We start from the raw sequence: 57,671 nt of genomic DNA on the forward strand, positions 1-57,671 counted from the left end.
GCGTGCCCGTGCGTCAGTGGCCACGCAAGACAAGGAAGAGACTGCATCGCTGATCCATGCCGTGCGCACGCACGTTTCCGAGGTGTACCGCGTCCACCGCCGAATGCTTCGCACCCGGCGTACAACGGCCCTGGAGGGCACCTACCGGGTGTCTGGTCGTCGCGCGCCGGAGCCAATTCTGCTGGCACCGACCCGGCGCGACGAAGTTACAGAGGCCCTCGATAGATGGCGGGAACAGGCTCTGGCGTCGGCCGAAGGCAACCGGGCGGCGATGACCGTAGCCGCGCGCGCATTCGCCGAGGCCGCAGCGGTGGCCCTTGATCCGAGCGCATTACGGGAGTGGGCGGCATACCGCGCCGATGCTCCAGTGGCCGCTGACGAGATCGCCGCGCTGAAGCGCATCGAGCAGGACTTGGCCTACGCGGACCGACGATCCACCGTCAGTCGCCCGTTCGCTGACGCACTCAGCGATCTCATGACGTCGAACGAGCGTGCCGTCGTCTTCTGCCCCACTGCGGACCTGGCAACTGAACTGGCTGAGGAACTCAAGGATCTTTTCGGCGCCCAGTCGGTCTTCTGCCATGTGGCGACCCAAGGTAGCGAGGAGAACGACCGCGCAGTTCGCTCATTCGAGGCGATCCGTAAGGCTGCGGTCCTGGTAGCAGATTCATCGGCCGAGGAAGGTCGCAACCTCCAGTTCGCCGACGTCCTGGTGCATCTGGGACTTCCTGAATCGGCAAACCGTCTTGAGCAGCGCATCGGCCGTTGTGACCGGTGGTCGCCCGAAGGATCGGGAGATTGGCGCTCATATGTCGTCTCTGGACACGCAGTGCACACCTATGCCGGCGCCTGGGCGAGCATCCTCTCGGACGGTTTCCGAATTTTCGACAACTCCGTCGCCAGCCTTCAGCAGGCCGTCGACGACGCAACCGACGAAGCATGGCGGATTCTCCTTCAGATGGGTCTAGACGGCGTCGCCTCCGCGGTGACGCGAGTTCGGGAGATGCTCGACGCGGAGATCGAACGCGTCCGCGAACAGGACGCGCTTGACAGCCTGGAGACAAGCGTCGACGAGCGCTCCGTTTACGCCCGGATCGCGGACGTCGAATCCGACGCATCAGCCTTCGCGAAGGTGAGCGACGACCTTCTTGCATCTAGTGGCGCCGCGGGCAACCTTCGATTCGAGCGGAAGGGCAACCCTTCCGCCGGCTTGGGCAGCTACGAGGCGCTCGGCCGCCTGCCGGGGAGGCAAGCACAGATACCACTGATCCCTGCATCGCGCCTCGTTCGGGACTTCCTTCCGCTGAAGGGCCACGTCGGCACGTACGTGCGGGAGGTTGCCCTCGCGCGTGAGGACGTGCATCTTTATCGGTACGGAGACCCGTTCATCGACGCTGTCAGCGATTTCCTGTGGCACGACGATCGTGGCCGAGCGTTCGGTATGTGGCGCTGGCTCCCCGAGTGGAGCCTTGATGACACACCCCTTTATCGGTTCGACTACGCGGTCGAGGCCGACCCTCTCGCGGTGCCGGCCGCAGACGATCCTCGTAGCGAACTAGGGACGGTGAGTGCTGGCATGGACCAAGGTGCGCTAACGCGGCGCGCCGACGGGATTTTCCCTCCAATCATCGTCAGCGTCTGGATGACATCTGATGCGCGGGAGTTGAGATCCAGGTCGCACCTCGACGCGGTTTCCGCCTCATACGCGAAACCGGGCCCCACCTATGCCGGCGGCGACTACTCGCTAAACCGTGTCAGGATCAAGGAGGCCTATGAACTCATTCCCCCAAGCAACTGGGGCGAGTCTTGGCGATCCGCGGAAAGAACTGCTCAACTGCTCGTCCGCAGTCGAGAGGACGTTCGAACTGCGGTCGAGCGTGCCTCTGCCATCGCCAACCGAGATTCGGCAACGAGGCTGTCGCAACTGCGTCTGCGAGCCATGCGCACGACTGGATCGGAACTCGTCCGCTTGAAGGAGGAACTCCATCGCGAGGAAGTCATCGCCCGTGCCATGTCCGCCGCCGTGGCCGCACCATCACTACGGCTAGACAGCACCGGCATTGTGGTTCTCTCCGGCCGAGCCCTGACGAGTTGACGTGACTGATCAGTGGTACCTGGCGACAGCCCACCTAGCTGGTGACACAGACAACCGCGACCTTCTTACCGGGCCCCACCGCCGACTGGTAGACGCGTGGTTCTCGGAGGTGCCGGGCGCCGAGATCGGGGGTGATGTTGCCGCGCTCCTGAGCCAGGTACTGCGTCACCGCCGAGGAACTACAGGTCATTCCAACAGTTTTCTGATCCTTGGTCTGAACGAGCGAGGTGTTCCGCTTGAGAACCTTCGCGCCGCAAACCTCGACGTCACTAAGTACGGCCTGCACCAGCATCAGGTCACGCTCGGCCCCGATTGGGCGCCCGACTGGCTCCGTGGCGACGTGCGCTGGATCGACTTGGCCTGCACGAGCCCCGACAGTTTCGAGGGACCCAAAGGCGTCGTGTCCACCGCTGCCCGACACGACCTGGCGGTGCCGGCCGACCCGCCTCTGGCCGCGATTGCAGGGGTCGATACATACCGTTCGCGCAGCCAGGCCAGCGCCGTCCGGGCGGCCACGCTTGCACCTGCGGGCGACACGCTCCACGTGGTCCTACCCACCGGGACAGGAAAGTCTCTGGTGGGCATCGCGCCCGGACTACTCGGCCGTAGCGGCGTGACAGTCGTCGTGGTCCCGACCATTGCGCTGGCCCTTGACCAGGAGCGCCAGCTTCATCGACGGTTTCCGAACCAGGGCCTCCCTCAAGAATTGGCCTACTACGGCGATCGTGCGGCGACTGAGAAGGAGGCGATGAAAGAGCGCCTGGGCGAGGGTACCCAGAGAGTGCTCTTCACCTCGCCCGAGGCTCTCGTCACCGGTTTGGCGCAGACTCTTCGACGCCTGACGGCCAGGGGCCAACTGAGCCACGTCGTAATCGACGAGGCACACCTCGTACGCACCTGGGGCCTAAGCTTCCGACCTGAATTCCAAGTCGTCGCCTCCCTGATCACCGAACTGCGAGAGGTCGCCCGAGCGCAGGGGGTATCACCTCCCCACGTAGCACTGCTAACGGCCACGCTCTCCCGACAGAGCCTGTTACTGAACGACGAACTGTTTGCCGGATCCGATACCTCGCTATTCGTAGGCTCGACATACCTACGTACTGAGATTCGCTATCTGTTTGCGGCGCCCGCGCCCCGCGAATCGCGCCTCGACCGAGTAGTCGAAGCGCTCCACCACCTTCCGCGGCCGGCGATTGTCTACACCACCAAGAAGGAGTCGGCTGACACCCTCGCAGTTCGACTGAAAGCGGCGGGGTTTGGGCGCACGGCGGTCTTCCATGGCGATGTGCGCGCCGACGACAGGCTAGAGATCCTGCGGGCTTGGTCGGGCGATGCCGGCCCGACGTCCGTCGACATCGTCGTGGGGACTAGTGCCTTCGGCCTTGGTGTGGACCAGAGCGACGTCCGTACTGTCATCCACGCCTGCGTTCCCGCCTCGGTCGACCGTTTCTATCAAGAAGTCGGGCGCGGTGGCCGTGACGGTCACGCAGCCGTTTCGGTCTGGATACCTAGCACTACCGATGCTCAAGAGGGTCGCGCCATCGAGAACGCGACCGTCCTTGGCGACAAGAAGAGTTGGGGTCGCTGGGACGCAATGCGATCGGCTCGCATCTCAGACGACCCGTCGCGCCGCGAACTTGTCCTGGACACCAGCACCGTTCCGTCCTGGCTCTACTACGCCTCTGACAGCAACCAACTGTGGAACCGCAACACTCTGGTCCTGCTGCAGCGCGCCGGCGTGCTCGACATCGTCGACACTCCCCCACCGACCTTGGAACGCCTGGAAGACGAGCCTGAGGCTGATTGGCAGAATCGCGTCGCTGCCGCTTGGTCCGCATACGTGAAGCATTTGACTGTGGGCATACGCTCCGGAATTTCCAATGTTGATGAGGCTACTGTCCTCCGGGCGATCGCCAAGGTTAGACGTGAGATTCGTGATTCAGAAACGGACTCGCGCGACCGGATCGAGCGCATGTTCAGGCTTGATGAATGCTGGGGATCAATCCTGAGCGAGGAATACGCCTACGAAGACGTTGGCTCGATGCACGCTTATCAGGTCGTTGCGCCCGCGTGCTCAGGTTGCCCGGCCGCCGCGCACGTTCACGAGCCGTCACTGCGATCTGCGCGACCGATCGTGCAGGAGGCATCCCTTCCCCTATTGCACCGCAAGGTGAGTCCCATGCTTGCCGCGATGGCCACCAGTAACCGGACGATGATCGTGACCTACCCCGAGGGAGATCTCCGGATCCACCTTGCCGAACTCGTCATGAAGGCAGTGACCCACGGCGTCCGGGGAATCTTGGCATCCAAAAGTCTGTCCAACTTGCCCGCAGTCGTGGACGCAGGCCGCTCTGCAGCGGAGGGACTGGTCGCCATTGATCCCATCGTCGCGGGCCCGCCCCGAACGTTCCCGATCCCCACGCTCATCCTCTTGGACCGAACCGATCCGCCGGAGTTGAGTTGGCTCGCCGGCCAGGCTGGTTCCCTTCGGATCGTCGTGCTGCCGGAAGAAACGCCGGACCCCCAGTATCCCGGCCAACCCGTGAAGAGCATTCGCTACCCGCATTGGACGCTTTCGTACTTTCTTAGGAGTTTGTGATGGCAGTACTCAACCCGCCACGCACACTGCCCAGCCTCGGACGTGCCATCGTGAACTACCTCCTCGATGCGCGTCGTTCGCCGACCGAGGACGACCTTGTCGCCGCATTCAAGCCGGACGGTCTTAATCCCGGCGCCGAGGCCGCGGGCGGAATGAAGAACACAATCTCCTCGCTGCGCGCGATCAACGTTCTCGAAACGAATCCCGACGGAACGCTTCGGTTGGGCGCTCAGGTCCCGTCCCCAAAGTCTCCACTCGACGCTCCGGATTTTCGCCGACTGCTTCATTCCCGAGTCTTCGACCTCGGCCGGGATGGCGATGTCTGGGCAACGCAACTCGGCGACGGCCACACGAGTGGTGCTCGTGACCTCAACCGCGCCCTCACCTGGGTGATGGCTCAGGACGCCCTGGGCCAACCGCTGTCATGGACAGAGAACCTGCAAAGGCTCCAGGCCGAGCAGTTCGGCACAACCGATCGTGAAACGTGGGCCATCGTCAACGACACGCGATGGGTAGCGGCTTCTCGATGGATTGTTGCGCTCGGCTTGGCGACCCCATCGGTCATGAAAGACCGGTCTGGCGTCGTTCCCTTACCGGTTGCCGCGGTCGGGGACGTACTGCGAACCGTGCGCGCGGAGCGTCTCCCGATCCATGAACTCCTGGCGCGAATCGGACAGGCGCTTCCCGTCCTTCACGGCGGGTCGATGCGTTCCGGACTCGTAGCCCTCCTCGGCGCCGACCCAGACCCAGGCATCAACGCCGACTGTGCGGACAGTTCAGTCGGGCAGGCACTGCGCATTCTCGAGGAGCGCGGTCGAATCCGATTCGAAACACTCCCAGACGCACAAGGCATCCGCCTGTCCCGATTCGACGCCGCGCGCCAAACGCATGCCATCGTGGAAACCGGAGGAAACAAGTGAGCTGGCGTGGCACCCTTCCAGCCGCCTGCTGGAACGCACATGAGGCTTCAGCCATCATCCCTGTTGAAGCAGAAAGCACGTCCGACGGCGTCTTCCTCGCCACACACAGCACCATCCCGATCACCCAGCGCGACCAGGTCGATAATGCCCGCGGCGGCGCCGTGGTGGACGAACGAGCATTGCTCCGTGCCGTACAGGAACAGCCTTCGGACCAGCCCATCATTCCTATCCTCGGCAAGTCCGGCACAGGCAAGTCCCACCTCGTCCGGTGGCTCCGCGCTCATCTGGAAACAAAGGAATCGACCCGCCTGATCTTCGTCCCCAAGCACCGCATGTCGCTCCGTGGGATCCTCGAACTGATCCTTGAGCACGCAAGCGGCGAGCGGGCCGACGAACTTCGGGCAAAGGTAGCGACCGCGGTCGACGCCGCCGCGGATGAAAAGACCGCGCAACTGAAGCTGCGCAACGCTCTAGCGGTGAACATCGAGACGCGCGGGAACCGCACCGACGGATCGCCCGAGGAGATCGAACTCCGCTCGTATCTCGCTTCCCCCGTTGGTCTTCCGGCTCTCTTTGGCGACGACGTCTTCCGTAGCCGGCTACTCGACCAGAACGGACCGATCGCTCGCTTGGTGCGTGAAAAGCTGTCCGGGAAGGGCGACGAGGACAAGGAGGACGCATTTGGCTTCGCTGCCAACGATCTGAACCTCTCCGTTGACGACGTGAACCGTGCCGGACAGGCCGCTCGCGAGGTCGCCGGCGCGCTGACGAGCGAACTCTCCTTCCGTGAACTCGCCGCACGAATGATCAACGAGCAACTTGGTCCGTCCGTGAGCGAGGTCTTCGGCGTAGGAGGCGACGATCTCAAGCAGATCCTCACAGACGTCCGAGTCGAGATGGACCAGCAGGGCCTCGAACTACTGGTGCTTATCGAGGACTTCTCGATCTTCCAGGGCATCCAGGGTGGACTGATTGATGCCATCACTCTCATCTCTACCGAGGCGCAAAGACTTTGTCCGATGCGAGTCGTCATGGCTGTCACCACCGGCTACTTCATCAATCAGATGCCGGAGACGGTCTACACGAGGACGTACCGGGTCTTCGACCTCGATCTACCCGACGGGATCGATGTGTCGTTCCAACCGTCCGGGTTCGCCAGTCGATACCTCAACGCCGTTCGCGTCGGAGCAACTGAACTCGAAGATGCACATGCACGCGGGGAAGAGGTGACCAACGCCTGCGAACAGTGCCCTGTCAACGCGGAGTGCCACTCGTCGTTCGGACAAGCCGACGGCTACGGCCTCTTCCCGTTCAGCCCCGCCGCCCTCGACCGCGCTATCAAGAGCCAATCGACGGACGGCAGTTTCGTGGCTCGCGACGTGCTAACCCGGGTCCTTCGACCGGTCCTCCATCGTGATCAGGCTGAGATCGACAACGGCCAATTCCCGAGCGACGGCTTTGCCAATGACTTCCGGACCGGTGCAAGCGACCGTTTGGCGAACATCGAGGACCAGTTCAAACTGCGGACGCCCGGAGACGAGGAACTCTCCGAACGTCGCATTCGGCTCGTCCGATTTTGGGGCTCGGGGGCGGGTGCGGAGAACCTTGCGCCGACGATCCATGAAGCCTTTGGCGTTACGCCAATCGCTGGACTCAACGAACCGAAGAAGGCGATCGTGGAGCCGAGTCCGCCTCCGCCCACCGAACGTTCGCGAACTCACACCCCGACACCGCAACCAGTCGATGCGGATCCAGCGCTGGTCAAGGCCGTCGATGGCTGGCTCGCAACCGGCAACATCCTCCAAGGCGAGATCAACGACCTTCGGAACATCGTCTTTCAAGCTGTCCGACAGCGACTCGCGTTCGAGGACGGCTACGGCGGCGACAGCCTGTGGAGCAACGACAAAGCCCTTGCACCAGGGTTCGAAGCGAAGATGGTCGAGTTCAACCAAGCGAAGATCGCTGGCGCCGTCCTGCCGATGGACCGATCGAACTCAGACGACATGCGAGCCCTGCGGGCACTCGCATGGGCAAACCACAAGAATAACTGGGCGGAAGTGCCTGACGGAGAGCGTCTGCAGAGGCTCACGGAGACCGCCATCGACCGATGGGCAATGCGCGTGGGCGGCGCACTTCTTCCGCCGCAGCACCCCAACGACGACACCGAACTGGCCCTGCTCGTGGAAGTGCTGCTCAGCATGGCGCGAGCGCTCGGAATCCCCGACGCATTCAAGTCCGACACCGCTAGTCGGATCCGGGCCCTATTCGCCCCTATCCCTGTACGGACAGATCTCGAACTGAGGCCTGGTCTCCGGTCCCTCCACGGCTTCCTGGTGGACGGCGCCGGCAGCGGCAATAACGTGGCTCGGGTCGGCCGCGGCCATCTCCAGCAGCGACTGCTGCGTCACGCCTCCTACAGCCAGGGCTCTGGCAAGCCCCTTGCCCTGGACCTCAGCAAACTAGCGAGGGTCGTCCGTAGCGGTGCGGTGGGCGCACCTTGGCCCGATTCGACCCCCGACCTGATCAAGACCTCGGTCACGACCATCGAGGCCCGACTGGTATCCATCGACTCCTTGCACGCAGAAGCTTCGAACCTGGTACCCGATCTTTCCGACCTCGGAGGTGAGCTCGCCGACGTCGCCTCGGAACTTGTCGTCCTCGTCAACGAGCGCGCTGCCGCCGGTGCGCTGCCAGGTGGAATCAACCCCGCCGACCTCCAAGCCGCAGCCAAGTCCGTCAAGCCCGGTGACCAACGCAAGGTCGAGGCCGCCTTTGCCGAGCTGAGTCGCTGGGATCAACTCACGCACGACGAGAAAATGCAGGTCCTAAACGCCGACTGGGATGAGCCCGCACGGCGAGTAGGTGCCTGGCTCCAAATGGCCAGGCAAACGATCCGACTGCTTGAGCACAGCCTCGGCAACGGCAGTCCCTCTGACGTGCAACGCGAATACGCTGAGGCACGCGACCAACTGGTCGCCGATCTCACCGCCACGGCCGACTCGATCTCGAGCCCACCAACCGAAGATCCAGCCGGAGCAGAGGAGCTCGCATGACCTTGCGAAGCACCATCCAGGATCTGCGCGCCTACGCCGACGTCGCCAACGACGAGCACAGGGTCAAGGTTCGGACAGGACAGTTCGCAGAACTCAGCGCACGCCTCGCCCCGCCTTTGGAGGGGCTGCCCGCGCTCAACATCGCGCTGAGTGAAGTTGCCCAACTCGATGTCGATCTGCCAGCCGGTCGGGAACAGGATGCCGCCCAGGTAGCTGACGGTCTCCGTGCCCTGGCGGATGAATTGCCATCCCTAGGCATCGAGCAGAACCTTGACCTCGCGAAGGAGCGCGTCCGCTCGGCCGAGAAATACACCAACCAGCTGCGCACTTTCGTCGTAGGCACCTGGCAGACGCACGTGAGCCAACCCCCACCGGCGATCAACACCGATCTCATCGACGCCCTGGCACAGGGCGGAATTGACGTCGAGGCGATTCGCGATGCGCTCGAGACCGCGCGCGGCCGCCTGCTCGCGATCACCAGCAGGCTGATCCCGGACCGTGGTGCGGTTCAGAAGCACCATGACGCAATCGAGTCGATACACCGCTGCGGCGAACAGATCGGAGAGGTCGTCGACTCCGATATCGCTGAGGGCATCGTGGGGTCTCAGGAACCGTCTGGGGTCCCGCTCACCTGGTTCACGCCAGAACGTCTCGAAAGGCTTCAGGCCCTCGGCATCCTCGATCGTTTCCACGTGAGGCTGCGATGAACCCAGCGCTGTCCACCCGAATCCTTGACCGACTCGAGTCACTCGAGGATCCACTGCTGTGCTGGGGAGTCGTCGACGGTGGCTTCAGCACAGACGAACTCCGCAGGGTGATCACCGACGAACTCACCGCAAGCCACGAATGGGACCTCGGCGCCGACGACATCATCGAGGCGATGACTATGCAGGCGATGCTGGTCCACGACTCCAGTTCGTCCCCCGCCCGTTGGCGCACCCGCAATGGTGAGACCATCCGCTTGGTGGCGCGACTCCGGCAGACCTTCCTCGGCCAGACGTGGCAATCCGGAACGAACCTGATCTCCGACTTCCGGTACGCACGCCGTCCCCGCTTCTATCCAAAAAGGGATCACCCTTGGACAGCTGCCATCGACGGGGTCGTCGGCCCCGTCGACGCCTACCGCGATGTCCTCGAGGTCATGACGCAACGCGACGGCAGGCATGACCTCCTAGGCGGGTTCCAGGTCCGCGCTACCAGGCACATCTTGTCCGCGCTGCAGAGTCAGACCACGACAGCCACCGTGGTCGGTGCTGGAACCGGAAGCGGAAAGACCAACGCGTTCTACCTCCCTGCCTTCAGCCACCTGGCTAGTGTCACCGACCCCTCCGCATGGACCCGCGCACTAGCCGTCTATCCCCGTACCGAACTGCTGAAGGATCAGTTGGACACGGCGTTCGCCCACGCCTGCCGACTCGACGGGCTGTGGAAGCGGTCCACTGGACGATCGCTGACGATCGGTGCCCTCTACGGCAGCACACCCACTAATGCGAAAAACGTAAGGCTTCCCTATCGGGGTTGGGGAAGGCGCTCCCACGGCATGGCTTCACCGCAGATGCGCTGTCCCGGCGATGGTTTCGCCCAATGTGGAGGCGAACTCGTCTGGCCCAACGAAGACATCGATGCCGGAGTCGAACGCCTGGTATGCGCGACCTGCCGGCGCTCGTTCGGACAGGACCAAGTCGTCCTTACCCGTCAATCCATGCAGAACTCGCCTCCCGACCTCCTCTTCGTGACGACCGAGATGCTCAATCGGGGACTCTCCGATATGAATCTCACACGGCCTTTGGGCATCGACGTACCAGTCGGCAAGAAGCCTCGGATGATGCTCCTCGATGAGATTCACACCTACGACGGAACCACCGGCGCCCAGGCCGCCATGGTGCTCCGCCGATGGCACCACAGCATCCAAGCCCCCATTGCCTTCGTCGGTCTCTCCGCGACGCTGTCGAACCCGATCCGCCACATGGCAGACCTGACCGGGGTCGACGACGAACTCGTCAGCAGCATCACGCCCGACGCCGACGAGTTGGAGTACGAGGGGGCGGAGTACTTGCTCGCGCTCCGCAGCGACCCCACCAGCGGCGCGTCCGTCCTGTCCACGACCATCCAGACAGCCATGCTGCTCCCGCGAACGCAGGATGAGTCGGCGAGTCGGATCTCATCCGGTGTCTACGGAACGAAGGCCTTCGTCTTCACAGACGATCTCGATGTCACGAACCGGCTGTTCTCATACCTCCTCGACGCCGAAGGGCAGCGGTACGCCTCCGGAAGGACGAACTCGTTCAAACCTCCTCTCGCGTCATTACGTTCGATCTCCAATGGGGGGGAGGTCACGCAACAGCGTCGCGCCGGCCAACTCTGGGATCTACCTACTGCGATCGGCCACAAGTTCGCAACGATCGGCGAAGGTCTTCGGGTGAGCCGAACCACTTCACAGGACGCAGGCGTTACGGCCGACAGTCAACTGATCGTTGCGACCGCGTCTCTCGAGGTCGGCTTCGACGACCCCGACGTCGGTGTGGTCATCCAGCACAAGGCACCTCGCGGAGTCGCCGCCTTCCTTCAGCGGAAGGGGCGAGCGGGTCGCAAGCGGACCATGCGGCCCTACACCGCAGTCGTACTGTCCGACTACGGCCGCGACCGCGCGACATACGAGTCGTGGGACACCCTGTTTGACCCCGTGCTCCCTGATCTCGTGCTGCCGATCCGCAACCGCGCCGTACTGCGCATGCAAGCAACCATCGCGATGATCGATTGGCTGACAGCGCAGCTCCGTGAACAGCGTGTCCCGAGAACGACAAACGGGTGGACAGCCCTCGGCCAGAAGCCGGCCGACAGCTTCGCCAAGCCGGGCCGCGAGACTCAACTCAAGGCCGTTAAGATCCTGAACGAAGCCCTCCGCGATCCGGACCGCCAGCGAAGCCTGCGCACGTGGGTGCAGACCGCACTCGGCCTGTCCGACTCAGAGGCCAACGAAGTCTTGTGGCATCCGCCGAGGCCACTCTTGCTCGAGGCGATCCCGACGTTGCGTCGCCGCCTCCTGCACAACTGGGGCGTGGCCGATGCCACCAGAGTCCACGAGTTTCGCGATCTCATGGGCGGCAATCCCCTGCCCGACTTCTTCCCGATGAACCTCTTCAGCGAACTCGCTTTGCCCGAGACTTTAGTGAGCATTCCGCCTCAGTCGGATCGGGATACCGAGCGCGAAGTCCATCCGATGGGTCTCGGCCAGATGCTCCGCGAGTACGCACCGGGTCGGGTGTCACGCCGATTCGCAACAAGGAATCTCGAGCACCGCCACTGGATTCCCGTTCCGATCGGCGTAGCTGAACCGATACTTGAACTCACAACGCTCCTGCCCCTGTTTGGGATCGAGGAGCCTTGCACCATCGACCTTGACGGCACTCCGACGACCACCACGGTCGTTCGTCCCGATGAGGTCCTGCTCGAACTGCCACCGAAGGCAGTGAAGGACTCGTCAAACGCAACGATGCAATGGCGGTCGCAGTTCGTCGAAACGGGGACCGGCCTGATTATCCGCGTGCCGAGCGCCGACCCTGTCGGGCGCCTGATCAAGGACGCGCGCTTCTTCCTGCATGCTCAGAACGCTCACGTCAATGTCCATCGTGCGGCCGTGAGTGCTGACGCCACCCTGAACCTCGAAGACGGCAGTGAGCAGCGGGTTCGATCTCGCTTCGCGCTTCATGGCCAACCGGCCGCGATGGGCTCGACTTTTGAGGTGGACGGATTGCGCATCCGAGTCGAACTTCCGGCGGACATCGCCATCCCGTCCGACCTCATGCCCGGACTGCGCAGTGCCTGGTTCAAGCACGTCCTGCTCAATGACGATGAGTTGCTGAGCTTCCTGAATAGCTTCCGGATTGACTGGCTGCACCAGTGCCTCGAGGCCATGCTGCTCACTACGGCAGTACGTGACCAGAGCACCCTCGCGGAGGCCTACGCATCGATCCACGACTCCTTCGACGACAAACTCGACGAAACCCTCGACGCCATGTTCCGGGCGTCGAGCGTGGTCGAGTCAGAGTCCGCGGTGCTGTCACGAATGGGCGCCCGACTCAAGGAGGCACTCAAGAACCCGGCCATCGCCTCCCGTCTCGACGCCCTGGCGCCGCAGTACTGGTCTCCTGAGCCCACAGCGTTCAATCGGTGGTTGCGCGAACGGACGCTTTCGACGCTTGGACATGCGACGCTGGCTGCGGCCAGACAGATCTGCCCGGAGCACGATCCTGAAAGCATCCTCGTTGACATCGAGCCCGGATATGATGCCGACGGCCGACCGCGGGCCGGGGAGATTTGGCTGTCGGAATCCTCCATCGGCGGCGGTGGATTCGTAGAAGCCCTCGCCGCGCGGGTCCGCCCCGATCCTCGACGACTCCTTCGACTCCTCCTGCGAGCTACACAGCCCAGTACGTACGAACTCGTTGACATCCATCTTCAGCGGGTAATCGATCTGACGACCACGGACCCCACGTGGTCTGGCCTCGTCAACGACTTTCGGACTGCGCCTGATCAGGCAACACGCGTCGAGGCGCTCGGGCGGATCCGGGATGGCCTGCGCCAATCAGGCATCTACGGCGCCGAGCAGTCGGTCGTGTCATCGCTTGCGAGTCGCGTTCTGCGGCCAGGATCGACCCCAGCGACGGACAGGGCGTTGTCGACTGTGACGACCGAGTGGAAGGCAGAGGAGCGGCGACTCGGTGTCGAAATCCCACCTCGCACCTGGGCGTATCTGATGCGCGCACGCGCCGACTTGGATGCTGGCCTGGTCCTCGCGGGTGGAGGCGGCGAGCGCCAGCGAATGGATGCGGTCCAGAGCATGCTGTGGCCGCGCGGCTGGCAACTCCGTGCTGAACAACTGAACGCTTGGAATCCGTTTGCCGCGAATCTGGCAGCGGCACCCGACGTGCTGCGGTCTCTCGCTGCCGCAGGCGATCCCCCGCTCCCCCTCATCGGCGACTTCCGTGTACGCGTCCGGCGGGCCCTGGCGAGTATGGGCTCGGCGCAGGTCCTAGCCACCCCCGATCAGGCCGGAGAGCTCGCAGATCTGCTCGTGGACGTCAGCGTCGAGCCGGTAGTGACCGAATACCTCAATGTCTATCCGCGGGTTGTGGAGGTCGACCACCGGGCGAACGGCGACGTCGTCGTCGCGCTCGAACTGGCCGAGGTGTCGGCATGAGACGGATTACGACTGGGGGCCGCGGGCAGACGCGGGTTCTCAATGACCTCATGCAGAACCTGCTGGTCACAGAACTCCTGGTCCCTTCCGGGCAACTGTGGGTTCTGTCTCCTTGGATCTCCGATATTGACGTAATCGACAACACGGCGGGCCAGTTCAAGACCGTGCTGCCAGGTCTCCCATCACGAAGGATTCACCTGACCGAGGTCCTGATCGAACTGGCTCGTCGTGGGAGCGACGTCCGCGTTCTGACCCGCGACGCTGAGAGCAACATCGTTGCGCGCCAGCGGCTCGAGAATGCCGGCGGCCTGGGCGCTAGGCCGGCGGTACGAATCCATCCCAATCTCCACGACAAGGGCATCCTGGGCGACCGATTCCACCTCCAGGGATCGATGAACTTCACCTACTTCGGACAGACGATAAACGCTGAGGGCGTGACGTTGACGCGCGACCCCCACGCCATCGCGGAGACGCGGATCTCGTACAACGCCCTCTACGAAGGGGCCGGTCATGCAGGGTGACGAGTTTTTTGGGCCCGGTAACGACATCAAACCCGCACGCCTACACCCCGAGCACGAGACATCGATCGAGAACTGGCGCGCTGCCATCAGGCGTGGGCAGATCGCGTTTCTTCCGAGAGCGACCAGCGGAAACCTTTACTGGTACGGGTTTGCGCCCACGCAACGGGAGCAGAAAGAGTTGCTCACGCTGCTGGACGCCTGGGTAGGCCCCACATTCAGCGACCTGCCGAGAAGCCGGGGGCGGCTGTACCCAAAGGATCCGTTTGACACGGCGCTGGCCACGAACGACGTGCCGCCACTTCGCTTTGAGGTTCTGCCTCGCGGCAGCGGAGCGGCTCGCGACGAGGTACGCCAAGCACTCCTGGTTCTCTCCAAGTTGGTGTGGAAGCGTCCCCGCTCTGAGTTCGACGCCCCACGAACCACGGTCGAGGTGCTCGACGACTTGGGTCACGCAATTGGTGCTCAGGATCGGCGAATCGCCCTTGCATGCCTTCGTGAACTCGAAGCCTTCGCCGATCTCGACCACTCGAACCTTGCGTTCCTCCGCTTGCGCGTACACGCCGGGCTTAGGGACGTGGCCGCAATCTTCGCCGACCAGGACCTGGAACACGTCCTCCAACTGCGTCGCCCACTCGGTATCACTCGACTGCTTCAGCACGCTGTCTACGAGCGCTACCTAGAAGCGGCCGACGCATCCGGCGAGGGAGCATCACTGCTCGAAGCTGCCGACCGGATCCCAACTGGGCTCCGAACACTCACAACAGGAGGCACCGCAGGAAGCCGGCCCGCGCTCGTCGTCGAGTTCGTGCTAGCCAGACTTGGAGGCGCCGCAACCGCCACGCTTGAGCGGTGGGCCGAGGAAGCTCAGTCCATCTCGCCGGCATTGACGGACACGCTCCGCCTGCTGATTGCGCCTAATGCTGAGCCAACTCAGACGCTTCCTGCTGACCCCTCGGCGAAGCCAGACGTCACGCCGACAGATGAACTCCACCGACTTATCGAAGAAGGTGAGTTCGCTGCGGCGATCATCGCCGGTCTGGCAGAGCCGCCATCGACGACCACGGCTGCCCTATTGCTCGGATGCATTCGCGAGCTCGAGGACACGCGTCTCGCCGGTGAAGTCGCGGCCTTCGTCGAGGCTTCGGGACTCGAGGCAGAGTCGCGAGAAGACGACGTCGTCGTCCGAGCCGATCTTGAATGGCTCGCGCACTTCCTGACCCCGCTGCGGAACCATGGGTGGCTCGGATGGTTCGACGCCCTCCGCTCGAACGATGTCGCGGGAATGGACGTCGATTTCAGCGTCAGCGCCGACTGGTCGCCGCTCGACCATGCGACTGTCGCCAACTGCCTGGCGTCGCTGGACGAAGAGTCGTTGGCTCGGCTGGGAGACCATGGCGGCGCGTTCATGGCAGCGCACTCGTCGCTATTTGCGGGCTCAGACGGAGCCGAACTCTGTGAGCGTGTTCTCGCAGGCTTCGCCGTCAGCGAAAAGAACACCGTGGGAATCCGCATTCAGACGGTCGCACTCCTGGAGTACCTGTCCGCTTCCGGGCCAGAGCCAGAGACTCTGGCCTCCTCGCTTCTGTGGACAGAGGACATCCTCCGGGCGGGCACCTCGGCAGTCACTGCGAGCTGGACGGTCGATGTGCTCCAGGCCGCAACCGCCAGCCCGCAGGCCCTGTCGCTCGATGCCAAGACTCGACTGTTCTACAGCGCACTTGAGGTGCTAAGGCCTGTGCGCTCCAGCCTAAGCCTCGCTGAGATCGAGGGACTTCGACTCGTCGCCGACGAGTTGACTACGGCCCTGCCCGAGGACTTCGAGATCAAGACCCTCGGTGAAGACCCGGCCGCGCCGTACCGCCACCTTGAAGATTCAGTCGTCGTGCTCTACTCGCTCACCGAGTCCGCAATTACCCGCGCCGCACAGGTCCTTCGGCGGCTCATCCCAGGCATCGATGTACGGACGGCGTCAGACCATGACGGCAGTCAGCAGTTGGCTGCGCTCAGCTCGAACGCCGATGTATTCGTCATGGTCGCGGCATCGGCGAAGCACGCTGCCACCAACTTCATCAAGGACCACCGCGGAGGTCGACCAGTCATCCAGGTGAACTCGCGCGGCTCGTCGGCCATTCTCCGAGAGTTGGCCGAGGGGTGACATCAGCCAGCAGACATCACCTGTGGTTCTTGCTGACGCATCGACTACAGGGCAACTGACTCCCAACCGACAACCCTCCAAAGCCGAACGAAAGCGGCGGTCATGCCGCTAATCCGGACGCTGCACTGAGAGGGCTTTCACGGAATAGGGCGGCGTTTGGGGCCTCTACTGAGGATCAGTCGGTTGCCGCGCCAATTCATGACATACGGGTCGGTGATTTCGCCGATGAACTGGCCTCCGGTCTCGTTGCGGAAGGCGAGGAACTTCGTCTCGCCCGTCTCGCGGTCGTCGACGAACTTGCCGACGTAGAGGGTCGGGTCGTCGATCTCCTGAGCGCCGGCCAGGTCGTAGGGCCCCAGCACCGACTCGGCCGACGCGATCCACACGCCACCCGTGATGCCGGCGGCGCGCGCCGCCTCGGGCATGTCCCCGACTGAGCAGTTGAAGAGCAGCACCTGCTTCCCGTCAACCACATGCGTCTGGAAGACCTCGAGCTGGCCAAACCCAGCCCCCGGCTCAGACAACGGCGACCGCAGCTCCCACTTCTCGAGATCAGCCGACCACGCGTGCCCCACGACCCCCCGGTCCACCCGATCCGAGGGATCGGAGGCAGGACCAACAGCAGACCGAGCCGTGATCAACATGTGCCAGCCATCGCCATCGGGGTCGGCCACCACCCACGGGTCGCGGAACGCCTCGTCGTGCCAGTTCCCCTCGGGCGGCGGCGCGTACTTCTCGTACCACCGCCCGTCAGCCTCGAGCACCGGCCCCGGCGCCTTGTCCCACATGTAGAGGTCAGAGGAGACGGCATACCCGATGGACTGCACGTTGGCGCCGTGCTCGTTGAGCCGAGCCCCGGTGTAGAACATGAACCACCGCCCGTCCGGGTGCCGCACGACCGACCCGGTCCACGTCGCGAGCTCGTCGAAGGCCGGCGCGTCCGAGCGCACGAGCGCGTCGACGACCCGCTCCCAGTGGACCAGGTCAGACGACACCGCGTGCCCGATCGAGGCCCTGTAGTGCCGGGCGTGCGGGTCGCGCAGCGCCCGCGACGCGTAGAGGAAGAAGAGGTGGTACTGCTCCCCGTCGTCGACGAGCCAGAAGTCCCACACCCACGCCTCGGGGAGACGAAACACGATTCAGCCTTTCACGCCGGAGCTGGCGATGGAGTTGATGAAGGAGCGCTGGAAGGCCACGAACAACACGAGCACCGGCGCGGTGATCATCGTGGCGTACGCCATGATCTGACCCCACGAGGTGTTGAGCTGCTTGAAGTAGTCGATGCCGACCATGACCGGCCGCAGCTCCTCGGTCTGCACCGCCATGAGCGGCCAGAGGTACTGGTTCCACATCGGCAGGAAGGTGAGGATCGCGACCGTGGCGATCGCCGGCCCCGACAGCGGCATGACGATGCTCCGGTAGATGCGGAACCACCCCGCGCCGTCGACCTTCGCCGCCTCGTCGAGCTCCTTCGGGATGCTGTCGAAGTACTGGTAGAAGAGGAAGATCGAGAAGGCGTTGGCGATGAACGGGATGATCTGCACCTGGTAGGTGTCGAGCCAGCCCTGCGAGATGCCGTCCGGCCCGAGGAAGGGCAGCTGGTTCGACCACCACAGCAGCGGCAGCGCCAGCGTCTCGAAGGGCACGATGAGCGTCGCGAGGATGATCCCGAGCACCCCTCCCGCGCCGCGGAAGCCGATGCGCGACAGGGCGAAGGCCGCCATCGAGTTGACGACGATCCCGAGCACCACGGTGACGACCGTGATGACGACCGAGTTCATCATGAACTGCGCGAAGGGCACTCTCCCGAAGACGCCGGTGTAGTTCGCCGTCGAGATGTCCCCGGTCGGCAGGAAGGCCTTGAAGCTGCCGAGGTCGTCGAAGATCTGCAGGTCGGGCTTGAAGCTCGACACGACCATGAAGACGAGGGGCAGACCGAAGACGAGGCACAGCACGATCCGCAGCAGGAGGCCGAGGGCGTGCCGGGCCGGGTGCGGCCGGTCGCCGCCACGGTGCTGCTCGGGGACGGCGGTCTCGGCGACGTGGGCCAGGCCCTCGGGGCCGGTGGTGACGGTGGCGCTCATCGGACGACGTCCTTGTCTCGGGTGACGTAGCGGTTGAGCAGCGTGACGGCGAGCACGAGCACGAAGAAGGCGAGCGAGATCGCCGAGGCGTAGCCGGTCTGCTGCTGCTGGAAGCCGGTGCGCACCGCCATGAGCACGAGGGTCGACGTCGAGTCGAGCGGTCCGCCCTGGGTCATGATGTTGACCTGGGTGAAGAGCGCGAACGCCGAGATCGTGATCGTGATGAGGATGAACGTGCGGGTCGCGCGCAGCCCCGGCCACGTGACGTAGCGGAACTTCTGCCACCTGTCGGCCCCGTCGAGGTCGGCCGCCTCGTAGAGGTCGGCGGGGATGGTCTGCAGCCCGGAGAGCCAGATGACCATGTGGAAGCCCATCGCCTGCCACGCCGACATGAGGATGATGGCGAGCAGCGCCGTCTTCGGGTCGCCGAGCCAGTCCGGCCCGACGATCCCGAACTTGAGCAGCACCTCGTTGATGAGGCCGTTCTTCTGGTACATGAACAGCCACAGCATCGACACGACGACCATCGAGGTGACGACCGGCAGGAAGTAGACGGTCCGGAAGAAGTTGACCCCGCGCATCTTGACGTTGACGAGCAGCGCCAGCCCGAGCGCGCACGCCGACTGCAGCGGCACGATGACCACGGCGAAGACGATCGTGTTGCGCAGCGACTTCCAGAACGTCTCGTCCTGGAAGAGGCGGACGAAGTTGTCGGTGCCGATGAACTCGGCCGGCCGGGGCGAGATGAGCCGGGCGTTCGTGAACGCCAGCCCGAACGTCAGCCCGATCGGGATGAGCAGGAAGGTGATGAGCAGGACCGCCGCCGGCAGCAGCATGAGCAGTGCCGTCGTGGTCGATGAGCGAGAGCCCTTGGCCGGCTTGCGCTCCCGAAGCGTGGTCGCCGACGCGTTCTCGGCAGCAGTGATGGTGGACATGTCAGTCACTCACTGGAAGTAGCCGTTGGACTTCTGGTTGGCGTCGATGTTCTTGACCGCCTGGTCGAGCGCCTGCTTGGGGTCGGCGCCGTTGAGGATGTCCTGCGCGGTCTTCGTGAACTCCGTCGCGATGAAGGGGTAGCCGGGCGTCACGGGACGCAACAGGGCGAACTTCTTCGCGTAGTCGAGGAAGATCTCGTTCTCCCCGCCCTTCTCGTAGCCCTTGACCTGCGCGGCGGCCGCGTCCGTCGCCGGGATGTTGTTCGTGTCCCGGGCCACGCTCGCGACGTACTTGTCCTGCGCCGCGAACTTCATGTAGTCGAGCGCGCCGGCCTGGTCGGAGCAGTTCTGCGAGATGCCCCACTGCCACGAGCCGCCACCGATCTTCGGGCCGGTGCCGAGGTCCGGCGGCGGGAGGAAGAGGGTGTCCTTGCCGAAGGCCTTGCGGGTGTCGACCGCCGTCCACGTGCCGTTGTAGAGGATCCCGGTCTTGCCGTTGATGAAGTCCTTGGCCGGGTCGGCGCCGGACTTGAGCGGGACCAGCCCGTCGGTGACGAGGCTCCGGAACCACGTCGCCCACTCGACGGCCTTCGGCCCGTTGAGGGAGCCCTCGGCCGTCTTGTAGCCGTCGCGGTTGATGAGGTCGCCGCCGAAGCTCTGGAGCATCGGGGAGTACGCGTAGGGCCACCACTCGCCGGTGAAGCTCGTCGCGATGTCGAGCGGGTTCTGGAAGTCGCCGGACGCCTTGATCTTCTTCAGCGCCGCGTCGAACTCGTCCTTCGTCCACGGGGAGTCGGCGGTCGGGACGCGGATGCCGTACTTGTCGAGGATCGTCTTGCGCGTGACCATGACGAGCGCGACGTCGTAGTAGCCGTAGGAGTACGTCTTGTTGTCCCACTTGCCGAGCACCGTCGGCAGGTACTTCGAGAGCGTGGCGTCGAGCCCGTCGAGCGGCGCGAGGTAGCCGGCCCACGCCCAGTTCGGCACGTTGGGGCCGTCGATGTCGAGGATGCAGGGCAGCTTCTTGGAGGCCGCCGCCGCGACGACGGACTGGTTGTAGCTGTCCTGCGGGAAGGCCTGGATCTTGACCTTGTACTTGGACTGGCTCTTGTTGTAGTCGTTGACGATCGCCGTGATGGCCGCGAGCTCGGCCTTGTTGCCGGCGTTGTGCGTCCACATCGTCAGCTCGCCCCCGGCGCCGCCGGAGCTGGAGCTGCCGCCCTTGGTGCAGGCGGCCATGGAGAGGGGCAGCGCCGCGGCGAGCAGGCCGACGGCGACGCGCTTGGTGGTGGGGGTGAGCTTCATCGGTTCCTCCGTGGTGGGAAGGTCAGCGTCAGTGCTAAAACCTTTCAGCCCCGAAGGTAGCGGCTCTGTCCAACCTTCCACAAGAGGTTGCTAAAACCTTTTCACCAGCAGGTATGCCGTGCCGGCGCCCTTACCGTGGGGTACGCTGTCCGCGGGCGCCCCGGGAGGGGGGCACCCGGCATACGCGATCCGGCGGTGCCGCGCCGAATGCGACGAACCGACGGGGGTGGCAGGTGACCAAGCGACCGACGCTTGCCGACGTCGCCGCCCTGGCCGGGATGTCCAAGACGGCGGTCAGCCTCGTGCTCAACGACCGCCCGGGCTCACGCCTATCCGCCGACGCGGTCGCCCGCATCCACGAGGCGGCACGCGAGCTGAACTACCGGCCCAACCCCGCCGCCCGCTCCCTGCGCCTCGGCACGACCGGCACCATCGGCTTCATCTCCGACGAGGTGACGATCACCCGCTTCGCGTCCGCCATGATCCGAGGCCTGCTCGACGTCGCCGACGAGCGCGACCAGGGCGTCCTCATCGCCGAGACCGGCAACCACCCCAAGCAGCTCGCCAAGGCGCTCGAGTTCATGATCGACCGCCAGGTCGACGGCATCGTGTTCGGTTCGATGGCCGCCCGTCTCCTCGACCTGCCACCGCTGCCCGAGTCGATGCGCGTCGTCACCGCCAACTGCGCGAGCAACGCCGGCGACGGCACCTACGCGTCCGTGCTGCCCGCCGAGCACGAGGCCGGTCGGGCCATGATGCGCCTGCTCCTCGAGCACGGCCACGGCGAAGGCATCGGCATCATCGGCAGCGCCCCGAGCGCCCCCGCCGACAGACGCTCCTCGGTGACGATCGGCGCGCGCTTCGCCGGTATCGACGAGGCGCTGGCCGAGGCGGGCGCGACACCCGTCGCCGTCGTCGACGTCGGCTCCTGGGAGCCGTGGAACGGCTACGCCGGGACGAAGCAGGTGCTCGAGTCGGGCGCCCCGGTCACCGCGCTGCTCTGTCTCAACGACCGGGTCGCATTCGGCGCCCACCAGGCCCTGGGCGAGCACGGGCTACGCGTCCCGGACGACGTTTCGATCGCCTCCTTCGACGACGACGAGATCGCCTCCTACCTGCGGCCCGCGCTGACGACCGCGAGGCTGCCCTACGAGGAGATGGGCCGGAAGGCGATGGAGCTCGTCCTCGGCCCCGACGAGCCGGGTGGGGAGCACCTCGTCGAGATGCCCGTCCAGGTGCGCGGCTCGATCCGCCCGCTCGACCGCTCGTCATCCTGAGTGCACGCGAACCGGTGGGCCGGGACGGACCCGGCCCACCGGCATACGCCATCCTCCGAGAGCTGCGGTCCGCCCCTCAGCGCACCCGCAGCGACGAGCTGTAGACCTCCTGGTTGGGCGTCGACCCGGCGAGTGTCGGGTTGCCGCGGAAGTCGGTCCACACCGGGTGGGCGATGAGGTCGCTGCCCATCGCGATGCTCGTGTAGTCACCGATGAAGGCGCCCTGGAGCTCACGGCCCGTCACGGCTCCGACGGTCACGAACTGCACCTGCGGGTTGCTCGTCGCCGTCGTCACCCGCGTCGTCGGCGACTTCTTGATGTTGCCGACCCCCGTGGCGCCGTTCATGACGACGTCGAGACCGACACCGTTCGGGTCGTAGGAGCGTGTGTAGCTCGAGATGGCCACGCGCCCGTTGTGGGCGGCGACGGCAGGGAAGACCTCGTCCGCCGACGACCCGAGCCGCACCGGCGCCTGCCACTGCACCCCGTTGCCCGAGGTCGCGACGAAGACGTCACCGTTGGTCTTGGTCGACCGGCCGTTGGCGTCGTAGCTGCCGTTCCGGTCGTCGGCCCAGGTGACGTAGAGGCGGTCGCTCGTCCGGTCGATGGCCATCGACGGGTAGCTGTTGATCCGGAAGTTCTCGCCGGTCAGGGCCGCGTTCTGCAGGTCGTCGTTGAACGGGAAGTCGTAGTCAGCCGAGACCTCGCGGCTCGAGAACGTCGCGCCGCGGTTCGTCGACTTCGCGACGATGACGGCGTCGTGGTCGGTGGCCTGGTCGCACGCGAGGCTCTGACAGACCGCCCCCTCGTAGGCGATGTAGAGGGCCCCGTCGGAGCCCACGAGCGGGAACGAGCCCTGGTCGAAGGGCGTGATGCCGCCCGCGCCTCCCGGCACGAAGGCCGGCGTCACCGAGGTGCGCGCGCTCCACGTGGCCCCGCCGTTGACCGACGTCGACACGACGATCGGTGATCCGTTGGGCCCGAAGCGAGTCCACGACACGTACGCGGTGCCACTGGTCTGGTCGACCCCGACCCACTCCTTGTCGTTGAAGATGTCGGTCGGCACGGGGTTGCCGCTCGCGTCCGCGCCGTCGAGCGCGACGATCGACGGCTCGCCCCACGTCAGGCCACCGTCGTGCGAGACGTTGACGGTGATCGCGCTGCCGTCGTTGAGCCGGCTGAAGGCGATGTTGGCGTAGTAGACCGTGTTGTGCGGCCCGAAGGCGATCGCCGGGTCACCCGCCGAGTCCATGTCGGACAGCGCACCGGTCGCGCCGGTCTGGAAGGTCAGGTGGGGCAGCACCACGTTGGTCCACGTGGCACCCCCGTCCATGGAGGTGTAGGCGAAGCCGGAGGAGTCGTTGCGGTTCTCTCGGCTGTTGAAGACCCGGTAGTCGTTCGAGCCAGCCACGAGGTTGCGTGGGTTGGCTGGGTTGACCGCGACGGTGGTCTCGTTCTGGGCGGCCGCGCAGCCGGCCTGCGAGCCCACGAGCACCGTGCTGTCGCCGACGATCGCATCGACGTTGGGCGCCGGGTTGCCATAGGGATTCGGGGCACCGAGGTAGCTCTGGCAGAGCGCCGAGAGCGACGGCTCGGGCGCCCCGTTGTCCTCGTCCTGGCCGTCCAGGAGCGCGTTGACCCGGAGCGGCTGGGCGTGCTTGAGGTGCGGGGAGGCATGGGCATGTCCCGGCGGCGCCGCACTGGCCGGCCCGATGGCCGGCACTGCCGTGAAGGCGAAGGAGACGAGACCGAGGCTGGCCAGCACGGCCACCCTCCGCCGACGGGTGTTCCCCATGGTGCACCTCTTCAAGGACTCGCGGACAGTGACGATCCCCCGACCTTCGGAAGGTACTCCCGGCCGACCTCCGTCGTGGCCGAACGCGAGTTTCGTTGAGACACAGACGATTGCGTATGCCGTGTGCCTGCGGGCGGCGGCTCCGCGCGGGACGCGTCGGGGCTGGGTGCCCGCTGGGCAAGGGCTGACTGTCGACCGACCGTGGACTGGATGATGGCTGGGTGAGGGCTGTGGTTGAGTCTGGGCGTCAGTGACGGCTCAGGGCGTCCCGTGCCGCCCTTCTCGGGGCTCGCGCGGGGCTCGCGGGGCTCGCTCGGGGTTCGCTCCGGCTCCCTCGGGGGCCGTCTCCGGGCGGGCGGCGGCCTGACGGTGGGCTGACTCCGGGACCCGGAGCACTGTCGGTGGTCCCGTCTAAACTCGTTACATGGCAAGCGAACCCACGATGCTCGAGCTCCTGAGGAGCCGGCTCACCGATCTCGAGGCGCGACAGCGCGCCACGGGCGGCGTCGCCGAGGGCCGGTTCTGGGAGCGCTTCGCCGGGAGGGTCGCATCTGCGCGGCCCGGGCCCGACGCTCGGCCGGATCGGGCGGGCAGGCAGACGCGGCCCGTGGCGCCTGCGGCTCGTCCGGAGCCCCGCATGGCGGGCCCGTGGTCGGGCCTGACGCACGCCGAGGCAGGCTCGCTCGAGCAGCTGGACCTGCGGCACCCGTCGTGGCTCGACGCCGCCGGCTACGAGCAGATGGTCGACGACCCGGCGTGGGTCGAGTCGACCTCGGCTCGCGCCGAAGCCTCGGCAACCGTCGACGAGACCATCGTCGTCGAGGCCGCGGCGGGGCTGGGACTGACCCGCCATGCCGAGGCCGAGCTGACCGCCGCGGCCGAGCGGGTCGCACGCCAGCGGCGCACCCACGAGGTCACGCTCGTCACCATCGTCTCCGAGCTCGTGTCACGCGGCATCGACGCACCGGACGGGCTGTCGCGCACCGACTGGCTCCGCAGCCTCGACCCGAGCCTGACTGCCGGGCAGGCCAAGGCGTTCGTCACGGTCGGCACCGCCCTGGCCGAGGCCCGGTGGGCGCGGCTGCGGCTGCTCGTGGCCACCCAGCAGGTCACCGTCGGCAACGCCGCCCAGATCGTCGAGTTCGACACGCGCACGGCCCCGGTCGCCGACCCCGACGACCTGACGACAGCGCTGTCCGACCTCACCGAGCAGGCGCCGCGGCTCCGCCCCGAGGAGCTCGCCCGTCTGGTCCGGCACCACACCGAGCAGGTCCGACCACCCCGCGACGAGGACCGGCTCGACCGCGGCCGCCGCGAGGCCCGCGGCCTGTGGTTCACGGCGCCGAACGCCACCGGCATGGTGGGCCTGCGCGGCGTGCTCGACCCCGAGGGCGCAGCCGTGCTCAAGGCTGCGATCGACCCGCTCTCGATCCCCTGCCCCGAGAAGGACGAGCACGGCCGCACGGTCACGCCCGACGACCGCACTCCCGCGCGACGGCGGATGGACGCCCTGCTGACGATGGTGCAACGCGGAGTCGCCTCGGCAGAAGGGGTCCCCACCACCGACAAGGCCAAGGTCGTCGTGCTCATCGACCTCGTGACCCTCCTCGACGACGTCCGCGGCACCGGCACGACGCTCACCGGCGAGGTTCTCTCGCCGGGAGTCGTGCGCCGGATGGCCTGCGACGCCGAGATCATCCCCATGGTGCTCGGTCGCGAGGGCGAGCCACTCGACGTCGGCCGCAGCCAACGCCTCTTCACCCGAGGTCAACGCCTCGCGCTCATCGCCCGCGACCAGGGCTGCAGCGTCGACGGGTGCACGGTGCCGGCGACGTGGTGCGACGCGCACCACGTCGTGCACTGGCGACACGGCGGCGCCACCTCCGTCGACAACGGGGCCCTGCTCTGCCCGAAGCACCACACCGAGGTCCACGACCGCGACCTCACGGCGACGGTCACCGCCACCGGCGTCACCTGGCACACCTGACGACCACGCCCCACACCCCGCCCATCCCGGGCGGGGTCATCGCCACGCCCTGGTCGATTCCGGGCGGCCCCGGACAGATCCTCGAGGGCGCCCTCTGAGCGGCCCCACCGGTGACGGCAGAGACCGTCAGGAGACGGTCGGCCGTTCGAGGCTCGGCGCGTCCGTCCGCGACAGCGTGATCATCGCGAGCTCCACGAGGTCGTGCTTCTCGACCTCGTGACCGAGAGCCGCGAGCCGGTCGGCCACCTGGGACTCCGTGTCGTTGCCCGTGAGGTCGACGGCGGCGACGAGGAAGACGCGACCCGGGCCGACGAACTCGAGGTGCAGGAAGGTGATCCGTTCGACCTCCGGGCTGTCGTGCAGGGCGTCGAAGGCCCGCTCCCACAGCTCCGGTCGCACGGCCTGCCCGACGAGGTAGTCACGGTTGCGGCTGATGAGGAAGATCGCGACGACGCCGAGCAGCAGGCCGACGAGGATCGAGCCGAGCGCGTCCCAGACCGCGTTGCCCGTGACCTGGTGCAGGAAGATCCCGAGCCCCGCGATGACGAGCCCGATGAGCGCCGCGGCATCCTCCGCGAAGACCGCCCGCAGCGTCGGGTTCGAGGTGTTGGCGATGAACTTCAGCGGCCGGAGGCCGAGGGCCCGAGCCTCGGACCGCGTCTGCCGCGTCGCCTGGACGAACGAGACGCTCTCGAGCACGAAGGCGATGGCGAGCACGGCATACGCCCACGTGTACGACGTCTCCGGCTCCTCGTGGCCGAGGACCGAGATGCCGTGCCAGACCGACACGACCGCGCCGGCGCCGAAGAGCCCGAACGCCGCGAACATCGACCACACGTACGCCTCGCGCCCGTAGCCGAAGGGGTGGGTCGTGTCGCGCTTCTGCCCCGCGCGCCGCTCGGCGACGAGCAGGAAGATCTCGTTGCCCGCGTCGGCCCACGAGTGAGCGGCCTCGGCAACCATCGACGCCGACCCGGTGATGATCGCGACGATCGACTTCGCCACGGCGATCAAGGCGTTCATCGCCAGCGCGATGATGACGGTGAGCAGACTCTCGCTCTTCTGGCCCTGCTCGCGCTCCGCCGTGTCAGCCATGTTCGTCAGTCTTCCGTTCGGGGGTCACCCGCTCAAGGGGCGCTCGAGCGGACTGCCCCGACGGCATACCCGATGGGGTCGTATGCCGTTCGCCGCACTCCCGGCCGAACGGCACGGGCCCGCTCGCCTCAGCTGTGGCGCACGACGTCGAAGCGGGTGCGCGCGTGACCGGCATACCCCCGTCCGGCGGTCTCGTGGGCGACGGTCACCTCGCCCGCAGCCCGTTCGACGACGACGGTCGTCGTGAGGCGCGCGGTGACACCCGCATCGTCACCACCTGCGACGGTCAGCCCGTCGTCCTCGACGAGCACCGACTCCCAGCGGCCGTCGACAACCGGGTCAAAGACGTGGAGCTCGACCGAATCGGGGCGGTAGCCGTCGGTCGACATCGGCGCCTCGGCCCACATCGGGATCGCGGCGCCAGCCCGGGCGAAGAGCGGGATGCGCTCGAACGGCGTCTCGACGGTGATCCGCTGGCCGCCGGGGTGCAGCTCGCCGGTGTGCCAGTCGTACCAGTCACCCTCGGGGAGGTAGACGGTGCGCGAGGTCTGCCCCTGCTCCGTCACCGGCGCGACGAGCAGGTCGCGGCCGAAGAGGTACTCGTCGTCGAGGTCGACGACGTTCGGGTCGTACTGGTGGTCGAGGACGAGCGGACGCTGCACCGGCTCGCCCGTCTCTGTCGCCCGGACGAACGCCGAGTAGATGTAGGGCAGGAGCCGGTAGCGCAGCCGGACGGCCTCGCGGGCGAGGTCGTGGATCTCGGGGCCGAACGACCACGGGTACTGGTCGATGTTGTTCGTCTCGGAGTGGTTGCGGCAGAAGGGAGTCAGCACGCCCATCTGCATCCAGCGCAGGAACAGCTCCGGGTTCGTGTCGCCCTGGAAGCCGCCGATGTCGGCGCCGACGAAGGGCTGGCCCGAGAGGCCGAAGCCGCATGCCATCGGCATGCTGACCCATAGGTGGTCCCACCGGGCCTGGTTGTCGCCCATCCAGTTCGCGGCGTAGCGCTGGATGCCGGCGAAGCCGGCGCGCGACAGGATGAAGGTCCGCGCCTCCGGCCGGGCGGCACGCAGTCCCTCGATGGTGCCCATGGCCATGAGCAGGGCGTACTGGTTGTGGAAGCGCTCGTGCGTGGCGCGCCCCTGGTCGAAGAGCATTGCCTGCGGGGCGATCTCGCCCGTCGCGGGCTCGTTCATGTCGTTCCAGATGCCCGCCAGCCCCGACTCGACGTGCTTGGCGTTGAGCGCGCCCCACCACGAGCGCGCCTCCGGCGTCGCGAAGTCCGGAAAGACGGTGTTGCCCGGCCAGACCTGGCCGATGTAGGTGTCGCCGCCCTCGGTGCGGCAGAAGACGCCCTGCTCGAGCCCGTCGTCGTACACCGCGTAGCCAGGGTCGTGCTTGACGCCCGGGTCGACGATCGAGATGGTGCGGAAGCCTTGGTTGGCCAGACCCTTGAGCATGCCGGCGGGGTCGGGGTAGCGCTCCGCGTCCCACGTGAAGACGCGGTAGCCGTCCATGTAGTCGATGTCGAGCCAGATGGCGTCGCAAGGGAACTCGTCGTCGCGGTAGCGCTTGGCGATGACCTCGACGTCCTTCTGCTTGTACGCGTGCCAGCGGCAGTGGTGGTAGCCGAGCGCCCAGATCGGAGGCAGTGACGCACGGCCGGTGAGCCATGTGTAGCGCTCGAGGATGCTGGCCATCGACGGCCCGGCGAAGACGTACTCCGTCCACTGGCCGCCGTGGAAGGTGACGCGGTACTCGTCGTCGTGGCTGAACTCGTACTCACCGCGGTAGCCGTTGTCGACGAACGAGCCCAGAGCGGCACCGGTGGCGGCCTCGCGCTGGTAGAAGAACGGGATCGTGACGTAGTACGGGTCGAACTCGGCGCTCGTCATGTCGGCCCGCGGATCGGCCGCGTCGAGCCCCGCCCGGAACTCCGCGGTCGCGTGCTCGTTGAGGACGTCGGTGTTCCACATCGTGAAGTCGCGGCCGCGACGGTTGTGGTGGCCGCCCTTCTCGCCGAGGCCGTAGATCGCGTCGTCGCGACCGATCCGGCGACGCGTCGTCCACGCGTCGTTGAGCGTGGCGTAGGCCCAGTAGCGGCCCTCCGGGTCCGGCGTCGACTCGATGACGACCGACCCGTCCGTGCGGTGCACGTCGACCCGGAACGGGTCGAGCCACAGGGTCACGACGAGGTCGTCGGTGACGAGCCTCCACGCGTCCTCCACCTGCTCGGCCCGCCACGTGACGTCACCCTCGCCATCCGGAGCAGCGAGCGGGTCGATGCACACGGCATACGTGGGCTTGTCGTCGAAGACGCCGCCGCGACTCAGCTGGATGCGCACCACGTCGGAGCGCACCGCGTCGACGCGCAGCTGCTCCCCGTGCAGCCGGGCGAGCAGCCCGCGGGGCGTCTCCTCGACGGAGTCGACGTGCTCGAATCGGATGAAGTGGTCGGTCCTCATGCGTCCACCCTGTCAAAGAAGAGGTGACCGCGTGGCGCGCGCCCGGACTCAGCCCACCTGCACTCAACCGACCTGGGCCGGCCCGATGCGGGGGTGGCGGATCGCCGCGCCGGTCGCGACGGGCGAGCGGCGGGACTCGCGCAGCACCCTCAGGACGAGCGCCGGGTGGACGAGCGACGTCGGCGGGTCGTCGAGCTGGAGCACCCGGTTGAAGGCCCGCGCGACGGGCACCGACACGTGCGAGGCGCGGATGACGCGCTGGAGGTAGCCGTTGACCTCGGCGGTGCCGAACGGGCGCGGCCCTTCAGTCGCGGGGTGGCCGAAGTCGCCGCCGACCGCGATCCGCCACGGGGACTCGATGATGCGAGCAGCCTTGCGGTGGAAACGTTTCGGCAGATCCTCCGAACGGACGCCCACCTGCGACGCGACCTCGCCGAGCGCCGCTGCCTGAAGTGCCGATGACGTCATGCCCTGCCCGTAGATCGGGTCGAAGCTGCTCGACGCGTCGCCGAGCATGACGAGCCCCGGGAGCAGGTCGCGGACCTTCTCGTAGTGCCGTCGCTGGCTCGCCGGGAAGCGGTAGGTCGAGACCTCCGAGAGCCGTTCGCAGCGGGCCATGAGCTGGCCGACCGCCGGGGACGGGAGGCTCGCCGCGAATGCCGCGATGCCCTCGTCGTCCGCCGGCGGGGCGTCACCGTGGACGCCGGCGAGCGTCACCTGCCAGCGGTCCCCCTCGACGGGCAGCACGGCACCGGCCCGGAACGAGCCCGGGTTCTCGATGCACACGACGAAGTGACCCTCGAAGTCGTGCGGCGACCGCCGCATCGTGAAGGACGCGTAGCCGATGTCGATCCCCACGCGGGTCACGGGTGGTTCGAGCACGTGCGACGCCGCGAGGTCGTGCGCGAGGCGCGAGCTGCGCCCGGAGCAGTCGACGACGAGGTCAGCCGGCCGTGCCTGCCCGTCCACGACGACACCCGTCACGCGACGCCCGGACCGGACGACGCCCTCGACGGTCACACCGTCCTCGACGGTGACCCCGGGCAGCGCCCTGACCCGTGCGCGCACGACGTGCTCGAGCAGGGGGCGGGTCTGCGAGATGGCGGGTCGGCCCCAGTCGCCGCGGGCACGGTAGGCGCCACCCTGGTGCACCCACGCGCCGGTGCCGTCGACGCGTACGGCCCCGTGGCCCTCGAGCTCGTCCTCGATGCCGGGGAACCAGTCGCGGAGCAGGTCGAGGCCCGCCGACAGGAGGAGGTGCAGGTGTCGGCCCTGCGGCACGCGACCGCGGGGGGCGACCGTCTCGGGCAGGTGCTCGCGCTCGAGCACGACGACCGACTCGGCGTGGTCGGCGAGTGCCCGCGCCGCGAGCAGTCCGGCCATGCTGCCGCCCACGACGACGACCTGACCCGAGCGACTGGCTGCCACAGCTCACCTCACCTCGCCGACGAACCCGAACCAGCACATGAACCACATGAACCGCATGAACCGCATGAACCGCATGAACAAGGACACGACAAGGCTAGAGCCGTGGGGGTTTGATGGGGGCATGACCGAGCACACCGACCTGCCGACCGCTGCCGCCGAGCCGTGCAGCCACGTCGCGGGTGACGCCCTCAGCCCGGCCGACCCGACGCCGGGGATGAGAAGGCAGGTCGCCCTGCACACCGAGTCGATGTGGTCGGGCACGGTGGACACCGAGGCCGGCGCCGTCTCCGGGTGGCACCACCACGGCGACCACGACACGACCCTCTACGTCGTCTCCGGCCGGATGCGGCTCGAGTCCGGCCCGGGCGGCGAGGTCGTCGTCGAGGCCGGCCCCGGCGACTTCCTCCGCGTGCCCGCCGGCGCCGTGCACCGCGAGTCCAACCCGGGCGACGGCACGTCACGGGCCGTCATCGTGCGCTGCGGCTCGGGCACGCCGACGGTCAACGTGGACGGACCCGCGCCCGCTCCGGCGCCCGAAGCCGCGACAGCACCGACGGCACCGGACGGCCCGACGGCACCTGACGGCACCTGAGGCACCTGAGGCACCTGAAGCGACCATGCCTGACCGACGAGGGAGCTGAGCGATGCGCGCGACGATCACGGCCAGCGGCGGCGCCGACCCTGCCGTCGTGTGGGCCCGCTACGAGCAGTTCGACCTCTGGTCGACGTGGTCGCCGCAGATCCAGGAGGTCATCGCCCCCGCACCGCACATCGCCGCCGGCCTCAACGGGCTCGTCGTCGGGCCCCTGGGGGTCCGGGTCCCGTTCGAGGTACTTGCCGTCGACGCCGAGGCGATGGAGTGGAGCTGGCACGTGCGGCTCGGCCCCGTGCACGCCACCCTCGACCACGTCGTCCGCCCCGCCCCCGGCGGCTGCACGACCGAGCTCACCATCGACGGCCCCGCCTTCGCGGTCATCGGCTACCGGCCGGTCGCGGCCCTCGCACTGCGCCGCCTCGTCCAGCGCGACCTCTAGCCGGCCGGCGGGACCGGTCCGTCCGACGGAGCCGAGCCCGGCGAGGGCATGCGCGTCGCCTCCGCCACCCGGCACGCCTCGACGATCTCGCGCAGGGCGCCATCGGCGTCACCCGCCGGGTCGAGGGCGCCGACCTCCCGCTCAGGACCGTGGATGCGGATGCCGTCCGGCAGCGCCGAGCTGATGACGATCGGCAGCGGGTCCGCGTCCGGGTGCCGCAACGACACGTCCTCGCGGTCGAGCCGACCGACGTAGACCGGCTCGACCCCGTGCCCGTTGGGCGTGGGACGGACGACGACGACGTTCACGTCGTCCGTCGCAGGCGCGATGCTGACGACCTGCTTGGCCGCAGCCAGGACGACGGAGGCCAGCCCGGCGGCATACACCCCGTTGCGCTCCCCCGGCGTGCGCCGACGCCACGTCGTGCGGCCCGACAGAGCCACGTGGGGCCACTCCTTGGCGACGATGCTGATCGTGGGGAAGCGCACGAGGACGGTCACGTAGGCACGATCGGTCACCGGGTCGCCCCCCGCGTCCAGACACGTGACGTCGCTGCCGGAGCTGCGCAGCGCCTCGTCGACGACGGTGACGACGACCGCCGGGTCGTGCGCCTCGAGCAGCTGCCACGCCAACGACGCGAGTGCCTCCCGCCGGTCGGCGAGCACCCGACGGGCGAGGTTGCTGGCACGCACGAAGGCCGAGACCTGTTCGGCGGAGAGCGCCTGGAGCTCCGCCCTCCGAGCCCGTGACAGGCCCTTGGCCGTGGCGCCGGTCGCGGCGAGAGCCTGCTGGCGGACCTCCGACCTCTCGGCGGCCGTCATGGGCACGAACGGGGTCACGACAGGCGGTCTGATGGAAGTGAAGGTGTGCCGATGCAGGGAGCAGAGGTCGCGGTCGACGGCGAGCGCTTCTTCGCGGTCGGTGACGCGACGGGCCTCGCGCCCTCGACGGGCGAGGTTGCTCACGGAGAGCGCGCTGGCGACGCTGCGCTCGCCTTCCTCGCGCCCGTCTCCCTCCTCGCCCCGCACCGCCCCCGCGGCAACGACACCGCCCGGGTCCCGGCGACGGCGACGCAGCAGGCGCAGCCCACCCTGGCCGCCTCCCCGCCCTCCTCGCCCGGCCCGGTCGGCGCTCGGACGAACCGACGGGCCCGGCCGGCGTGACTGCGCTGGAGAGAGGCCGGCCATCGCTGCCTCGACGGCCGGGGTCATGACGCCGACGAGCGCGGCGGCAACCGGCGCACCGGCCCGGAGCTGCACGCGCAAGCCAGACGGGTGCGACACGAGCCGCAGGATCGGTGACAGCCGGATGCCGGGTGACACCCTCGGCTCGTCGTCTGAGCCTGCGCCGTCCGCGGGTGTCTCGGTCTGGGGGACCAGCCGTCCCGGCACCGCCGCCACGAGGCCGTCGAGGACCGACCCGCGGGTAGGCGGCGCGTCGCTGCCGAAAGCCGAGACGCCCCGCCCGGGTGGCTCGTGGTACTCGTGTCGCGCCGTGGTCGCCGGCTCTCCGGCGACACCGCCCGACGAGGTGCCGTACGTCCCGTCCGGAGCGCGCCGGCCTCGGTCCGAGAAGAGGGCGCCGAGCGACACCGTGGACTGGGCGGCCACCGTGGCGACCGGGAAGGACACCTTGCCCAGCCGCCCGCCTTTGCCGCGCTCCTGGGGCTCACCCGATGCAGGCTGTGGGGCGGGCACCGACCAGAACCTCCAGTCGGCCGGGGGCTCGGGCCAGTCCGGGGCGGGGAGCCACTCGTCCGACGGCTCCCACGTCGCAGGAGGCATGGGCCATCCCGGCGGTGGGTTGAAGACAATCGGCACGGCACGGCTCCCTCGGCCACCCCACATGGCCCTCCCCGCTGGGCCGAACACGCATCGAGGGGGCCGCGGACGAGGGGTGGTCCGGACGTCCGTGCGCCCCGTCGTCGCAGCGTAGCCCTCGGAGCTCCGGTCGCGGTCGCCTCGCGTGGCCCGCTGTCCCGGCGCTTCCGCTCGAGCCAGCACGGGAAGCCCCCGCATACGCGGGTCGATGCAGTCATCGTGTCCGAAATGGTCGGATACGCCGTATTCCCAACGGCTTTGGCGTCGGACGGCCTTGGATGGGCATAGCCGGTGATGCGCGGGCCAGGCAGTCCCAGCCGGGCGACCGTGGGTCCCAGCCGGGCGACCGAGCAGCTGTCAGCTCAGTCGAGCCCGACCTCGAGCAGACCGTCGAGCTGCTCGTCGACGAGCGCTTCGACGCACACCCGCACGATCTCCATGACGTCCGCGTCGGGGGCCACGGCCGCGAGGTGGTGGGCCGGGCCGTCGAACTGCATCGGCCGGGTCGCCGACCCGAGCAGCAACGGCAGCGGGTCGGCGAGGGCCGGGCGCAGCGTGACCGCCTCCCGGCTCAGGCTGCCGACATAGATCGGCTCGAGCCCCTCACCCGTCTCGGTCGGTCGCACGATGACGAGGTGGATGTCGTCGGTCGCTACTGCGACGCTGATCGCTCGGCGGGCGGCGGCCAGGGCGAACGATGCGAGGCCGCCGAGGTAGAGCGCGTTGCGCTCGGAGCGGGTGCGGCGGCGCAGCATCGGACGTCCGCTCGACGAGACGCCCGGGCCGCGCTCGCCGACGATGTCGAGCGAGGGATAGCGGGCCACGACCGTGACGTAGCCGCGCGAGGTCTCGGCGTCCCACCCGGCGTCGACGCACGTGCAGCCGCACTCCGCCGCCGCAAAGTCGGCGTCGAGCTCGGCGATGACGGCGCAGCGCTCGTGCCCGGCGAGCCCGTTCCACTGGTCGTCGAGCGCGGCGGCCCGGTGCTGGGCGATGACGGCGTGCGCGACGTCGAGGGTGCGGCTGAAGCCGTCCGCCTCGGTCTCGGCGATCGCCCTGGCCTTGGAGCGGGCCGCGCGCTTGAAGAGGGACACCTGCGGCAGCGCGGCGTTGAAGGCCTTGCGCTCCAGGAGACTTCGCTCCTTGGCCGACAGTGCCGCCGTCTCGGGTGGCTCGGGACGCCGACGGGGTGGGTGGTTCTCGCGGTGCAGCCCGGCGAGCGCCTCCTCGACCGACCCCAGCGCGTTGAGGTCGCCGGACTCCTGGGCCTGCCGCGACCGCACCTCGAGCTCGGCGAGAGTCAGCGCCGCGTCGGAGCCGCGATCGGAGACGGACGAGACGTCGGTGCGAGCGCCGACGCCGGTGCCGACACGCGGGGCCGCCGTCTCGTCGAGCAGGGCGCGGAGTCCGGACGTCGAGGACCTGAGCCGCACCTCGGGTGCGACCCTGAGCAGAAGGTCCACCTCAGAGGTCCAGCCGGCCCGCAGAGGTCAGCAAGCCGTCGAGCTCCCACGAGCTCTCGGCGGAGGCGCGCGCCGCGGCCGGCTCGACTGCGCGGCCGGGCGAGGTCGCCACCTCGAGGGCCTCGGACGAGGCGCGGGCCCGCAGGCCGGCGAGCCAGCTCCCGCGATCGGTGCCGTAGGCGACGGAGGTGGCCGAGGTGGCCGAGGTGGCGGAGGTGGCGGCGGCCGTGCGGGGCGGGGAACCGACGCGCGGCGTGCCGCCCTCGCCCACGGCGCCGGCGGCCCGCTGCTCGACGACCCAGAAGCTCCAGCCGCGCGGCGGCGTCGGCCAGGTGGGGTCCGGCATCCAGTCATCGCCCGGAGCCCACGACGACGACGGAACCGGCCATCCCGGAGGAGCATTGAAGCGCACCGACATGTCTACCCCTTTGACCAGAGCCTCGACGGGGTCAACCCTGACCTCGACCCCACAAGCGCACGGTACGACCCAAAGAGGGTCAAAGTCTCCGAAATGGACAAAAAGGCGAGCGCGTCCACCCGACCGCTCTCAGGGACCGTTGGGGGACGGCTCGGGGTCGACCCCGATGGGCACCGTCACCCCCGACCGCCACGCTGGAGGCATGACGACGAGCACGCTCTCCCCGGCCCGCGCCGCCGGCTCCCCGAGAGCCCACACCGCACCGGCCGCGTATGCCGTCACGCCACCGACCACGCACCGCACCCCTCCCCCGTCCGCCGCCTCCGCGACGTCCCCCGCTGTCCCCGCCGCTGTCCCCACCACTGTCCCCACCACTGTCCCCGCCACTGTCCCAGCCGGCCGGGTGACGTCGCCGGCACCCGCGAGGGTGTCCACGCGTACGCCCACGCTCCCGGGCACGCGGGCGGCGACGGACCGCGTGCCGCTCCTGGCGCTGCTCGCACCGCTCCTGCTCTTCACCCACGGCATCGTCGACTGGGTCGACGGCCTCGACTCCCTCGACGGGCTCCGCGGTCTCGGTGGGCTCGGCGGGGTCGCCGCAGCCCGCGACGAGGGCGCCCTGTCGGTGGCCGCGGGCGTGCTCCTCGTCCTGTCGGTCGCGGGCTTCGCGTGGCTGACCGCGGGCCTCGGCGCTCGGCTGCGCCATCTCCCCCTCGCGGTGCCGACGGCGCTGCTCGCGGCGTTCGGGGCGGGCGCGACGGCGGCCGTCTGGGTCGGTCAGATCACTGGCCTCATCGGCCACTCGGCGCCCGCCGCACTCTCCTCGGGCGGCGGCGTCCTGACGGCCGTGGCCCTCGCGATGGTGCTCGTCGCCCTCACCGTCGAGGGGCACCTGCCCGCCGGCTCGCTCGCCCTCGCGGCCGTCTCGGTCGGGATCATGCTGCTGCCTTGGGGCCTGGGCCCGCTCGCCTCGCTCGTGCTCCTCATCGCCCTCGCCCCGCTCACCCGGCCGGTCGAGGCGGACTGAGAGCCCGACCCGGGCGCCCCGGCCTGGCCCATGGGCCACCCGGGGCCAGGCCTCCGTGACGATGTCGACGAGCGGACTGACCGGTAGCCCCCAAGGATGTGGGGACGCGCCCGATCCAGGGCGCTGTCATTTGTTCCTCACACCACGGGAGCTCACACATGCGCCACCCCAGCCTGACCCGACGCGGCATCGTCGCCGTCGCGTCGCTCGCCCTCGCCTCGACCGCCGCGATCGGTGGCGTCGCCGTCGCCTCGACCGACGCGACCACCACCGAGCCGGTCTCGACGCCGGTCACCATCAACACCCCGGACGGCCAGCTCATGAGCTACGTCGTCAACGCGCGCATCGCCAACCCCGGCCAGACGCGTCTCGTCGAGACCGCGGTCAGGGCCGCGGGCGGCGTCGTCGTCCAGTCGTGGCCGCAGATCGGCGTCGTCATCGCGCACTCGAAGGTCTCCACCTTCCGGGCCGACGTCGTCGCGGCGGGCGGCAAGGCCGTCGAGTCGGTCGGCGCGACCCGCACGGTCGCCGTATCCGAGGGCACGCCCCAGGTCGCGGGGGCGTCCTGGGGCCGCGGCGCGTCCGGCTACAAGCAGGGCGCGAAGAAGGCCGACAACGGCGACCTCGAGTCCGACGCGTCGCCGGCCGCCGCCAGCGACCCGCGCGAGGGCGAGCAGTGGGACCTCAAGATGATCAAGGCCGACCAGGCCCACGCGATCACCGACGGCTCCCGCAACGTGCTCGTCGGCGTCCTCGACAGCGGCATCGACCCCGACCACCCAGACCTCGCCGCCAACATCGACGTCGCCGACTCCGTCAACTGCACCGACGCCGGCCGCCCCGACCTCTCGGCCACCGGCTGGTACCCGACGACGAGCGACCACGGCACCCACGTGGCCGGCACGATCGCCGCTGCGCGCAACGGCGTCGGCATCGTCGGCGTCGCCCCGAACGTCCGGATGGCCGCGGTCAAGGTCGTCAACGACGCCGGGTTCATCTACCCGGAGTACGCCGTGTGCGGCTTCCTCTGGGCCGGGCTCAAGCACATGGACGTGACGAACAACAGCTACTACGTCGACCCGTTCGAGTTCTACTGCGAGGACCAGCCCGACCAGTACGCCGCCAAGGAGGCCGTCCGTCGCGCGGTGACGTGGTCGACGAAGCAGGGTGTCGTCCACGCGGCCGCGGCCGGCAACTCGGCCCGCGACCTGTCGGACAAGTCGTCGTTCACGGACACGACGAGCCCTGACGACCAGCAGCCCGCCGGTTTCGTCACCCGCACCCTCAACAGCGGCTGCGAGGACATTCCGACCGAGCTCGACGGCGTCGTGACGGTCAGCTCGATGCAGCGTTTCCCGGCGGGGACGATGGAGAGCCGTCTCTCCTCGTTCAGCAACCGCGGCCTCGGCACGATCGACGTCGCCGCTCCCGGTTCGTCGATCCTCTCCACGGTCGTGGCCAACAACGGCTACGGCACGAAGAGCGGCACCTCGATGGCGTCCCCGCACGTCGCCGGTGTGCTCGCGCTCATGAAGTCGGTGCACCCGACGTGGACGCCCGCGCAGATGATCGAGAAGCTGCGCCGGCAGGCCGACGACAAGGCGTGCGGCACGACGACCGGCGGCCCGGTCTGCGTCGGCCCGGTCGAGGACAACAGCTTCTTCGGTGAGGGTGTCGTCGACGCCCTCGACGCCGTCAGCTGACCCTCCGCGCAGGTCCCTCGCCGAACGTGGTGTTCGGTGTCGAACTCAGTGTCAGAACACGGTTTTCGACGCCGAACGCCGCGTTCGCGCGGTTTCAGGGGCGGGTCGGGCGGCTGGTCGGGCGGGGATGGCGGCGGAGGGAGCGAATGGTGCGGGCGAGGAGGACGAGGGCGACGAGCTGGGTCAACGCCACCACGCCGACCAGGGCCGGCAGCGAGCGGTCGTAGAGCCATCCCGCGACGAGACCGCCGACGATCGCGAACGCTCCCTGCACCCCCGCGAAGACGCCGTATGCCGTCGCGCGCCTCGGTGCCTCCACGACCTCCGCGACGAGCGCCTTGACCGTCGAGTCCTGCACTCCGTAGGCCAGGCCCCAGACCGCGACCCCGACGAGGGAGAGCGCCACCGAGCCCGACAGGGCGAGCGGGGGCACGAGCGCGACGAGCAGCGGCACGGCATACAGCACGGCGCCGCCGCGGCGGTCGTAGACGAGGCCCACCCCGAGCGCAGCGAGCGCCTCGACCGCCATGGCGCCGGCATAGACGACGGGGACCGTGGCGACGGGGACGAGCCCCTCGACCGTGAGGTGGTAGCCGATGATGCCGAAGGTCACGAGGCCGCCGGTCATGAGGCCCGCGGCGAGCGCGTAGCCGAAGAACTCGCGCGGCAGGCCCGACCCGACGGCGTCGGCGAACCATCCGCGCAGCCCGCCTCTCGACTCCTCGCCACCCGGAACCGCTTGCACCGCAGGCTCGCTCGACGCTGCCGACGTCTCCACGTCGTAGACCGACGGGTCGGGCACGCGCGAGCGGATGACCGCGAGGAGCAGCATCGCTGCCGTGCCGGGGATCGCGAGCACCGCCATGCTCGGCCAGATCGCGCCGGTCGCCGCGATGACGCCGGCGACGACGAGCGGCCCGGCGAACGCCCCGACCTGGTCGAGCGCCTTGTGCACGCCGAAGCCGCGGCCGCGCCCGACCGCCGATGCGACGTGGGCGAGCAGCGCGGACTTCGACGGGCTGCGCACGGCCTTGCCGGCGCGCTCGAGGAGGATGAGGACGGACGCGAGCGCGAGGCCCGCGCCGCCGACGAAGGGCGTCACGGCGAGCAGCGGCACGCACACGGCGGTGAGGCCGTAGCCGACGATCGTCAGACCCCAGTAGCGGCCGGTCCGGTCGGCGAGCGGACCGAAGACGAGGCGCAGCACGAGTGCCATCGCCTCCCCGGCACCGGTGACGAGCCCGACGACGACGGCCGTGGCACCGAGCGAGGCGAGGATCGGGCCGTACATCGAGCGCGCGCCCTCGTAGACCATGTCGGCGGCGAGGCTGACGAAGCCGAACCACCACACCACCCGCCACGCCGACCAGCGGCCCCGGGCGGGTCCGAGGCCGGCCGCGCTGGTGGGAACGCCGCTGGGAGCGTTGCCAGCCGGGTCGGTCATGCGGGGCAACCTAGCAACCCGACCTGCACCCGACCTACGAGGAGACCTACGAGGAGACCTGCACCCAGAGCCCGCTCCGGGCCTAGCCTGAACGGGTGAGCAACCCGGACCCCCACCCCGCCGAGGTCGTCTGCGGCGACGACCCCACCCCTTCGACCGTCGTCGTCCTGCCCTACCGCGAGGTGCCGCTCGGCGGCCCGAGAGCGATGCCGGTACGCCGCAGCCTCCCGCAGCGCGAGCGCTCGCTCATCGGGGCATGGTGCTTCGTCGACCACTACGGCCCCGACGACGTCTCGCAGACGGGTGGCATGGTCGTGCCCGGCCACCCGCACACCGGCCTGCAGACGGTGTCCTGGCTCTTCACCGGAGAGGTCGAGCACCGCGACTCCACCGGAGCCCACGCGTTCGTCCGCCCCGGCGAGCTCAACATCATGACCGCGGGCTCGGGCATCGCCCACTCGGAGTACTCCACCGCCGACACGACGGTCCTCCACGGTGCGCAGCTGTGGGTCGCGCTCCCCGAGGCCGACCGCAACACGCAGCCGGGCTTCGAGCACTACGCCCCGCCGGTGACCGAGGTCGACGGCGCGCGGGTCCTCGTCTTCCTCGGCACCCTCTTCGGCCAGACCTCGCCAGTCACGATGTTCTCCGACCTCGTCGGCGCCGAGGTGACGCTCACCGCCGGCAGCTCTCTCGACATCGACGTCGACCCTGCCCACGAGCACGGATTGCTCTGCGACACGGGCGTGCTCACGGTCGACGACGTCACGGCCAAGCCCGGCGAGATCGCCTTCCTGGCCACCGGGACCAGCCGCATCACCGTCGAGGCAGGCCCCGACGAGCCCACACGCCTCCTCGTGCTCGGCGGGGCACCCTTCGGTGAGCAGATCGTCATGTGGTGGAACTTCATCGGCCGCAGCCACGACGAGGTCGTCGGCTTCCGCGAGGACTGGCAGCGCGAGCGGTCGCCGCGCGAGGAGGGGTCGTATGCCGCCGCGGCACCCGGCGCGCGCTACGGCAGCTTCCCCGAGGCCTGGGACCACACCCTCCCCGCCCCCGGCCTGCCCAACCTGCGCCTGCGCTCCAGGGGCTGAGCCCGAGGGAACGTCAAGGGTTGACGTGAAGGGTTGACGTGAAGGGTTGGCGGCCGGGGTTTGGGGTCGGCCCACGGGCAGGACAAGGATGGCCCCATGCGCGCGACGACGATCCATGCCCCCGGTGACATCCGCCTGTCCGACCTGCCCGACCCGACGATCGAGGCGCCGACCGACGCCATCGTCCGCGTCGTGGCCGGCTGCATCTGCGGCTCGGACCTCTGGCCCTACCGCGGCGCCAACCCGATCACGGCCGGCTCCACGATCGGCCACGAGGCCGTCGGCGTCGTCGAGGAGATCGGCGACGACGTCCGGCAGATCAGGAAGGGCGACTTCGTCGTCATCCCGTTCGTCCACTGCGACAACACGTGCCCGCACTGCCTCGCCGGCATGACCTCGGTGTGCGACCACCAGGGCTGGACCGAGAGCGGCCAGGCCGAGCTCGTCCGCGTCAACCAGGCGGACGGCAGTCTGGTCGCGACCGACGGGATGCCCGACGACGCGATGCTCCCCTCGCTCCTCACCCTTGCCGACGTCATGGCCACGGGCTGGCACGCCGCCGTGTCCTCGCGCGTGCGGCCCGGCGGCACCGCCGTCGTCATCGGTGACGGAGCCGTCGGCCTCTGCGGCGTCATCGCCGCCAAGGAGCTCGGCGCCGACCGCATCGTCGCGATGTCGCGCCACCAGCCGCGCCAGGCCCTGGCCCGCGAGTTCGGCGCCACCCACGTCATCGCCGAGCGTGACGACGCCGGTGTCGAGGCCGTGATGGAGCTGACCGGCGGCATCGGCGCCGACTCGGTGCTCGAGTGCGTCGGCACCGACCAGTCGATGAAGACCGCCTTCCGCATCGGCCGCCCCGGCTCGACCGTCGGCTTCGTCGGCGCCCCGCACGGCGTCGAGCTGCCCGTCCGGCAGATGTTCGTGCGCAACGTCGGCCTCGCCGGTGGCATGGCTCCGGTGCGCACCTACCTGCCCGACCTGCTCGAGCGCGTCCTCGACGGCCGCATCGACCCGGGCCGGGTCTTCGACCTGACGCTTCCGCTCGACGAGGTCGCCGAGGGCTACCGCGCCATGGACGAGCGCCGTGCGATCAAGGTCCTGCTGCGCCCCTGAACGAAGCCTGACCCCGCCTGACCCGCCTGAACGGCCTGAACGGCCCGACCCGCCTGACCAACCCTGGACAGCGGCCGATCGGCGACAGCACCGGCGACAGCACCGGCGACACCGAACGGGTATGCCGTGTGGGCACCAAGCCGTCGACGCTCGCGCTCCGAAGACCGGACGTGACACGCGAACCCGAGCACACGGCATACCCGACGGCGGACCAGGAGAGAGACGTGACGCACGCCCGGCTCATCGACACCGCAGCCCCGAGCGCACCACGCGGCATCGTCCTTGTGCTGCACGGTGGCGCGGCGCGGCGCGCGCCGATGCGCGTCAGCCCGACCCAGCTGTCGGTGCTGCGGATGGTGCCGATCGCGAGTCGCATCGCGCGCGCCGCGAAGGGCGAGCTCGCCGTGCTGCGCCTACTCAACTCGACGCGCGGCTGGGACGCCCACCACACTCCGGTCGACGACGTGCGCTGGGCCCTGGGCGAGGTGGCCGACCGCTTCGGTCCCGACCTGCCGGTCTGCCTCGTCGGGCACTCGCTCGGCGGTCGTGCCGCGCTGCTCGCGGCCGGCGAGGATCCCGTCGTCAGCGCCGTCGCGCTCAACCCGTGGGTCTACCCCAGCGAGGGACACCTCGACCTGACCGGGCGACGCGTCCTCGTCATCCACGGAGACGACGACCGCATCGCCCGACCGACGAGCTCGGCGGCGGTGGCCCGCGACCTCGCCCGCACCGCCGAGGTGGGCTACGTCACCGTCGAGGGCGGCAAGCACGCGATGCTCCGGCGCCACGGCGTCTTCGACGGCCTGGCCGCCGACTTCGCGGTCGCGACCCTGCTCGGCCGCCGACCCGAGGGCGTCATCGGCCGGGTCCTCGCCGGTGAGGCCTGGCTCGACGTCTGAGCCGACGTGCGAGCCGACGTGCGAGCCGACGTGCGAGCCGAGGTGTGATCAGGCGCCTGAGGCCAGACACCACGGAGACGGCCCTCAGCCCGTCTTGCGGCGGGCTCGTCGGTCCAGCTCAGCTTTTAGGTCTGTGACCATTCGGTCGCTGGACGCGTACGTACTTTGCAGTCGTGCGTCTCGCCCAATACAGTCGGGTCACCCCTTTCACCGACCGGTCCGGAACTGAAGTGAGGACCAGGATTGGCCCCGAGATTTGCGTCCGTCGATGACTACATCGCCTCCTACCCCGAGGAGACGCGAACTCAGCTTGCGGGGGTCCGCCGCACGATCCGCGAGGTAGCCCCTCACGCGGGCGAGAAGATCAGCTACGGCATGGCGACGTTCACCGTCGACGGCAAGCCGCTCATCTACTACGCCGGCTGGAAGAACCACGTCGGCCTCTACCCCGTCCCGACGGGCGACGAGCAGTTCGAGGAGGCGATCGGCCCCTACCGTCGCGCCAAGGACACCGTGCGCTTCCCGATCAGCCGGCCGGTCCCGCTCGAGCTCGTCTCCGAGATCACCGAGCTGTGCCTCAAGCGCCGCTCGGCCGTCTCTGAGGGCCACGACGTCTGACGCGTCGCTCGCCGCGCTTGCGCCCGAGCTGGCCGGTGCTGGCGTACGGTGACGAGATCGAGTTCGACGGACAGGGGTTCTGCGATGGCGCGGCGACATGAACGGGTCACGATGCGGCGTGTACTGGCGACGCTGCTCCCGGTCCTCGCCCTGACGCTGGCGGGCCAGACGCCCTCCGGCGCGGCCGTTCCCGAGGCGACGACGACCGCGCCGCCGCCGGTGTCGAGCATCGCGGTGACGGCCCGCTACGACCACACGCTGACGATCGGGTGGGCCGTCCCGGCCGCCGTCTACACGCCCGGTGCCTCCGTCGTCGTGCGGCTGACTCGCGGTGCCACACCAGCGGCCTCCCCCACGACGGGGTATGCCGTCCCGGTCACCTTCCCGAGGTCGGCGACCGCGCGTCCCCTGACGAGCAGCGCGGCCTACACCTTCGCCGTCTGGGTGCGTGACGGTGCGGGCCACTACTCCGCGCGACGGACCATCACGACCTCGACCCTCGAGGACGTCACGGCGCCGCGGCTGACCTCGTTCGGCGGCTCCGGCCACCTCAGTGCCGACACCAGCCGCATCACCGTGGCGGCGAGCTGGACGACGAACGACGTCGAGGCCGTCCGGGCCCGGATCATCCGCAGCACGACCCCGAGCCTGACCGGCGGCGTGCTCGTCGCCTCAGCGGCCCCGCCCGGCGGGTTCACCGACACGGTGCCCCACGAGGGGACCTGGTACTACTTCCTTCGGCTCACCGACGCCTCGGGCGTCAGCTCGCCGTGGCTCTACCGGCCCCTCGAGACGCTGGGCCATCGCATCCGCGGCTCCCTCGGGACGTCGTCGTACGTCGACGGCTTCCTCAGCGTCTACGACTCGTCCGGCAACCAGGCCGGCACCGAGTCATCCTTGGCCGACGATGGGCCCGACTCCTACTCCATGGACGTCCCCGCAGGGCGATTCACCGTCTGCGCGACCTACACACCGCTGCCCGACAGCCACTTCCCGGAGGAGGTCCACCACTTCTGCTGGACTCCCGCCGGACGGGTCGAGTACGACGGCACGGTCGCGAACATCCCGCCGGCGGCGAGGGGAGCCGTCGACCTCCGGGTCGCGAAAGAGGTCACCGGCATCAACCCCTGAACCTCAGACGCTCAGCGCTCGATGACGGCCAGGACGTTGCGGGCCGGGTCGGTGAACCACGCGATGAGCGGTCCACCCTTGCGGAAGACCCCCTTGGCGTCGGTCTCCATCGGCGTGCCCGCATACGTCTCGAAGACGACGCCCTTGGCCGTGAGCTCGTCGACCGCGGCCTCGACGTCGTCGACCGGGAAGTTGAGGATGGTGAACGACGCCGGCTCGTGGTTCGGCTTCGGGTAGACGAGCGTCGGGCGGTCGCCCCCGTCGCCTGCGAGGTGGAGCGTCAGCATGCCGTTCTCCTCGGTGACGCGCAGGCCGAGGGTGTCGCCGTAGAAGGCCTTGGCTGCGGCGATGTCGTCGACGGCGAAGCCGCTGAAGGCGTGGGAGTCCTGGAGCACGGTGTGTCCTTCCGTGAAAGGGGGCCAGTGGCCGGTCGCGGCGCACTCGGTCCCTCCAGTGAAGACCCGTGGGGCCCGCCACGGCGCGCCTCCGTCGAAGAAATTTCGGTTGAACCCCAATCCAGTTGTCCTGGCCGCGGCGAACCCCCACCCGGAGACGGTCGACGACGGCCCCCCGTCCGAAGCAGAGCAGGATGGACGGTTTGTCTCCTCGTCAAGGAGGAACACAGATGCGCACCACCACCACTCGGATCGCCGGCGCCAGCCTCGCGGCCGCCGCGGCCATGGCCCTCAGCATCGGACCGGCCTTCGCCGCCGACACCTGGGTCAGCGCCAACCTCAAGCCCGTCGCCGGCAACGGTGTCGACGGCAGCGGCACCGCGATGGTCGAGGTGACGGGCACCACCATCACCGTGACGATGGCCGCCAACGGCCTGCTCCCCGACAACCCGCACGCCGCACACATCCACTTCGGCGCCGAGGCCCGCCACGAGTGCCCGATCCTGTCCGACGACAAGAACGGCGACGGGCACCTCAACACGACCGAGGGTGGCCCGGCCTACGGCGACATCGTCGTGTCGCTGACGACGACGGGTGACACGAGCCCGAAGTCGGGCCTCGCGATCGACCGCTTCAGCACGGCGCCCGGAGGCAAGATCGCCTACCAGCGCGGCAGCATCACGGTCTCGAGCGACGTCGCGAAGGCGATCTCGGCCGGCCAGTCCGTCGTCGTCATCCACGGCGTCGACTACAACAAGGACGGCAAGTACTCCGGCGCCACGAAGAGCGACCTCATGCCGTCGCTCCCGACCGAGGCCACCGACCCGGCCCTCTGTGGCGCGCTGCGCGTGGCCCCCGCCGGCGGCATGCACACCGGTGGCGGCCAGGCGGCCGACGGCCTCAAGAGCGGTGGCCAGAACGAGGCCCTCATGCTCGTCGGTGCTGGCGCCCTGCTCGCTGCAGCGGGGTCCGGTGCCTTCGCCGCTCGTCGCGCCCGCTCCCGCGCCTGAGCGCCGGAGCGCCTGAGCGCCTGACGGCTGAGGCCTGAGGCCTGACACGAGCTCGAGCGATCGACACCGAGCTCGAGCGACCGACACCACCGACCGGGAGTGACCGACCATGAGCGAACCGACCGGCTCCGCGCCCAGGGCCACGCCGCCCACCGGCGGCCGCAGCCCCCGCCGCCTCAGCGCGACGGTGGCCGCGGCCCTGGCGGTCACGGCCGTGCTCGTCGTCGTCGGGATCGTCGCACTCGTGGTCGGTCTCAGGGGGAGCTCGAGCAGCCCCGGGAACCCCGGCCCGCCGCAACCGGCGGCGGCCGGGGCCCCGTCAGCCAGCGCCCCCGCGACCGCGGGCACGTCCCTGTCGAGCACGTCGCGTCCGTCGAGTCCGTCGGTGTCCCCCGGTCAGGGTGGGACATCGGCGGCCGGCGGCACGACCGGTGCGACGGCCGATGCCGCCGGCATCGGTGACTTCCTCGAGGCGTCCGAGCCGACGTCGATCGAGATCCCGGCGATCGGGGTGCGCTCGTCGCACTTCGTCCGTCTCGGCATCCAGCCCGATGGCACGATCTCCGTGCCGGGTACGGCCCAGGAGGTCGGGATCTACGACGCCGGCCCCACACCGGGCCAGCTCGGCCCGTCCGTCCTCGCCGCGCACGTCGACACCCCGTCGGGCGTGCCGGGCATCTTCTTCGAGCTCGGCAAGGTCAGGGCCGGTGACGTCGTCAAGGTGTCCCGTCGGGACGGCTCACACCTGACCTTCACCGTCGACAAGGTCGCGGCCTACAAGAAGACGCAGTTCCCGACCGAGCTCGTCTACAAGGGTGACGTCAGCAAGGCCGAGATCCGCCTCGTGACATGTGGTGGGCCGACGGACAGCCGCAACGAGTACCGCGACAACGTCGTGGTGTTCGGCCACCTCTCGAGCGCTGCCTGACCGGCGGCCCGGGCCGACGGTCACACCCACACCCACACCCACACCCACACGTGTCCGCGAGGTCCCCACCCAGGGACCTGGCGGCATACCCAGTGGGGCGTGCCGAGCATCCCGTCCGGATGTGATCCACGTCTCACCCAACGGCAGGTAAAGCGTTGGCATAGACGGGCACATCGGACATTCAGGGGCGATCCCCACGCGCCACCGTTACCGTGGCGTGACATTTGCCAGTTGCCTCGTCTAGTCTTCCGGGAGTCCGGCCACCTGGTCGGGCTCTCGTGAGGTGGACCGCCTAGTCCTGTCACCGCCTGACGAGAGAGATCAAACCTTGTGACAGGAGCGGAGGAACCACACGTTTCTCCGGACGTCCGGCGCAACGACATCGGACGTCCTTGGGGTGAAGACCCACCCGCCACGCGAGCTTCGCGGGGCGGGGGTGGCCCGGGCACCTTTCCGCCCGAACCCGACAGCTAACTTCGTAGGCGCGGAGAGGCAAGACGCGTGAACACTGAGAACATCCGCGGTCGCCATCGTGCGCCAGGCCGCCACAACCCCCTCAACGAGCTCAAGCTCCTCGCCCGCGAGTCGGCCCAGCCGGCCATGAAGGCGGGCGCTGTCGTCGCCGCCACCGGTGGCCTGGTCGCCACCTTCGCCAACCCGGCGAGCGCCGACACCCTGTCGCCCAGCTCGGGTGACGTCGCGGCTGCCGCGGGCGTCGACGCTGCGGCTCCGGCCGCTGTCGGTCCGGCCACCGCTGCCGCCCCGGCCACGTCGACCGCGTTGTCGAAGATCGGCTTCGCCCCTGCCGTGCAGCAGGCCGTCGCCCAGCGCGTCGCGCCTGCCAAGCCGCAGGTCATCGAGGACGTCCAGGTCAAGACCGAGCGCGCTGCCGCCAAGGCGGCCTCCGAGCGCAAGGCCGCCACCCAGCGCGCCTCCCGCGACCTGACCCGCGCCACCCTGACGACGAGCACGTCGTCGGCCAAGGCGAGCGTCAACGTCTCCGTGCCGAGCGCCTCCTCCGGCGTGCGGGGCTCGTCCAACTGGGCCACCCCGGGCCAGTGCACGTGGGGCGCCCTCAACCAGTGGTACCAGTCCGAGGGTTACTACCCCGGCGGCTGGACGGGCAACGCCCGGACGTGGGCCTCGGGCGCAGCGGCCTCCGGTTACACCGTGTCGGGCACGCCGCGGACGCGGTCGATCCTCGTCATGCAGCCCGGTGTCCACGGCTCCTCGAGTGCCGGACACGTCGCCTGGGTGACCGCGGTCAACGGCAACGAGGTGACGATCATCGAGATGAACGCCCTCGCCGGTGCGTACAACTACAACACCCGCACGCTGACCGACGGTCCCGGCATGAGGTACATCTACGCGCCGTGACCCACCGGGTCGTCGTCGCAACGACCACCGCGGAGCTCTCCGCGAGCTGAGCGCGCACGAAGGGGAGGATGCCTGCGCATCCTCCCCTTCGGCATACCCCCAAAACACTCCGGCCGGGTGGGATCGCCCACACCTGCAACCCTGGACAAACGGGAATGATCGACCGCCCGCCCTCCTTGTCGCCTAGGTAGTTGAAGGCTCCACCGATCGCCGGTGGGGGCCGCCAACCGCCACCGACATCCCCTAGACGTGAGGAGCAGGCCTGTGTCCACGGCCTTCGAGAGCATCCGCATCGGCCGCTGGGACCTTCCCCAGCGCTTCGTCATGGCGCCGCTGACCCGCAACCGCGCGGGCGAGGGCCAGGCGCCGACCGAGCTCAACGCCGAGTACTACGGCCAGCGCGCGAGCGCCGGTCTCATCATCACCGAGGGCACGCAGCCGAGCGCCATCGGTCAGGGCTACCTCGACACCCCCGGCATGCACTCCGACGAGCAGGTCGCCGGCTGGCGCCTCGTCGCTGATGCCGTCCACCAGGGCAACGGCCACGTCGTCGTCCAGCTCATGCACGCCGGCCGCGTCGCCCACCCCGACAACAAGGGCGGCCTCGAGAGCGTGGCGCCGAGCGCCATCGCCGCGCCCGGTGAGATCGTGACCCCGACGGGCCAGCAGGCGTATGCCGTCCCGCGGGCCCTCGAGACCGACGAGATCCCCGCGCTCGTCGCGGAGTTCGTCCACGCTGCGCGCCAGGCCGTCGCGGCCGGGCTCGACGGCGTCGAGGTGCACGCCGCGAACGGCTACCTTCCGCACCAGTTCCTCGCCCCGTCGAGCAACGAGCGCACCGACTCCTACGGCGGCTCCCCCGAGAACCGGGCCCGCCTCACCGTGGAGATCACGACGGCCGTGGCCCAGGCGATCGGCGCCGACCGCGTCGGCATCCGCATCTCCCCCGCCCACAACATCCAGGGCGTCCTCGAGGAGGACGAGGTCGAGACGGCCGCCACCTACGAGTCGCTCGTCGAGGGCATCGCCCCGCTCGGGCTCGCCTACCTCAGCATCCTCGGCGACCCGGAGTCCGACCTCGTCCGCGACCTGCGCAAGCGCTTCGACGGCCCGGTCATCCTCAACACCGGCTTCGGCAAGCTGACCGAGCTGGCCGATGTCGAGGACATCCTCGAGCGCGACCTCGGCGACCTCGTCGCCGTCGGACGCGAGTTCCTCGCCAACCCGGACCTCGTCCGTCGCTGGCGCGAGGGCGCCCCGCTCAACGAGCCGAACCCCGCCACCTTCTACGGCGGCGGCGCCGAGGGATACACCGACTACCCCGCTCTCCCCTGACGCCCCGTCGAGTGAGCGCCCGGTAGCAGGCGAGTGAGCGCCCCGTCACAGACCACCTGTGGCGGGGCGCTCACTCGACGGGGGACGGAGCGCTCAATCGACCGGATCACGTCGGGTGGGCAGGGGCGTACGCCCGTCAGGTCGGCTCGGGCGGGTTCTCGCCGGCCCCTCCTGGGGGGAGCGGCTCGCCGAGGCGGCGCTGGACCCAGGTGACGTCGTGCGAGGCGCCGAACTTCCAGCCGATGTCCCGGTAGGTGCCGACCGGCGCGAAACCCATCGCCGCGTGCAGCCGGCCGCTCGCCTCGTTGGGCTGGGTCATCCCGGCCGCGGCCATCCGGTAGCCGCGGGCCGTGAGCCGCTCGAGCAGAGCCTCGTACAGTCGGCGCCCACCGCCACGACCGCGGCGATCGCCGGCGAGGTAGACCGACACCTCGCACGACCACCGGTAGGCGGCGCGCTCCTTGAACGGGCCGGCATACGCGTACCCCACGACGGCGCCGGTGGCGTCCTCGAGCACGAGCCACGCGTGCGCGCGCTGCGCCGTCTCGATGCGCGCGGCCATCGCGGCGACGTCAGGCACCTCGGTCTCGAACGTGATCGCCGTGTCGGTCACGTAGGGGGCGTAGATCGCGGCGCACGCGGTCGCGTCGCCCGGCGTGGCGTCGCGCACCGTGGCGAGCTCGAGGGGTCCGGATGTTTCGGGCGGTTCGATCGCTTCGCGCGCGTCAGGCATGCGGCGATGCTAGGGCGTGCGGCTTCGGCCGACCTCGTCGCCGTCGTCCTCGCCGTTGCCCTCCAGATCGCCCTCCCGATCGTCCTCCCGATCGTCCTCCCGATCGTCCTCCCAGAGATCGTCGTCGTCCTCGTCGTCCGCCAGCTCCCCAGGCAAGGGCTGGAGGGTCCGGGACGAGTCGAGCGCCTCGAAGAGGGTCCCTGGCGGCTCGGCCGCGCCCGGATCGCCGCCGGCGCCGGCGGCAGCCGAGGCACGCGGCATACCCGCCGCGAAGCGCGCGACGATGAGCGCCACGAAGGTGACGAGGTAGACCTGTCCGACGACAGCCTCGCTGGAGGCGATCAGACGGCCGAGGTCGGTCTTCGCCGTGAAGTCGCCGAAGCCGACCGTCGAGATGGTGACGAGGCTGAAGTACATGTAGGTCGTCGTCGACACGTCCTCGCCGAAGAAGCGTGCCGTGCTGAAGGCGTCGACGGTCTGGAAGAGGTAGGCGTAGGCCACCGCGATCTGCAGGTATGCCGCGACCGAACCCATGATGGTCTGGACCGTGACGACGGTGTGCTGCAGCACCCGTCGGGCGATGAGCACCGGCGTCAGCGAGGCGGCGAGCAGCCACGTCATCTCGGGCGGCACGGCGAGATTGCCGTCCGTGCGGCGGTACGACAGGGTCGCGAGACTGAGGATCAGGACGCCTCCGACGAGGATGTCGATGACGCGGCGGAAGCGGCGACGCGCGCCGGAGGCACGTGCGGCCGCGACGAGCGCGAGCCCGCTGATGGCGTGCGTGAAGACCTGGGCCGGGAGCGAGCCGCGGACGTCGACGAGGGCCTGGACGGCGATCGTGGCGAGCACGAGGACGAGGACGAGCCCGAAACGGTCGAGCATCGGCCCACGCACCAGTCGTTCCCGACGGCTCCGTCGCGCGGCTCGTCCGGCTCGTCCGGCTCGACGGGCACGAACGCGTCGATCGTCGGGTCGCGTCGGAGTGGTCGGCGCGGGCGCGTCGTGATCGGGCCCGGTGCTGGCCTCGGTCATGCCGCCCTCCTCGAGCGTCGCCGCGAAAGTGCTACCGCGTCCGAGGATAGGGCGGCGCCCCCGCCCGCGCCCGCAGGTCGTCAGAGACCACGCCGACCGAGGGCGTACGCGTGGGCGAGCACCTGCTCGGCGGTCTCCTCCGGTGTCAGCGCAGACGTGTCGAACCACCAGCCGATCCCGCCGAAGTCGCGTCGCATCCCGGCCACGAGCGCCTCCTGCCCGTCGAAGTCGAACTGCTCCTCGGGGTCGCGCAGCTCGTTGCGGTCGCGGCACACGTCGCCGCCCGGGTCGAGGACGACGAGCACCAGCCCGCGGTCACGGAGGCCCTCGACGTAGCGGTCGAGCTGTGGGCGGTCCGGCACGACCCAGTCGATGACGGGCGTGAAGCCCGCGTCGGCGAAGCGTGCCGCGAGCGTGACGATGTTGTCGTTGGTGAGGCGGGTCTGGCGGTCGGCCTCGTCAGCGGGCTCGCCCAGCGCCCAGACGCGCCCGCTGACGACGAGCCGACTGATGACGTCGCCCTCGAGGAGCGCCGCTCGCGACAGTCGGGCCGTGACGAGCCGGGTGACCGTGGTTTTCCCCGCACCCGGGGCTCCGACGACGAAGACGCACGCGGCGCCGTCGTCGAGCGGGGAGCGACCCGGCGCTCGAGCCGTCACGACTCGCGCTCCCCGTCCGCCCCTCGGGAACGGGTGCGCCAGACCCAGCGCAGCGCGTCGGGCAGCACGACGCCCCCGTGGTTGGCACTGTGGCCGCCGTCGCCGAGGACGAGCCGCACGTCGTAGCCGGCCTCGACGAGCGCGGCCGTCGTGCGGAGGTTCTCGGCGAGCCAGTTCATCTCGGGCTCGTCCCAGCCGAGGTCGCGGTGCCCCGCTTGGAGGAAGACCGTCAACGGCTTGCGCGGGACGTCGGGGACGAGGTCGGGATACGGGTTGCCGCCCGGCATCTGCGCGAAGCTCGACACGAAGGCGACGACCCGGCGGAAGCGGTCGGGCCGCAGCCACGCTGCGGTGAAGGCGCCGTCGCCGCCGCTGCTGCCGCCGCAGATCCCCCACCGTTCGGGGTCGTCACTGACCGCCCAGCGCGCGGTGACGAGCGGCAGCACCTCGTCGAGGAGGAAGGTCACGTAGCGGTCGTCGAAGGCGTCGTACTCCGTGTTGCGGTTCTTCCGTTCGTCGGGCTCGTCGCGGTCCTCGAAGACGCCGGGATCGACGAAGACACCGATGGTCACGGGGATCTCGTCGGCGTGGACGAGGTTGTCGAGCACGACGCCGGCGCGGACGTCACCGTCGGGGTCGAGATACCACCAGCCGTCGTTGAAGACCATGAGGTTCGCCGGCTCGCCCAGGTGGTGGGAGGCCGGCACGTGCACCCACACCCGGCGCGACGTTCCGGGGTAGATGACGCTGTCGTCGATCCGCAGCTCCACGGTCTCGCCGGCCGGCACTAAGTCGCGCACCTGCGAGTCCGGGCCGTAGTCATACACGACGTCCGTCTGGTCGATCGGCAGACGTCGGTACGGCACGCGGGTAGCCATGCGTGGCAACGTACGGACACCCCGGGCAGGCGGCAACGGGATAACCCGCCATCCGGCCCACGCAGGCACGGGTCGTGTGTGGCCGCGAGCGTGGTCGGGCAGACACGGTGACGTACGCTCGAGGTGGGTCGACGAACCGGGCTGCCGAGCGGCCGGACCACGAGAGGAGACGGGCATGAGCGTCCTGCGCCACCGCGCGTCCGCCGACGTGGCCGCGCTTTCCGCACGCTCCGCGCTTCCCGCCGTCGCCGCGAGCCTCGTCGCGATGGTCGTCGTCCTCCTCGGCACCGTGACGGGTGCGGGCGCCGGTCAGCTGCTCCTCACGGCAGCGACCGTCGGCGTCCTCACCGTCGTGCTCGCCACGACCGCCGTGCGCACGGTCCGGCCGGTACCGGTGCCCGTCCTCCCGTCCGGGGTGTCGGGCGCGGTGCCCGCGTCGACGGCGTACTGGTGCGCCCTCGACGCACCGCGCTGTCCCCAGCGCCCTCGGGCTCCGGGTCGGCACTGACCCGCTCGTCGCACCTGCGGCGTCCGGGCCACTGCCCACCCATCCCCGGCCCCTCGCGGGCCCGAGCCGAGGAGCTCACCCGTGCCTGACCTGCTGTCCCCCTTCACCCATGCCGTCGCCGCGGTGCTCGCGGCCACCCACGACGTCGCCGGCGCCGTCGGCCTGAGCTCCGGCTCCGCGGGCGCCTGGCTGCTCGCCGTCGCGCTGCTCGTCGTCGCCGTCCGCTCGGTGCTGCTGCCCGTGACGATCCACGGCGTGCGCTCGTCGCACGCCCGCGCCCATGCCGCGCCCCAGCTGCGCGAGCTCCGCCAGAGGTATGCCGGCACCCGCGACCTCGAGGAGCTGACGGCGATGCGCGCCGAGCAGAAGGCGATCCACGTCGAGCACGGCGTCTCGGGATGGAGCCTCGCGCCGGCGCTGCTGCAGCTGCCGCTCTTCTACGCGCTCTACCGCGTCGTCTCCGACCTCACGGCCGGGCACTCGGTCGGCGCGCTCGACGCCGGCCTCGTCGCGTCGGCGTCGGCCGCGTCCCTCGCCGGCCTGCACCTGACGAGCCACCTCGGCACGACGTTGGGGTCCGACCCCGTGGCCGGGCTCGTCCTCGTCGCGGTCGCGCTCGGGGCAGCCGCGCTCAGCCTGCTCGCGCAGCGCTGGTTCGTGCTGCCGATGACCGACGTCACCGACCTGCCCGAGGGGATGGCGACGGTCCAGCGGCTCATGCCGTGGCTCGGCGCGGTCGGCGTCCTCGCGGCGGCGCTCGTCGTGCCGGCGGGCATCATCGCCTACTGGTTCGTCAACAACGCCTGGACGTTCGCGCAGCAGGGCGTCATCTGGCGCTTCGCCCCGACGCCGGGCTCACCGGCCGCGCGGCGGCGTGACGCCAGGGCGCTGGAAGGCGCCCCCTCCTGACGACCCGGCGACCCGGCGACCCGGCGACCCGGCGACCCGGCTACCCGGCGACCCGGCGACCCGGCGACCCGGCGACCCGGCGAACCCCGTCTGCGGTGAGGGCGTGATCCCTCGCCGTGGTCGGGGGTGGCGTCTAGCGTGGTCGGCGTGAGCGCGACACCGAGGGCCACGAACGGGACCAGCCAGATGAGTGGGACGAGCGAGTCGACGCGGGTGGGCGGACCCCACCTCGTCGACGACCTCCTGCGCTACCTGCAGGAGGGGCGCGACGGACTGCTGTGCGCACTCGACGGGCTGGGCGACTACGACGTGCGGCGCCCGATCACGCCGAGCGGCACCAACCTGCTCGGCCTCGTCAAGCACGTCGCCGGCGTCCAGCTGGCCTACCTCGGAGACTCGGTGGGGCGGCCGTCCGGCGAGCGGCTGCCGTGGGTCGAGGACGGCACGATCTGGCACTCGGCCGACATGTGGGCGACGGCCGACGAGTCGCGCGACGAGCTCGTCGGACTCTACGAGCGGGCGGCGACCCATTGCGACGCCGTCGTGCGCGAGCTCGGGCTCGACGCGGCGGCCAGCGTCGCGTGGTGGCCGGAGGAGCGCCGGTCGACGACGCTCGGGTCGCTGCTCGTACGCTGCGTCGCCGAGGTGTCGCAGCACGCCGGGCACGCCGACATCCTGCGCGAGTCGATCGACGGGCGGGGCGGTCGCGACCACGACCACATGGGCGACGACGCGTGGTGGACCGGCTACGTCGCGCGCATCCAGGCCGCCGCCGACGCCCACCGCACGCTGCCGTCCGGTGCCGTGGCCGGTGACGTGGCCCGTGACGTGGTCGCTGACGCAGCCCACCGCGGAGCCGGGTCATGAGCGCCCGCAGGCCCAACATCGTCTTCATGCTGAGCGACGACCACGCCGCCCACGCCATCGGCACCTACGGCTCGGTCGTCAACCGCACGCCGCACATCGACGCGGTCGCGGCGGCCGGCGTACGTCTCGACAACCTCTTCGCGACGAACTCGCTGTGCGCGCCGAGCCGGGCCTCGATCCTCACCGGCACCTACAGCCACGTCAACGGTGTGACGACCCTCGACACGTTCATCGACGCGTCGCAGCCGACCTTCGTCACGGCGCTGCGCGAGGCGGGCTACCGCACTGCATTCGTCGGCAAGTGGCACATGGGGCAGGGCTCGAGCGACGGCGTCGACCACGACCCGCAGGGCTTCGACCGGTGGGACGCCCTCATCGACCAGGGCGAGTACCACGACCCGCGCTTCCTCTCCGCCGACGGGCTGCGCGTCGAGCCGGGCTACGCGACCGACCTCATCACCGACCTCGCCATCGACTGGGTCGAGTCGCTCGACGGCGACGGCGACGGCGACGGCAACGGGGACGACCGGCCGTGGTGCGTGCTCGTGTGGCACAAGGCGCCGCACCGTCCCTGGGAGCCCGACGCCGCCCACGCGGGGATGTATGCCGAGGGCGGGCCGGCCGGGGGCCAGCCGATCCCCGTGCCCCCGACGTTCACCGACGACCTCGCCGGCCGCTCCGACACGGCGCGGCGGGCGGCGATGCGCATCGCCGACCACCTCACCGAGGAGGACCTCAAGGCGCCGGTCCCGCCGGGGCTCTCGGCCGACGAGGAGGCGCTGTGGAAGTACCAGCGCTACATGGAGGACTACCTCGCGTGCGTCGCGTCCGTCGACGACAACGTCGGTCGCCTGACGTCCTGGCTCGCCGACCGCGGCGAGCTCGACGACACGATCGTCGTCTACTCCTCCGACCAGGGCTTCTTCCTCGGCGACCACGGCTGGTTCGACAAGCGCTTCATGTACGAGGAGTCGATCCGGATGCCGTTCGTCCTGTCCTACCCGCGGGCGGTCGCCGCCGGGCAGGCGCTCGACCGGATCGTCACGAACGTCGACATCGCCGCGACCCTGCTCGACGCGGCCGGCGTCGACGTGCCCGAGCGCATGCAGGGCCGGTCCTTCTGGCGCGACCTCACCGATCCGGCTGCGGCACGACGTGATCGGGAGCGCGAGGGCTTCTACTACCGCTACTGGATGCACGACGACCGGAGCCACCAGGTCGGCGCGCACTACGGCTACCGCACGCACCGCTACACGCTGATCTTCTTCTACAACGACGGGCTCGGGCTGCCGGGCTGCTCGGACCGGAGGTTCGCGCAGGAGTGGGAGCTCTACGACCTCGAGGCCGACCCGGAGGAGCTCGTCAACGTCGCCGAGGACCCGGCGTACGCCGCGGTGCGCGACGAGCTGGAGGCGCGGATGTGGCTCGCGCAGCAGCAGGTCGGCGACGATCCGCACCCGGACCAGCCCGTCCCGCGGCTCATCGCGGAGGGCCACCCCCCCACCCGCTGAGCAGCCGGCGGGGCCGCGCGCCTACGCGAGGGCCCTGTCGATGGCGCGGTCGAGGCGACGCAGGGCCTTGCCGCCACGGCGCTCGAGACGGTCTGCGGCGCGCTGCTCGTCGGAGTCGAGGTGGCCGAGGAGGAAGGCCGCCGCGACACCGGCGTCCTCGTCGATGGCCAGGTGCCGCAGGGTCGCCCGGGTGACGACGGCGTCGTGATGGTCGCCGAGAAGGCCCTGCACGTCCGCAGCCCGCTCGGCGACGAGGCCGACCCTGGACCCGGACACCGGCGCCATGGCCTCGGCCGCGTAGCGCAGCCGCTTGGCGGCCTTGCGCACGTCGTGGAGGCAGGCGGACCGCAGCTCGGTGTCACCCGTGGCGAGGGCGTCCTCGGCGAGGTCGGCCCGCTCGCGCACCCGTTTGCCCTCTTTGCGCAGCACCCTGCGCACGACCTTCTTCGCGCCCCGCTCGGCGCCGTCGGTGAGAGGCGGGTGCGTGACGACGCTGTCGAGCAGGGCGATCGCGGCGGCATACCGGCTCGATCCGAGGGTCTCGTCGATGACCTCGTCGGCGGCGGTGGCGTCGAGGTGCAGCCGGGCGCGGAGCCCGGTCACGGCCTCGTCGAGGCCGATGAGGCCGGCGGGGCCGATGTCATCGAGGAGCGTGTCGACGAGGTCCTGGACGACCTCGGCATCGCGCGCCTCCCCGAGGCGCCCGGCCGCCCAGCGCAGCTCGTCGCGGAGCGGCTCGGTGACGGCGGGATCGACGAGCGCGTGGAAGCTGGCGAGGGCGCTGCGGATCCGGCGCATCGCGACCCGGAGGTCGTGGACCCCCTCGGGCTCCCCTGCGCGCACGGCGG

At 69.4% G+C, this 57,671-nt stretch carries 46 protein-coding genes and 1 riboswitch (2 of these 47 running past the window's edge); of the genes, 27 read left to right on the forward strand and 19 right to left on the reverse strand.

What is annotated here, in order from left to right; all coding sequences use genetic code 11:
• The 8 genes in view from dpdE to dpdD are tightly spaced (at most 1 nt apart) and all read left to right on the forward strand, a layout consistent with a single transcriptional unit that may run on beyond the window.
• Positions 1 to 2,095: the 3' portion of a protein DpdE gene (dpdE, locus tag NR112_RS05440; protein ID WP_256792972.1), read on the forward strand. 1,118 nt of this gene lie to the left of the window's left edge; only the last 2,095 of its 3,213 coding nucleotides appear in the window; its start codon lies off the left edge, out of view; it ends in the stop codon at positions 2,093 to 2,095.
• Between the two features lies 1 nt (position 2,096).
• Entirely contained in the window at positions 2,097 to 4,694 is a 2,598-nt protein-coding gene (dpdF, locus tag NR112_RS05445; RefSeq protein ID WP_256792973.1) for a protein DpdF, read from the forward strand.
• Positions 4,694 to 5,614 (forward strand): protein DpdG, encoded by a 921-nt coding sequence (gene dpdG, locus NR112_RS05450; protein ID WP_256792974.1) that lies wholly within the window; start codon positions 4,694 to 4,696, stop codon positions 5,612 to 5,614. Before dpdF ends, dpdG begins: the two co-directional genes overlap by 1 nt.
• Entirely contained in the window at positions 5,611 to 8,667 is a 3,057-nt protein-coding gene (gene dpdH / locus NR112_RS05455; RefSeq protein WP_256792975.1) for a protein DpdH, read from the forward strand. Before dpdG ends, dpdH begins: the two co-directional genes overlap by 4 nt.
• Complete coding sequence (locus tag NR112_RS05460; RefSeq protein ID WP_256792976.1) at positions 8,664 to 9,374, forward strand: hypothetical protein; 711 nt, start codon at positions 8,664 to 8,666, stop codon at positions 9,372 to 9,374. Before dpdH ends, NR112_RS05460 begins: the two co-directional genes overlap by 4 nt.
• Positions 9,371 to 13,867 carry a protein DpdJ gene (gene dpdJ / locus NR112_RS05465; protein ID WP_306216813.1) on the forward strand — a complete coding sequence of 1,499 codons (4,497 nt, stop codon included), beginning with the start codon at positions 9,371 to 9,373 and terminating at the stop codon, positions 13,865 to 13,867. The genes NR112_RS05460 and dpdJ overlap by 4 nt, the downstream gene beginning before the upstream one ends.
• Positions 13,864 to 14,388, forward strand: coding sequence for a phospholipase D-like domain-containing protein DpdK (gene dpdK / locus NR112_RS05470; RefSeq protein ID WP_306216814.1), 525 nt, complete (start codon positions 13,864 to 13,866; stop codon positions 14,386 to 14,388). Before dpdJ ends, dpdK begins: the two co-directional genes overlap by 4 nt.
• On the forward strand, positions 14,378 to 16,543 hold the full coding sequence (gene dpdD, locus NR112_RS05475; RefSeq protein WP_256792979.1) for a protein DpdD: 2,166 nt from the start codon (positions 14,378 to 14,380) through the stop codon (positions 16,541 to 16,543). Before dpdK ends, dpdD begins: the two co-directional genes overlap by 11 nt.
• A gap of 137 nt (positions 16,544 to 16,680) precedes the next feature.
• Here the strand turns inward: dpdD and NR112_RS05480 are convergent, their stop codons facing one another.
• From NR112_RS05480 to NR112_RS05495, 4 genes are read right to left on the reverse strand one after another with little or no spacing between them, the layout of a single operon-like run.
• On the reverse strand, positions 16,681 to 17,679 hold the full coding sequence (locus NR112_RS05480; RefSeq protein WP_256792980.1) for a glycoside hydrolase family 68 protein: 999 nt from the start codon (positions 17,677 to 17,679) through the stop codon (positions 16,681 to 16,683).
• 3 nt (positions 17,680 to 17,682) lie between these two features.
• The gene (locus tag NR112_RS05485; protein ID WP_256792981.1) at positions 17,683 to 18,627 is read right to left on the reverse strand and encodes a carbohydrate ABC transporter permease; all 945 of its coding nucleotides are present in this window, start codon (positions 18,625 to 18,627) and stop codon (positions 17,683 to 17,685) included.
• The gene (locus NR112_RS05490) at positions 18,624 to 19,562 is read right to left on the reverse strand and encodes a carbohydrate ABC transporter permease (RefSeq protein ID WP_056823898.1); all 939 of its coding nucleotides are present in this window, start codon (positions 19,560 to 19,562) and stop codon (positions 18,624 to 18,626) included. The genes NR112_RS05485 and NR112_RS05490 overlap by 4 nt, the downstream gene beginning before the upstream one ends.
• Positions 19,563 to 19,571: 9 nt before the next feature.
• Entirely contained in the window at positions 19,572 to 20,867 is a 1,296-nt protein-coding gene (locus NR112_RS05495; protein ID WP_256792982.1) for a sugar ABC transporter substrate-binding protein, read from the reverse strand.
• 233 nt (positions 20,868 to 21,100) lie between these two features.
• Between NR112_RS05495 and NR112_RS05500 the strand changes: the two genes are divergently transcribed.
• Entirely contained in the window at positions 21,101 to 22,144 is a 1,044-nt protein-coding gene (locus tag NR112_RS05500; protein ID WP_256792983.1) for a LacI family DNA-binding transcriptional regulator, read from the forward strand.
• Between the two features lie 76 nt (positions 22,145 to 22,220).
• Here NR112_RS05500 and NR112_RS05505 read toward each other — a convergent pair whose 3' ends face one another.
• Entirely contained in the window at positions 22,221 to 23,939 is a 1,719-nt protein-coding gene (locus tag NR112_RS05505) for a sialidase family protein (protein WP_256792984.1), read from the reverse strand.
• A gap of 424 nt (positions 23,940 to 24,363) precedes the next feature.
• Here NR112_RS05505 and NR112_RS05510 point away from each other — a divergent pair, with 424 nt between their 5' ends.
• On the forward strand, positions 24,364 to 25,926 hold the full coding sequence (locus tag NR112_RS05510; protein WP_256792985.1) for an HNH endonuclease signature motif containing protein: 1,563 nt from the start codon (positions 24,364 to 24,366) through the stop codon (positions 25,924 to 25,926).
• A 126-nt stretch (positions 25,927 to 26,052) separates the two neighbouring features.
• On the opposite strand, the gene NR112_RS05515 is transcribed toward NR112_RS05510, so the two are convergent.
• The 3 genes from NR112_RS05515 to NR112_RS05525 all read right to left on the reverse strand — a co-directional run bounded on the left by NR112_RS05515 (position 26,053) and on the right by NR112_RS05525 (position 30,914).
• On the reverse strand, positions 26,053 to 27,021 hold the full coding sequence (locus NR112_RS05515; RefSeq protein WP_256792986.1) for a cation diffusion facilitator family transporter: 969 nt from the start codon (positions 27,019 to 27,021) through the stop codon (positions 26,053 to 26,055).
• 128 nt (positions 27,022 to 27,149) lie between these two features.
• Positions 27,150 to 29,486 (reverse strand): TIM-barrel domain-containing protein, encoded by a 2,337-nt coding sequence (locus NR112_RS05520; protein ID WP_256792987.1) that lies wholly within the window; start codon positions 29,484 to 29,486, stop codon positions 27,150 to 27,152.
• Positions 29,487 to 29,549: 63 nt separating this feature from the next.
• Positions 29,550 to 30,914, reverse strand: coding sequence for an FAD-dependent monooxygenase (locus NR112_RS05525; RefSeq protein WP_256792988.1), 1,365 nt, complete (start codon positions 30,912 to 30,914; stop codon positions 29,550 to 29,552).
• A gap of 121 nt (positions 30,915 to 31,035) precedes the next feature.
• On the opposite strand from NR112_RS05525, the gene NR112_RS05530 reads away from it, so the two are divergent.
• Positions 31,036 to 31,506, forward strand: a complete 471-nt coding sequence (locus NR112_RS05530) for a cupin domain-containing protein (protein WP_256792989.1) — start codon at positions 31,036 to 31,038, stop codon at positions 31,504 to 31,506.
• 52 nt (positions 31,507 to 31,558) lie between these two features.
• Entirely contained in the window at positions 31,559 to 31,948 is a 390-nt protein-coding gene (locus tag NR112_RS05535; protein ID WP_256792990.1) for an SRPBCC family protein, read from the forward strand.
• Here the strand turns inward: NR112_RS05535 and NR112_RS05540 are convergent.
• The 4 genes from NR112_RS05540 to NR112_RS05555 form a co-directional block, all read right to left on the reverse strand.
• Positions 31,945 to 33,732: a hypothetical protein gene (locus NR112_RS05540; protein ID WP_256792991.1), complete on the reverse strand. Its 1,788-nt coding sequence runs from the start codon at positions 33,730 to 33,732 to the stop codon at positions 31,945 to 31,947. The genes NR112_RS05535 and NR112_RS05540 overlap by 4 nt on opposite strands.
• Before the next feature lie 398 nt (positions 33,733 to 34,130).
• The gene (locus tag NR112_RS05545; RefSeq protein WP_256792992.1) at positions 34,131 to 35,231 is read right to left on the reverse strand and encodes a hypothetical protein; all 1,101 of its coding nucleotides are present in this window, start codon (positions 35,229 to 35,231) and stop codon (positions 34,131 to 34,133) included.
• 1 nt (position 35,232) lies between these two features.
• Positions 35,233 to 35,577 (reverse strand): hypothetical protein, encoded by a 345-nt coding sequence (locus NR112_RS05550; protein WP_256792993.1) that lies wholly within the window; start codon positions 35,575 to 35,577, stop codon positions 35,233 to 35,235.
• Between the two features lie 201 nt (positions 35,578 to 35,778).
• On the reverse strand, positions 35,779 to 35,943 hold the full coding sequence (locus NR112_RS05555) for a hypothetical protein (protein ID WP_256792994.1): 165 nt from the start codon (positions 35,941 to 35,943) through the stop codon (positions 35,779 to 35,781).
• Between the two features lie 133 nt (positions 35,944 to 36,076).
• Here NR112_RS05555 and NR112_RS05560 point away from each other — a divergent pair, with 133 nt between their 5' ends.
• Together NR112_RS05560 and NR112_RS05565 are read left to right on the forward strand one after the other, a co-directional pair.
• Entirely contained in the window at positions 36,077 to 36,676 is a 600-nt protein-coding gene (locus tag NR112_RS05560; protein ID WP_256792995.1) for a hypothetical protein, read from the forward strand.
• Positions 36,677 to 36,834: 158 nt separating this feature from the next.
• Positions 36,835 to 38,379: a S8 family serine peptidase gene (locus NR112_RS05565; RefSeq protein ID WP_256792996.1), complete on the forward strand. Its 1,545-nt coding sequence runs from the start codon at positions 36,835 to 36,837 to the stop codon at positions 38,377 to 38,379.
• Positions 38,380 to 38,473: 94 nt separating this feature from the next.
• On the opposite strand, the gene NR112_RS05570 is transcribed toward NR112_RS05565, so the two are convergent.
• The gene (locus NR112_RS05570) at positions 38,474 to 39,823 is read right to left on the reverse strand and encodes an MFS transporter (protein WP_256792997.1); all 1,350 of its coding nucleotides are present in this window, start codon (positions 39,821 to 39,823) and stop codon (positions 38,474 to 38,476) included.
• Between the two features lie 95 nt (positions 39,824 to 39,918).
• Here NR112_RS05570 and NR112_RS05575 point away from each other — a divergent pair, with 95 nt between their 5' ends.
• From NR112_RS05575 to NR112_RS05595, 5 genes are all read left to right on the forward strand, one after another.
• The gene (locus NR112_RS05575; protein ID WP_256792998.1) at positions 39,919 to 40,917 is read left to right on the forward strand and encodes a pirin family protein; all 999 of its coding nucleotides are present in this window, start codon (positions 39,919 to 39,921) and stop codon (positions 40,915 to 40,917) included.
• A gap of 96 nt (positions 40,918 to 41,013) precedes the next feature.
• A complete protein-coding gene (locus NR112_RS05580) occupies positions 41,014 to 42,030 on the forward strand; it encodes a zinc-dependent alcohol dehydrogenase family protein (RefSeq protein ID WP_256793000.1) in 1,017 nt (338 codons plus the stop codon).
• Between the two features lie 170 nt (positions 42,031 to 42,200).
• Entirely contained in the window at positions 42,201 to 42,929 is a 729-nt protein-coding gene (locus tag NR112_RS05585) for an alpha/beta hydrolase (RefSeq protein WP_256793001.1), read from the forward strand.
• A gap of 243 nt (positions 42,930 to 43,172) precedes the next feature.
• Entirely contained in the window at positions 43,173 to 43,547 is a 375-nt protein-coding gene (locus NR112_RS05590; protein WP_256793002.1) for an iron chaperone, read from the forward strand.
• A 111-nt stretch (positions 43,548 to 43,658) separates the two neighbouring features.
• Positions 43,659 to 44,678: a hypothetical protein gene (locus NR112_RS05595; protein WP_256793003.1), complete on the forward strand. Its 1,020-nt coding sequence runs from the start codon at positions 43,659 to 43,661 to the stop codon at positions 44,676 to 44,678.
• A gap of 11 nt (positions 44,679 to 44,689) precedes the next feature.
• Here NR112_RS05595 and NR112_RS05600 read toward each other — a convergent pair whose 3' ends face one another.
• On the reverse strand, positions 44,690 to 45,073 hold the full coding sequence (locus NR112_RS05600; RefSeq protein WP_256793004.1) for a VOC family protein: 384 nt from the start codon (positions 45,071 to 45,073) through the stop codon (positions 44,690 to 44,692).
• Positions 45,074 to 45,303: 230 nt separating this feature from the next.
• Here NR112_RS05600 and NR112_RS05605 point away from each other — a divergent pair, with 230 nt between their 5' ends.
• The 4 genes from NR112_RS05605 (at position 45,304) to NR112_RS05620 (ending at position 49,723) form a co-directional block, all read left to right on the forward strand.
• Entirely contained in the window at positions 45,304 to 46,083 is a 780-nt protein-coding gene (locus NR112_RS05605; RefSeq protein ID WP_256793005.1) for a CHRD domain-containing protein, read from the forward strand.
• A gap of 109 nt (positions 46,084 to 46,192) precedes the next feature.
• The gene (locus NR112_RS05610) at positions 46,193 to 47,011 is read left to right on the forward strand and encodes a class F sortase (RefSeq protein ID WP_256793006.1); all 819 of its coding nucleotides are present in this window, start codon (positions 46,193 to 46,195) and stop codon (positions 47,009 to 47,011) included.
• A gap of 309 nt (positions 47,012 to 47,320) precedes the next feature.
• Positions 47,321 to 47,508, forward strand: a riboswitch (cyclic di-AMP (ydaO/yuaA leader).
• A gap of 4 nt (positions 47,509 to 47,512) precedes the next feature.
• Positions 47,513 to 48,388 (forward strand): CHAP domain-containing protein, encoded by an 876-nt coding sequence (locus NR112_RS05615; protein WP_256793007.1) that lies wholly within the window; start codon positions 47,513 to 47,515, stop codon positions 48,386 to 48,388.
• Positions 48,389 to 48,652: 264 nt separating this feature from the next.
• A complete protein-coding gene (locus tag NR112_RS05620) occupies positions 48,653 to 49,723 on the forward strand; it encodes an alkene reductase (protein ID WP_256793008.1) in 1,071 nt (356 codons plus the stop codon).
• Between the two features lie 136 nt (positions 49,724 to 49,859).
• On the opposite strand, the gene NR112_RS05625 is transcribed toward NR112_RS05620, so the two are convergent.
• The 4 genes from NR112_RS05625 to NR112_RS05640 form a co-directional block, all read right to left on the reverse strand.
• Entirely contained in the window at positions 49,860 to 50,456 is a 597-nt protein-coding gene (locus NR112_RS05625) for a GNAT family N-acetyltransferase (RefSeq protein WP_256793009.1), read from the reverse strand.
• Positions 50,457 to 50,465: 9 nt separating this feature from the next.
• Positions 50,466 to 51,341 carry a potassium channel family protein gene (locus NR112_RS05630; RefSeq protein ID WP_256793010.1) on the reverse strand — a complete coding sequence of 292 codons (876 nt, stop codon included), beginning with the start codon at positions 51,339 to 51,341 and terminating at the stop codon, positions 50,466 to 50,468.
• 230 nt (positions 51,342 to 51,571) lie between these two features.
• The gene (locus NR112_RS05635; protein WP_256793011.1) at positions 51,572 to 52,150 is read right to left on the reverse strand and encodes an AAA family ATPase; all 579 of its coding nucleotides are present in this window, start codon (positions 52,148 to 52,150) and stop codon (positions 51,572 to 51,574) included.
• Positions 52,147 to 53,028, reverse strand: a complete 882-nt coding sequence (locus NR112_RS05640) for an esterase family protein (RefSeq protein WP_256793012.1) — start codon at positions 53,026 to 53,028, stop codon at positions 52,147 to 52,149. The genes NR112_RS05635 and NR112_RS05640 overlap by 4 nt, the downstream gene beginning before the upstream one ends.
• A 175-nt stretch (positions 53,029 to 53,203) precedes the next feature.
• On the opposite strand from NR112_RS05640, the gene NR112_RS05645 reads away from it, so the two are divergent.
• The 4 genes from NR112_RS05645 to NR112_RS05660 all read left to right on the forward strand — a co-directional run bounded on the left by NR112_RS05645 (position 53,204) and on the right by NR112_RS05660 (position 56,823).
• Complete coding sequence (locus NR112_RS05645) at positions 53,204 to 53,536, forward strand: hypothetical protein (protein WP_256793013.1); 333 nt, start codon at positions 53,204 to 53,206, stop codon at positions 53,534 to 53,536.
• Positions 53,537 to 53,617: 81 nt separating this feature from the next.
• On the forward strand, positions 53,618 to 54,445 hold the full coding sequence (gene yidC, locus NR112_RS05650) for a membrane protein insertase YidC (RefSeq protein ID WP_256793014.1): 828 nt from the start codon (positions 53,618 to 53,620) through the stop codon (positions 54,443 to 54,445).
• Between the two features lie 147 nt (positions 54,446 to 54,592).
• Positions 54,593 to 55,312 (forward strand): DinB family protein, encoded by a 720-nt coding sequence (locus NR112_RS05655; RefSeq protein ID WP_256793015.1) that lies wholly within the window; start codon positions 54,593 to 54,595, stop codon positions 55,310 to 55,312.
• Entirely contained in the window at positions 55,309 to 56,823 is a 1,515-nt protein-coding gene (locus NR112_RS05660) for a sulfatase (protein WP_256793016.1), read from the forward strand. The genes NR112_RS05655 and NR112_RS05660 overlap by 4 nt, the downstream gene beginning before the upstream one ends.
• 21 nt (positions 56,824 to 56,844) lie before the next feature.
• Here the strand turns inward: NR112_RS05660 and NR112_RS05665 are convergent, their stop codons facing one another.
• On the reverse strand, positions 56,845 to 57,671 hold the 3' portion of the coding sequence (locus NR112_RS05665; protein ID WP_256793017.1) for a CHAD domain-containing protein. Its footprint extends 76 nt past the window's final position; only the last 827 of its 903 coding nucleotides appear in the window; its start codon lies off the right edge, out of view — the gene reads right to left on this strand; it ends in the stop codon at positions 56,845 to 56,847.

The organism is Terrabacter sp. Ter38, assembly GCF_024519435.1.
In the GTDB taxonomy this organism is placed as follows: Bacteria; Actinomycetota; Actinomycetes; order Actinomycetales; family Dermatophilaceae; genus Terrabacter.

Excerpts from the sequence above, each read along its gene's own strand:
- dpdG (WP_256792974.1), top strand. The coding sequence starts at position 4,694 with ATGGCAGTACTCAACCCGCCACGCACACTGCCCAGCCTCGGACGTGCC.
- NR112_RS05460 (WP_256792976.1), top strand. The coding sequence starts at position 8,664 with ATGACCTTGCGAAGCACCATCCAGGATCTGCGCGCCTACGCCGACGTC.
- dpdJ (WP_306216813.1), top strand. The coding sequence starts at position 9,371 with ATGAACCCAGCGCTGTCCACCCGAATCCTTGACCGACTCGAGTCACTC.
- dpdK (WP_306216814.1), top strand. The coding sequence starts at position 13,864 with ATGAGACGGATTACGACTGGGGGCCGCGGGCAGACGCGGGTTCTCAAT.
- dpdD (WP_256792979.1), top strand. The coding sequence starts at position 14,378 with ATGCAGGGTGACGAGTTTTTTGGGCCCGGTAACGACATCAAACCCGCA.
- NR112_RS05485 (WP_256792981.1), bottom strand. The coding sequence starts at position 18,627 with ATGAGCGCCACCGTCACCACCGGCCCCGAGGGCCTGGCCCACGTCGCC.
- NR112_RS05490 (WP_056823898.1), bottom strand. The coding sequence starts at position 19,562 with ATGTCCACCATCACTGCTGCCGAGAACGCGTCGGCGACCACGCTTCGG.
- NR112_RS05495 (WP_256792982.1), bottom strand. The coding sequence starts at position 20,867 with ATGAAGCTCACCCCCACCACCAAGCGCGTCGCCGTCGGCCTGCTCGCC.
- NR112_RS05505 (WP_256792984.1), bottom strand. The coding sequence starts at position 23,939 with ATGGGGAACACCCGTCGGCGGAGGGTGGCCGTGCTGGCCAGCCTCGGT.
- NR112_RS05510 (WP_256792985.1), top strand. The coding sequence starts at position 24,364 with ATGGCAAGCGAACCCACGATGCTCGAGCTCCTGAGGAGCCGGCTCACC.
- NR112_RS05515 (WP_256792986.1), bottom strand. The coding sequence starts at position 27,021 with ATGGCTGACACGGCGGAGCGCGAGCAGGGCCAGAAGAGCGAGAGTCTG.
- NR112_RS05520 (WP_256792987.1), bottom strand. The coding sequence starts at position 29,486 with ATGAGGACCGACCACTTCATCCGATTCGAGCACGTCGACTCCGTCGAG.
- NR112_RS05530 (WP_256792989.1), top strand. The coding sequence starts at position 31,036 with ATGACCGAGCACACCGACCTGCCGACCGCTGCCGCCGAGCCGTGCAGC.
- NR112_RS05535 (WP_256792990.1), top strand. The coding sequence starts at position 31,559 with ATGCGCGCGACGATCACGGCCAGCGGCGGCGCCGACCCTGCCGTCGTG.
- NR112_RS05540 (WP_256792991.1), bottom strand. The coding sequence starts at position 33,732 with ATGCCTCCTGCGACGTGGGAGCCGTCGGACGAGTGGCTCCCCGCCCCG.
- NR112_RS05550 (WP_256792993.1), bottom strand. The coding sequence starts at position 35,577 with ATGCCGGACCCCACCTGGCCGACGCCGCCGCGCGGCTGGAGCTTCTGG.
- NR112_RS05565 (WP_256792996.1), top strand. The coding sequence starts at position 36,835 with ATGCGCCACCCCAGCCTGACCCGACGCGGCATCGTCGCCGTCGCGTCG.
- NR112_RS05570 (WP_256792997.1), bottom strand. The coding sequence starts at position 39,823 with ATGACCGACCCGGCTGGCAACGCTCCCAGCGGCGTTCCCACCAGCGCG.
- NR112_RS05580 (WP_256793000.1), top strand. The coding sequence starts at position 41,014 with ATGCGCGCGACGACGATCCATGCCCCCGGTGACATCCGCCTGTCCGAC.
- NR112_RS05595 (WP_256793003.1), top strand. The coding sequence starts at position 43,659 with ATGCGGCGTGTACTGGCGACGCTGCTCCCGGTCCTCGCCCTGACGCTG.
- NR112_RS05605 (WP_256793005.1), top strand. The coding sequence starts at position 45,304 with ATGCGCACCACCACCACTCGGATCGCCGGCGCCAGCCTCGCGGCCGCC.
- NR112_RS05610 (WP_256793006.1), top strand. The coding sequence starts at position 46,193 with ATGAGCGAACCGACCGGCTCCGCGCCCAGGGCCACGCCGCCCACCGGC.
- NR112_RS05625 (WP_256793009.1), bottom strand. The coding sequence starts at position 50,456 with ATGCCTGACGCGCGCGAAGCGATCGAACCGCCCGAAACATCCGGACCC.
- NR112_RS05630 (WP_256793010.1), bottom strand. The coding sequence starts at position 51,341 with ATGCTCGACCGTTTCGGGCTCGTCCTCGTCCTCGTGCTCGCCACGATC.
- NR112_RS05640 (WP_256793012.1), bottom strand. The coding sequence starts at position 53,028 with ATGGCTACCCGCGTGCCGTACCGACGTCTGCCGATCGACCAGACGGAC.
- NR112_RS05645 (WP_256793013.1), top strand. The coding sequence starts at position 53,204 with ATGAGCGTCCTGCGCCACCGCGCGTCCGCCGACGTGGCCGCGCTTTCC.
- NR112_RS05660 (WP_256793016.1), top strand. The coding sequence starts at position 55,309 with ATGAGCGCCCGCAGGCCCAACATCGTCTTCATGCTGAGCGACGACCAC.